This window comes from Spirosoma gilvum (assembly GCF_054776815.1).
This window is the reverse complement of the sequence record NZ_BAAHBH010000002.1, coordinates 518,443-576,113: the sequence shown is the minus strand read 5'-3', so window position 1 is coordinate 576,113 and position 57,671 is coordinate 518,443. Positions and strand designations below refer to the sequence as shown.

Here is a 57,671-nt window from a genome sequence, read left to right as displayed (position 1 = left end):
ACCTGCGGGACGCCATTGCAGATCGAAAATGCCATTCGTGACAGGACTATCCCATTTCAATTCGGCGGCATTCGGATTGACCAGCGTTGTTCGGGCATTGGATGGTGGTAAGCAACGCGTCCGAAACAGCGAACCATTTACATAATCTGAAGTAGCCGACACCGAACAGACTGTTCTCACGCGCCACTCAAATGCGGTTTCGTCGGGCAACCCGGTCAGATCTAAAACCCCAGTCGTCAACCCACTCACAATTGTCCAGTCAGTAGTTCCAGCGGGCCGCCATTGCACCTCATAACTGGCGCCACCCGTTACTAACGCCCAGGAAAGCCGTACCGACTGATGGGTCACATTGGTAACGCTTGTGTAGTAGGGCTGAATGCATTGTGTTTGAAAGGTAGTTGTCGTACTATACGACGATGTATCGCCAGCCGCACAAATGGATCGCACCTGCCACTCATAAGCGGTATTGTTTGCCAGGCCTGTCAGGGACATAACCGTATTGGTCTGAACTGGACCTGTAGTCCAGGCCGTTGTACCTACAGTTCGCCAATGCACCTGATAGGTAGGTGGCCCACTACCATAATAAAACCAACTAAGCGAGGCTGACTGATGGGTTATCGTATTGGTACTTGTATAGCCAGGAGCCTGACAATCGGCATAAGCAGCTCTAAAGCCGATGACCAAAAATAGTAGCAAAAGCAGTAGAAAACGGGTGTGCATAGACAGAAGATACGGTTCATATCTTCTTCCATTCAGTGCAATTATTTGGCCAATTTCTTTACGACAACCCGTTGTTCATCGAATAATTTTTTCCCTCTGGCTCAAGTGTTCATAAGTAGGATTATGGCTGTTCCTTCTCTCCTATAAAGTATCTTCATATACCTGTTTCCGCTTTACCCTAAGGCGGTTATCTTTACGGAAGATCAAGTACGATCAGGACGTTTATAGTGAATAAATCATGAAACGCAGAGAAGCAATCCTTCAGGTCGCCCTTACGATGGGCAGTGCCCTCTCGGCCCCCACGATGGCATCGATTCTTGACGGCTACCAACCCCATCGGTCGGTTAAGCGCACGACTTCAGCCTTTACATTAGCAGGTGCTCAGGGAGCCTTACTCGATGAGATTACGGAGGTCATCATGCCGACTACCTCTACGCCGGGAGCCAAAGCCGCTAAGGTGGGCGAAACCATCCAGCTTATCCTGAAAGACTGCTACAAACCCGCTCAGCAGGAGCATTTTCTGAATGGGCTAAACGCCGTTGACGCCGAAAGCCAGAAAGCTTACAACAAGCCATTTGTTAACCTGACGATCGAGCAGAAAACGGCCGTCCTGAAGGAATTTGAACAGCGGGCGAAAGTCGAAGCGAAGCAAAATCCGAAGGGTCAGGAGAAACTGGCGAAAGACCCCGAAACGACCTTAAGTGCCGTTGCCGCATCGGGTAGCGAGCAAACCCAGGCCAAGATGGTGGATGCCGAAACGGGAGTTGTGGTGAAAGACGCCATGAAAAACGCGCCACTTACACCTTTTTTCACCCTCGTCAAAGAGCTTACCATTCTCGGTTATTTCAGCTCCGAAATTGGCTGTACGCAGGCACTCTCCTATGTCAAAATCCCCGGTCGTTACGAAGGCGTCGTTAAACTCAAAGAAGGCCAGAAAGCGTGGGCAACGTAATGTAGTATTAGGAGCGAGGAGTGAGTATTGGGAGTGGCCGACACTAAAATAAAGGCTTGCGTCAGCCACTCCCAATACTCACTCCTCGCTCCTAATACTACTTATACACTCCTCACTTCCCAAAAAAGATATGAACCTTAATCTTGACGCTAAAAAAGGAATGACTTACGACGCTATTGTCGTGGGTTCGGGTATATCGGGTGGCTGGGCGGCCAAAGAACTGACCCAGAAAGGGCTGAAAGTACTGATGCTGGAACGTGGCCCCGACCTGAAACACGTTACGGATTATCCGACCGCCATGAAAGACCCCTGGGAGTTTCCGCACCGGGGTAAGATCGAACTATGGGCGGCCGAAGAGTATTGGGCCAATGCCCGTTCCGGCGGAAAACCCGGCGAAGATCAACGGCATATGTTCACTAAAGATGTGGATGTGCCGTATATTGAAAAGCGCCCTTACGACTGGATTCGGGGCTACCACCTCGGCGGACGTTCGCTGATGTGGGGGCGCCAAAGCTACCGGCTCAATGAACGGGACTTTACTGCTAATCTGGAAGATGGCCACGGGGTCGACTGGCCGATTCGTTACAAGGATTTGGCCCCGTGGTATTCGTACGTAGAGAAGTTCGCCGGTATTTCAGGAAACAAAGATGGTCTGGCGGTGTTGCCTGATGGCGAATTTGTGCCGCCCATGCAGATGAACAGCGTTGAGCTGAAAGCCAAAGAAGGCATCGAAAAGAATTTCAAAGGTCGGCATCTGGTCATTGGTCGTCCGGCGATCATCTCCGTCGCGCAGAAAGTCCATACCGACCTGGGCCGGGCGTCGTGCCAGTTCCGTAACCTGTGTGTTCGGGGTTGCCCGTTTGGGGCCTATTTCAGCACGCAGTCCTCGACTCTGCCAGCCGCTATGAAAACGGGCAATTTGACCGTTATCACAGATAAAATCGCCTATCAGGTCATTTATGATGATCAGAAGGGTAAGGCGACGGGTGTACGCGTGATCGATCAGAACACCAAACAACATCAGGAATATTACGCCAAAATCATCTTCCTGAATGCATCGACGATCAATACAGCCTGGCTCATGATGCAGTCTACATCGAAACGCTTTCCAAACGGTTTGGGCAACGATTCCGACCAGTTGGGCCGAAACCTGATGGACCACCACCTGGGCGCGGGGGCATCGGGCGAGTTCGAAGGGTTGCAGGAATGGTACTACTACGGCCGTCGGGGTAATGGTATCTACATTCCCCGCTTTGCCAACTGGGGCGACGATAAACGGAAAGACTTCGTACGCGGCTTTGGTTATCAGGGCCGGGGCGCTCGTCAGGATTGGGTGGCCGGGGCTTCGAAAGAAGGCTTTGGTCCAGCATTTAAAGATAATCTGACCAAGCCTGGTCGCTGGGAATTCAACATTGGCGGTTTCGGCGAAACCCTGCCCGATCCCAACAATCGCATGCGTCTGTCGGATAAAAAAGATAAATGGGGGCTACCTATCGTCGAGTTCGATGCGGGTTGGGGCGAAAACACCGTTGGGATGCGCAAAGCGATGATGAACGATGCGGCTGAAATGCTCGAAGCCTCCGGACTGAAAAACATCAAAACCCGCAACGATCAGGACAAGAATCAGGGGATCGGCATTCACGAGATGGGTTCGGCACGCATGGGCCGCGATCCTAAAACGTCGGTACTCAATGCCTGGAATCAGGTGTGGGGGGCCAAGAATGTATTCGTTACGGACGGGTCCGCTATGGTGTCCTCCTCCTGTGTGAATCCATCGCTCACGTATATGGCCCTGACCGCCCGCGCTGCTGATTATGCCGTTCGGGAATTGAAGCGAATGAATCTTTAAGATGAACCTATTTAAACGTTTCCTTTAGTAGAAAGTGTAAGCCCCTTTTTGTCATTCCGACGCAGGAGGAATCTCAAGCCTGACTAATAAGTAACGTTGAGATTCCTCCTGCGTCGGAATGACAAAAAACCGAGCCAGTTTTACTAAAATGTAGAAAGTTTAAACAGGCTTATAAATCATAATCGCTCCGGCGGACCGGTATCATAATAATCTGTCGGTCCGCCGATGCGGTTCTGTCATTTGTCTATAACGTTCAACATCCTCATGGTACCAGTCCCGTTGATCTCGATTGGCTTCCAGAAAAATATTCCCTAAAAAGATGTTTAGATAACAAGCCTGCACGCGTTCGGTTAAGTTCGGGATAGTGAGTCCTTGGTTATCAGCCCACTGACGAAAAAGGGCGATATAATCGACGCCTAAAGTATCGTAGTAAGCCATATAAGCCAGATCATAGAGCCAGTCGCCACAGCGTAGCTCGGCCCAATCCAGAATGACCGTCAGGCGATTGTTTTCAGCAAGGGCGTTTTCGTAACCAAAATCACCGTGAACATAATGCTGCTCATTGGGTAGACAGGGCAATAAACGCACCAATCGCCGATAAGCATCCTGAACGAGATCTCTACTCAGAAACGTAGTTCGATATAACTCTTCCCACGGTTTATAAATCTCATCACCACGCGGGGTAAACGTTTCTGAAAAATCGTTGATAGCACTAATGAAGTCGGGCCAGGTTTTGTAGCGTTTCCGGCTTTCTCCTACCCCATTCAGGATTCCAAAACCCGTGTCGGGTGAAACAGAGACTTGCGCCATAGCCCATAGGCTGTCAAATACTGATGGCAAAAGGCGCTCCTTACCAGCTTTATCGAAGGTGGTCAAAACCTGTCCGGAATACCAGTCCGAAATGCAATAGAAATGCGATGCGTCGTACGCCCCAATGGCCAGTACATTCGGAATTGATACGGCCTGACCGAGGTGCTGAGCGGCAAACTGATCTTCTCGAACGCTTCGCGCGTCACGCCAATCCGCAGTACAAAAGCCTCCTTATCTGCTTCAAATCGATACGCTTGCGAAAACATACCGGCCCCAATCGGCTGAAGACTATGCGCTGTTGGATGGAAATGCGTTTGCAGAAAATGAGTCAACTGGGCAAGGTTCATCGGACTAAGCTTAGTCCGCAAAATAGCATATCATGCTTAAAAATTCGCTTATGCAACCGTTGATGGAGAAGGCCGCTAGTAAACGACGACGCAACCCCGCAGTTGCTAAAAAACAGCCTGTTGCGCTCGAATCGCTGGTGTATGAGGTGATGGACGGTCGGCCCCTGTATTACCGGGGATATGAAGATGTATTGGCCGGACGAAAATCTCCCGAAGAAATTATAGGTTCGAGTTCATTGCAATGGGTACTTGCTAGCTACTTTATAAAGCTAATGGTAGTTGGTCTGGATCGTAAAAAATATTGGTTTGCCTCCAACAAAGCGGGTGTTCATCTGGATCATCGAAACAACCTTTCCCATGACGTAGCTATCTACGACCGAACCGTATTAACCCCGGATAAGATTAATACGCAATACGTAACAGTACCGGCCAAAGTAACCGTCGAGATTGATGTCAAAGCCGATATATCAAAAGTGGCAGACTTTAACTATGTCAATCGTAAGACGAAGAAACTGCTGGATTTTGGCTCAGAAAAAGTTATCTGGGTATTCACCAGTTCGCAGCAGGTCATGATTGCCGAACGGTCGGCCGATGCGTGGTTGACGATGGACTGGCACCGCGATTTGGAGTTATTGGACGGACAATCGTTCAACATCGGGCAATATCTATCCGACGAGGGTATTTATATAACCGAGCAGTAACGTGTAATGTGGGTGGAAACCCGTGATTTTAACCTCATAGCGCGGGTTTCCACCCGCGTTACAAGTCTACTAGCTAAAATCGCAATTTACGCATGTACCGATAAGTCCCTGCCGTTACCAGCCCCCCTACCATATACCAGGCAACCGTCATAGCTGCCGTAGCTGGTGTTCGCTGTGTAGGGGTTGTTCCTAATCCCATCGGCCCCGGTAGGCCAACAGCGCCAACACCAGCAGCCAGTCCTAAAGCAGCCCCAGTCAGTAAGGCATCTTTCGGCTTCGACAGCCCGATCAGGCTATAGTAGAGCGTATTTGAGAGTATATCGCCACCCAGCGCCCAGTCGTGAAGTTCTTCGTCGGCGGGTGGTTCTTCGTCAACGCTTTCCATGACTTTCTTGATCGCACGCATGCCCAGAATGTCGGCACGGGGCGCATTGGGGAGAAGCCGCCGGGCCGACTCGTGAAGGATCGTCAGGGCAACAGCTCCCAGCAGGCCACTTCCTAATGGTGACAGAATGGTTTTATTTAGCTTTTTCATACCTGCTTAACCGACGAACCTACGCAAATGTTAAGCACCTTTATTTTCCTGGTTGTATCTTCCAGCCAATAACCATCGACCATTCGTTACTGATGACATTCTTCTTTCGAAACGACCAGCCTGAACTCGCCATCGACATTTTGCGCGAAGTCGGCCAGTGGCTGGTCGATAGCGATCAAACGCTTTGGGAAATCGATACACTCACGGCCGAAAACCTACTGGACACGTACACCACCGGCAATTTATATGTAATGTATGCCCAGCTTGGCGGTACCCGCTCGGAACCGGCGGCCGTATTTATTCTGCAATGGGAAGATCCGCTGTTCTGGCCCGATGTTCCACCCAACACGTCTGGCTTTATTCATAAATCAGCCATTCGCAGAGCGTTTGCCGGGCAAAATCTGTTTGCCGCCATTCTGGATTTTTGCCGAACAGAGTGCTTACGACGGGGTATCAAAACGTTACAGCTCGAAACAGATGCAACCCGGCCTAAACTCATGCAGTTTTATGAACGACATGGCTTTACGCCCACCTACAAGCGGTCCATCCAGGAGTTTGGGCAATCGTATCTCTGTCAGTTTTATGTGATGACCTTTTGAGTGCTACTTTACCTCCTTCGGCTATGTTCGTACTTCACCGGTTGGTTCGGCTGTCTTCCATCATCAACGGCATACTGATTACTAGCTTGCTAGGCTGTCATTCGTCGAGCTCTGATCCTGCGCCTTCCCAGTATAGTGTTCCGGCAGAAGTTGAGCCTTATATGAAATCATTTCGGGCAGAAGCGGCTAAACGCAACAGTGCCGTTTCAACCGATAACCTCATCATTACCTTTCAGGCGGGCCAGCAGGAAGACATTTGTGGACAGTGTTATTTAGAGACTGGCAAACCCCCGCGCATTACACTGAACAACAACTCATTTTGCTGGCAGGAAGCGAATCAGCAGGAGCGCGAAGGATTGATTTTTCATGAACTGGGGCACTGTCTGCTCATGCGGCTCCATAAAGCAGATCGCTTTCCAAATGGAGCGTATCTGACCCTGATGAATCCAGATAATGTAGGCGTGTATGCCCCCTGCCGGTATCCAATAGGTGGCGAAGAGTGCGACAAACGAAATCGGCGGGAGTATTACATCGATGAACTCTTTACCACCATAATGCCAACGCCCGACTGGGCAAAATAACAGAGTGTCTATAACGATCACTGCACCCGGATCAACTCAACTGCCGTAACAGGCCTGCCCGTCTCCGTAATACCCTGTATGGTTATACGTAGCGTCTGAACGACATCCGATAAGGGAAATACGACCTGGCTGTGTCCCTGACTATCGGTTTGTATTTGCGGTTTCCAGTATAGCACATCCCGACGGTCAACCTTTCCTGACGGGGCTTCGGTGGCTTCATAGCGAGGGACATAAAATTCGCGCTGAACGGTCGGAAAGCCAATCACCTGTAGCGGTTTCATCCCTTTTTTCTCTGTATTTGTCTGCTGACCGGGCCGGAAGCGTTTCGTATAAAAGGCAATAACGCCATTGCCTCCCCGTACCCCATAGATACCGGCTGTACCTGCGTTTTTTAACACTTCAATTCGTTCTATATCGCCCGGATTAAACACCAGTAAGCCCGTACCGTCGGGGTCCTGCACGTTCATTCCATCGATAAGGTATAAGGGTGTAGTGCCACTAACAAAACTACCTGTCCCCCGAATCGCTACTTTATAACTACCATTGATTGGCTCCTGCGTGACGGTTACGCCCGCTACACGACCACGCATCATCTCATACAGGTTTGCAAAAGGGGGCGATTTTTCATCAAATACAAGCGTTGCATCAGCGCTGTTATGTAAACTACGGCGCTGAATATCCTCTGGACGCTCATCGAACCGACGTGCTTTAACGGTAACGGCCTTTAATACTTTGACGGTTTTATCCCGGTACAAATCGGTATCCGATTCCTGGCGGACACGAGCAGCTTCCAACTGGCCACGCAAGGCTGTCCAGTTCGACAACAGACTGCTTGAATCAGCATCCCATGCAGTTCCTGGCCCCTCCAGCACCCAATGAGCATCTTTCTCGGGTAGGTCTTTCATCTGGTAATCGGTAAGCTGAGACATGAGTTGAACGGTATCGGCAATGGCTAAACCGCCCAGTCGGAAACGACCTTTTTCATCGGTGCCCGCCGATTTCACAAACGACTGCCCAGCCACAGTCGATGCCAGAAAAATCTGTGCGCCCGCAATCGGCTGATTTTTCGCGTTGAGTACCCGCCCCATCACCGATACACCACCCAGCAGCTCGGTCGATGGTGTCCCTCTCACCCGGCGCCAGCCCTGGGTTAGGAGCAAATCGTCCAGTGCCCGTCGGGTTTCGGGTGCGTTATCTTTGAGATACACATTCGGCTGTTCCACACGACCGCGCAATTCGCCAGTCAGCAGCATATGGGTTTGAATCGAGGCTTCAGCCGTATCGTCAGGCACCTGACTCGCATCCGTCACCGATGCCGAAAGGAATGCCAGCGATGGCAAACCATCTTCGCTCAGGTTCAGGTTCACGATGGCCCGCTCACGAGGCTGGTAACGCGACTTGTTCACCCCGATCAATACCCGTACAGGCGGCAATCGATCCGGCAAAAATACCAACCGTTCGGCTTGTGGCCTGGCTGAGGCATCGTACAGCGTAATCTGATGCAAACCCGCTGGGAGCGCTTCGGTTGGTAAGCTCACACGAGCAATACCGTTTTGCAATAAGATTTTACGCTGATCGACCAGGTGCCCCTGCCGTTGAATCAGGATATACACAGAATCCAACGGAGCCTTGTTTGTCGACGTAACTGTTAAGGTCAGTTGAGTCGTATCGCTGGTTACGTCGGCTGAAAGCAACAACCCACCCGGCTCGGCCGGTGGCAACAAGACCATCTGATGCTGGTTGTTATAGAGCACATCGGCATAGTATTTCTTGTCGGCTTCGGGCGTCATCGAAAAACTTCCCATACCGAAAGCATTCACGATTAATCGGCACACCTCTGCGCCTTCACCCGTTACAATACGGCCTGTTGCCAACACACCCTTTCCATTCGCATCGATGATTTTGATTCCGAGCCTGGACGGAAACCCTATAGCCCAGCGCCCTCCTTCGGGCAATATCTGTACATCCAACGGCTTTGAATCGGCGGATGCGCCCTTCGACAATGTATTCTGAAACAAGTTGTTGACAGCTATGTTACGCTCAAAGGCGGGACGATGCTGGCCATCATCTTCGTCGGTGTATGCCCGGAGTCGATACGTACCTGATGCCAATGTATCAGAGATTCGAAAACTACCGGAAGCTCGTCCGTCTGTAACCTTTAGCCATTGATGATGAATTGGCTTACCCGTAGGCGTTAGCAGGTCCACGTGCATGGCCGTTTCGCCAAGTGGGCGTAGGTTGGTAGCCGGATCAAGCAGGTACGAACTCAGCCAGACCCGATCGCCGGTGGCATAGAAGGGTTTATCGGTATGCAGGTACAGGATAGGAGACAGATTTTGAAACTTATCGCTGAAGGCTTTGGCAATTCGGCCTAAGCGAGCATCAGGCGGCATTAGTCGTCCCTGAGCGACCACGGGAGCGACCGTCGGATCGGTATCGGTTTTTGTGGGTTGCCAGTCGGCAGGTAACATCCGCGACAGCCGATCTTCGGAAAGTGACCCATACTCTTCCATGCCATTGGGCGATGTAATCGTACCATCGACGGTCATCAGCAACTCCCCAGCCGGTAGTTTAATCTCTGAATAGGCATAGCGTGCATCCAGATACGGCGAGTAGTTGGATGTTGCGTAGGTATAAAAGACGATCAATTTTTTGTCCGACACCAGCCGACGTTCAAATGGCAATTTCCCCGGCTGAATCAACTCTTTGACAACCAGCGGCTGAAGGTGCCCTTTAATAGTACCTGTTGAAATGGAACCGGCCAGCATCGTCCGATTGGCGATGGACCTGGCAACCGGCACACCTATATTTTCCTGATAGACCATGAATCCTTCACGCTCATAGGTGCTATCGACCAGACTTGCCATGAGGTGCCGGGTTGAGCCTTTGTAGGCAATCACCCGATTGCGCCGATACCGTCGGGCCTGACGTTCGTCGGCCGGTTTAAGCTCTTCAAAGCGCGCTGTTCCGGCAAAATACACCTTTTGATTCGTGGCATCGAAATACATCAGGTCATAATACAGCTTATAGCCCAGGGCCTGGTTTTCGATCTGAAGCGGTTCGTAGGCCGTTGCTTTGAGATGACCACCCGTTTCTTCCTTAAAACTGAGGGCATCGCTGTTAATGATCAGACATTGTCCCGCAAAGGGTTCGCCCAGCAGTTGTCGTTTGAACTGTTTCAGATGCCGCTCCCATTTTTTCTGATTACCCCGAACCGTAACCGCCAGTAAGGTTTGATCGCTGGGTTTTAATCGAAACGTAGCCCGGTTATCCTGCTTTTCCTCCAAACGAAATACTCGTCGCAACGGCTGATAGCCCACGAAGGATGCAACAATTTCGACCGTACCGAGCGGAACCCCCGTTAGCGTATAAGCACCCTGATCATTGGTAGTTGTGCCGTGCGTGCTGCCATTGACGTATACATTGGCGAAAGGCATCGGTTTGCCTGTCGATGCATCGACCACTAATCCGGTCAGGGTTGTTGTCGTCGTTTGTGCATAGCTCCCTACCGTCGGCCCAAGCAGCAGACAGATCATCAACCAAACGGAGGCAAGTTGACGAATCATAGGAAAGGAACCCATTGATTAAGTAGCCATAGAAGACGCAAGCTAAGGCTTTTTACTCACAGACTCAATCGGTTACCTCTTCTAATCGTTCGCCCGAAAAAGCGATAGCCCGCTCGGCAAATAATGCTTTGGTTGCCGCCCAGGTTGTCCGAAACAGCTTACTCTGTCGATACGCTTCGAGCGCATCAGCCGACTCCCACAAGCTATAGGTCATTCGAACAGCAGGATGGTTGGGATCGCACAGCAGTTCCAGATGCCTGTTGCCCGGAAAAGCCCTGATCTGATGTTTCGACGCGTCGAAAATGGTGTGAAACTCGGGAAGCTTATCTTCCTGAAACGTCATCCTTACAATTCGTACAAGCATAATTTTTTGGGGTTACACAGAGACGCAGAGGCCACAGAGGTTTTCTTTTCATTCAAAAGCGATGCTTTTAGGGTCTACACTTCGTCTTACGAATAAACCCCCTTAATCATGAACGAACTCGCTTATAACCGACTTACCAATAAAATCATAAATGCTTGTATTGAAGTTCATCGTGAACTTGGCCCTGGGCTTTTAGAGCGTGTTTATGAAGAGTGTCTCACCTACGAACTTCGCAGTATGGGTTTGTATGTGGAACGACAGGTTGAAATTCCGGTTATGTACAAAGGCCACGAAACGACCAAAACATTTTTTATGGATTTGCTCGTCGAAGATACCATTGTTCTGGAATTAAAATCCGTTGAAAATCTACTACCCATTCACGAAGTTCAAACCCAAACCTATCTACGACTAAGTACTCAAGCGTAAATAGTTTAGGGAATGCTACAAGGACGTTTCTGTCATCCCGACGCAGGAGGGATGACAGAAAATAACCTAATGTATTTTCACGAGCCTACTTAGCCGATAAACGGTTAGGTCTACTTATCAATTTCAACGTTCCTCTTTTGAAAGGGGGCATTCGGCGAAAAATCAATGGAAGCCTTAACGGTTGAATGCTTAAGGATAGCTAAGTTTTTTCAGTAAGCGAGTTAACAATTAATCTTATATACCCGACGGCTATTGCCGATCATAAAAATCTCTGTGTTCTCTGCGTCTCCGTGTTTAATTAAAACTTTTTATGCAATACCGAACATTTGGCCGAACAGGCTGGCAGGTTTCTGAAATTGGCTATGGTATGTGGGGCCTGGCTGGATGGACCGGCTCCGATAAACAACAAGTACTTCAGGCGCTGGAACGTTCTGTGGAACTGGGCTGTAATTTTTTCGACACGGCTTGGGCGTATGGCGACGGCGTCAGCGAAGAGATTCTTGCCCAACTGCTGAAAGCCCATTCCGATCAGAAGTTGTATGCCGCCACCAAGATTCCACCCAAAAACCGGAAATGGCCGTCGAAGCCCGACTTTAAGCTGGAAGACGTGTTCCCAGCCGATTATATCGTCGAATACACCGAAAAAAGTCTGAAAAATCTCGGCGTCGAAACCATTGATCTGCAACAATTCCACGTCTGGGAAGATAGCTGGGCCGATCAGGATGAGTGGAAGGAAGCCATCACCAAACTCACGCAGCAGGGAAAAGTACAGGCCTGGGGTGTTTCGGTCAATCGCTGGGAACCCGACAACTGTCTGAACACACTCCGTACCGGGCTGATCGATGCCGTTCAGGTGATTTACAACATCTTCGACCAGAACCCCGAAGATAACCTCTTCCCGCTTTGCCGCGAACTGAACATCGGCGTGATTGCCCGTGTACCGTTTGACGAAGGCACATTGACCGGTACGTTTACGAAAGAAACCACGTTTCCAGCCAACGACTGGCGTTCGACCTATTTCGTACCCGAAAACCTCAATAGCAGCGTGGACCATGCCGATGCGCTAAAACCACTCATTCCGGCAGGTATGACCATGGCCGAAATGGCGCTGCGGTTCATCCTAAGCAACCCCGACGTACACACGACCATTCCCGGTATGCGCCAGATCCGAAATGTAGAGTCCAATAGCGCAGCCAGTGATGGAGAAGGTCTATCGCCCGAACTAGTACACGAACTAAAAGGACATCGTTGGGACCGAACCCCAACCGAGTGGAGCCAATAGTGTCGGGCCCAAGCTCCAGCTTGGCCTGTTTGTTTGATTAAACAGCTAATTTTATACAGGCCAAGCCGGAGCTTAGCCCCGACACTATGAAAATTCTTCTGGTTGAAGACGAACCTGCGTTGCAACGATCAGTACAGCATTATCTCGAATCAGAAGGCTATACTGTTACCACTGCGCTAACCTATGGGCAGGGGGCAGCCAAAGCCAATGATTATGACTACGATTGTGTGGTCGTCGATTTGATGCTACCGGACGGAAATGGACTTGATCTGGTACGAGACTTGAAACACCGTCAGTCGGCAACCGGGATTATAGTGATCACGGCCAAAGATGCGCTGGCCGATAAACTGACCGGCCTCGACGCTGGAGCCGACGATTACCTCACCAAACCGTTTCACCTCCCCGAATTAAATGCCCGCTTACGGTCGGTACTACGCCGACGGCTGTTTGGGGGGCAAGCATCCGTACGGGCGGGCGAACTTACCCTCTGGCCCGACCAACAACGGGTCAGTATTCAGGATACCGACATTAAACTGACCAGCAAAGAATACGAGTTGCTGCTGTTTTTTGTGACCAATGCCGACCGAATCCTGTCGAAATCGGCCATTGCCGAACATGTTTGGGGCGATGCCATGGATGCCGCCGACTCACACGAGTTTCTGTACACCCATGTCAAAAATCTTCGTCGGAAACTGATGGTAGCCGGTTGCCCTGATTATATTCAGACGCGTTATGGAGCGGGTTATGTTTTCTCGACGCGTTCGTTATGAGTCTGCTCGGTCAAACCGCCCGTTACCTGTTGCTTTCGGCTTTTGCCATTGCACTCATCGGCTCGGTGGGGTTCTACATCCTGATTCACCGAACCATTCAACGGGAAGTGGACGAACTGTTGATGAATCAGGTTGAACTGGTCCGGCAACGACTCCGGGAATTGTCTCCCAATGCATCTTTGCAGATAGACTGGGATGATAACCCGCACGTCGACCGTATTTCTTCTGCCCAACTCTCCCAACCCACTTTTTCGGACCTCATGCTCCCCAATCCGCTGGACTCAGCCGAGGTTTCGCCTGTTCGGCAGGTGACAACGATCGTTAGCGAAAATGGGCAAACCTACCGGATTACCGCCCGACAGGCGTATTACGAATTCAACGAACTGGCCCGAATCATATCGGTGGGGGTCATCTGGAGTTTTTTACTACTCATGGGGCTATCAGTATTGATCGGCCTGGGGCTGTCGCGTCGGTTATGGCGTCCTTTTTATGCAACTATCCATCAGCTTGGGCAATTTCAATTGGATCAGGCAACAAGTCCGTTATTTCCAGACAGCCGAATTCGGGAGTTTGGTCTGTTAAGTCAATCCCTACAGGAGCTGACACTGAAGCTACGGAAGCAGTTTTTCTTACAGAAGCAGTTCACCGAAAACGCATCGCACGAACTCCAGACTCCGCTGGCAATTGCCATGACCGAACTGGACACGCTGATGCAATCCGACAATCTACACGAAGCCGAACACATTCATTTACAGCGGGCCACCGATGCACTGGGTCGGTTGAATCAGTTAAATCGATCTCTACTGCTGCTCACCCAGGTTGAAAACGATCAGTTTACCGCTAGCGAACTTGTGAATATCAGCGAGTTATTGAAAAACTTTACAGACGAGTATGAACCTTTCTTTGAGCATAAAGGCATGATCCTGGAACGGGCTATTCTGCCCAATGTCGAACTTCCAATGAACCGGCAGTTAGCGGGTGTCTTACTGAGCAACCTGCTTAAAAATGCGGCTCGTCATGGCACTCTAAACGGCATTGTTCGAATTGAACTCACTACTACTCGTTTACAAATTCAGAATACAGGCGATCCGCTTCCATTTGCCGATAATCAGTTGTTTAATCGATTTGTTAAAAATCCAGCCCGTCCCGATTCAACTGGCCTTGGACTTGCGCTTGTCAAACAAATCTGCGATCGGTATGGCTTACACCTTCAGTATGCGTATGATGCCTTGCAAACCCGTCACCTTTTCCAGATCGATTGGGGTCACTGAGGGTCAAATCTCATTAAAAACGTATAGATGGCCATCTATTTAGAAGTTCACTGATAGAATTAATATTATATTTATTGGTATTTAACAAACATGTTGCCTGTTTTTTGCCGATGGGTGCAACGTTCATGTTACAGAAACCATAACCTTTGATATAATTTACCGAATCACCGTCATCCAATCCTCTTTTCATGCGTGTCAATCAATACTGTATCTCTCCAGCCATAGTCAGTGAACATTTCGATGATGAAGTGATCATCGTCAATATGAGTCGGGGGAATTATTACAGTCTTCGGGATTCTGCTGCTATTGTCTGGCAGGGACTGGAAGCAGGCGCTTCAGAAGACACCCTTCTCACCTATCTATCCAGTACTTATTCGACGGATGAAACCGTCATTGGTGCATCCCTACGTTCGTTTTTCGACCAACTGGTAACGGAAGAACTGCTTGTGGAAGGTACTCCCCCGCCACTTGCCCCCCTTCAGAATCGTCATATCCAGAAACCATTTGTGCCCCCAACGCTAGAGGTTTATACCGATATGGCCGACTTACTAACTCTCGATCCAATCCACGATGTTAGCCCGGTTGACGGATGGCCTATCAAAAAATAGCCGATCGCTACCTCACCACTACGTCTTTCGATGAAGCCGGTTTTACTCAATTACTGGTAGATCGTTGCCACGCCTTTACACCGTCATCAGCGCGGTCGTTCGGGTTTGGTGACCTCACCTTACAGGTGATTTTTATTGGGGAAGGCAACCACGATTTTTTCACGAAAGCAATTGCCCATCGGGAAAGCTCGTCTCAACCAGATGGTTTAACTGTTTTCGTTATCAATTATAAAACGTCCGGAGTTATGCTCCCTCCGCCTTGCTGGGATTGGCAACAAGCCGACGGACACGGCACCATTCACGGACTGGCCGAAGGCTACGCGGGTTTGTTTCAGCAGGATACCGGACTATTTACCTGGATAGCTTATGCCGAACGGCTGGCCATTGTCTGGACAACAGATTTGGCTGCCTTACCGGAATGGGAGCGCAGTTTTCCCTTCCGGTATGTACTGCATAAATGGTTTGAAAATGACAATCGGTACGTACTCGTTCATGCGGGTGCGGTTGGCACATCCGCAGGCGGAGTATTGCTGACGGGTCGGGGCGGTTCGGGGAAGTCGACCAGCACACTCGCCTGTCTACAGAGTAAGCTTCAATATGCGGGTGATGATTTTGTGATGGTCGACCTGGATAAACTCGTTGTCCATAGCCTGTACAATGTAGCCAAACTAGACCCTGCAAACCTGAGCCGTTTTCCGGTTCTTCAGTCACTGACCGACGACCAGCCTACATTGCCCAGTCAGAAATTGCAATTCTATCTGCATCAGCATTATCCCGATGCCGTAACGAAGGGATTCCCTTTAAAAGCCATTATGCTCCCTCATTTTACGGGTAACATAACGACCACCATTCGGCCGGCTACATCCGCCGAAGCCCTGAAAGCACTGGCGCCATCGACTCTAGCCCTGCTCCGGGCCGATCAGCGGACGTTTCAGAAAATGGCTTGTTTAGTACAGAAACTCCCCCTTTTCTGGCTGGAAACAGGTACCAACTTAGCTCAGATTCCAGCGGCTATTTATTCCATATTACAATCGCTACCTGACTATGCAGCCACCGCTTGTTAGCGTTATTATGCCGGTGTACAATGCCGAGCGTTTTGTGGCCGAAGCCCTTACAAGCATCCTGAATCAAGGAATTGAGGCCATTGAGGTTATTTGCGTCGATGATGGCTCCACCGACCGCTCGGCCGAGATTATACAGTCTTTCGATTCAAGAGTACGCTATGTTTACCAGGAAAACCGGGGACCCGCGGCTGCCCGTAACAAAGCCTTTTCGTTTGTCAGAGGTGAGTTTGTTACCTTCCTCGACAACGACGATTTGTTCCCGGTCTACAAACTCAACCATCAGCTAGACCAGTTCGATGAAGACCCATCGCTGGAGGTAGTTTTTGGTAAAACGCAGTATGTTTTTCTGGATGGTTCCAACCCCGAACGCTTTCATTTTCCCGATCAGACACATACCGTTTGGAACATCCTGCTCGGAGCCGGTTTGTTTCGGACGAGCGTATTTCACCGGATTGGTCTGTTCAATGAGGAACTGAAAATTGGTGAAGATCTGGACTGGTACAACCGGGCCAAAGAACAAGGGGTCAACATGCGCACAACCGACGAGGTGATGCTGTATTACCGGCATCACAGTGCCAACTATACCCGCGATCAGGATCTGGTTAAAAGTACGCTACTTAAAGCGATCAAATATTCGCTCGACCGACGGCGAAGCGAATCGGGCGTTCGTACGCTCCCGCAGTTTTCTGATTTTCAGCAACCTAGTCACTCCGATCAGTTATGAGCCTGTCCGTTAGCGTTGTCATTCCCGTATATAATGCGGCCCCGTATATAACGGAATGTCTCGAATCAGTTCTGGCCCAAACCCGTCAGCCCGAACAAATTCTGGTGATCAACGATGGCTCTACCGATGAATCACTGGACAGATTAACCCCTTACGCACAAAAAGGATTGATTCAGTTAAAGACGCGCGAAAATCGGGGGGTAGCCGCTACCTTGAACGAAGCCCTTGACCTTGCCGAAGGCGACGTAATTGCGTTTCTGGATGCGGACGATGTGTGGTTGCCCAATAAACTACACCAGCAGATTACCTACTTGCAAACGACCCCTTCGATTGATGCCTGCTTTGGTCATGTTCGGCAATTCATCAGCCCAGATCTTCCACCGACGGTTCAGGCTGGGATTAGCTGTCCATCGGAGCCTCAACCAGGCTGGCTAAAGCAGACAATGCTGATTCGCCGGGCCGCTTTTCAGAAAACGGGAGCATTCAGTACAGCCTATCATACCGGCGATTTCATCGACTGGTTTATCCGAGCTAAAGAAGTTGATTTACAGTACACTATGCTACCCGATACGGTAACCCTTCGCCGATTGCACCGGAGTGGCCTGGCTTCGCAACAGCAATACCAGAAAGAATTTGTCCACATCCTGAAAGCCGCCCTCGACCGACGCGCAAGCCATTCCTCCAGATAATCTATGGCAATTGATAGCCTACCTACCGTCATTAACCCAGAACAGATTCTTTTGCTGAAAGCAGCGCTGTTTCCGGCTCAGGAAGCCCTGTCCTACTGGCAGCTCTGGAAAAAAGGGCGTGGCCTGGATCAGTTTATACCTACCAATACCAATCTGTTACCCAGCCTGTTCGATCCGCTCGATGGCGACTCGCAACGGCTGATGCCCCTCGTGTACCGCAACCTGGAAAAATCTGGCGACCCACTGATTGCTCATCTGCGGGGCATATACCGATACACCTGGATGAGCAATCAGCGGTTTTTACTGAAAATGAGTCAGGTGATCAGCGGGCTTCATCAAAATGGTATTGACACGATTGCTCTTAAAGGTATTCCGCTTTCCCTGCTGTATTATGGCGATATGGGAGTTCGGTTAATGTATGACCTGGATGTACTGGTCCCGACGGAGAAGGCAGACCAGGCTCGGTCTATTCTCCAAAACCCACCTTTTTCATTTAGATCAAGCCAATTTGAAGCAAAGCACCGGCATATTCTTCATGCCATGCACTTGTGGGACACCCATAATGTGGATGTCGATCTGCACTGGAATCTATTGTATCACCACACCTATACGAAAGCCGATATTCCCTTCTGGCACTCTCGTCAACCACTTAAACTCACCGACAATCAGTTTACCCATGCCCTATCGCCCACCCATCAGCTATTCCATAATCTGGTGCATGGATTCGATTGGGGCGAAACGCCTGCCATTCGCTGGATCGCCGATAGTTATGTGATCTACACCAAGCCGGGCCTTTCCATCGACTGGCACGCCTTACTGGATCTGGCCGAACAGTACCGGGTTTGCTATCCTGTTCAGCAGGCATTACAATTGCTAACGGGTGAGTTTCGCTTAATCTTACCTGCCGATGTTAGCGAACGGCTAACCCAGTTACCACTCAGTAGCACCGAAAAAACCTATTTTTCTTTAGTACGAAAACGCTCACCGAACCAGGCGATTAAAGCCATTCGCTACGTGCAGAAAAACTGGCTGGCCTACCAGTTGTTTCGCAAGGGAAAGTCGGACCTTTCGATGAGTCGCTATATGTATCGCCAGGTACGGCTCCGGCTCGACTGGCCGAAGCGCGACTTACCGTTCTAGCCCATGAGTTCCCAAATTCTTCTGGTTGCTCTGTTCACGTTTGTGATTCACCTCGTCGCTACCCTGTCGCTGAGTGTTCGCGTCGTGGGGCTCCAAACGCTGCGGTGGGCCGTGTCGTTCTCCCTGTTCAATATCATGGCCCTCTTTTCGCGGCTGGCCAATACGTTACAGGCTCCTTTACTGGCCAAAACGGTGGAGTTGAATATTCAGGCAGGCCGATTTGATCAGATTGCCGATTTCCGATGGATACTTGCTTTTTCCACACTAGCCACTATAGCCGGTATTCTGGTATTCCCGTCGTTCCAGCGGCTGATGACCCGACTGGTAGAGAGCTACTATCACCATCGGTCATTCGGCCGGTTACTGGTCCGAAGTTTATCATTCACTACGGTTCGAACACTTCCGACTCATCTGAAGTGGCCTGATCCAGCAAACTGGCAATCCATTTGGCAGAACCCCAACGTTCCGATACGCATCTTTGTGCTGAACACTCTGGCCAATGCCATAATCACCGTAGGCGTTTTAGCGACGCTGTACGCGGGTTATATAAATCCCGATCTACGGGCAACAGCTGCTTCCATGTCGGGACTGATCAACGGCATGGCCACCATCATAATGGTCCTCTTTGTCGATCCAGATATTGCGCTCCTGGCCGATGAAGTAACCGCCGGGCAGTATAGCACCGGTTATTTTCGGCGGTACATTATTCTGGTTTTACTGGCCCGCTTAACCGGAACAATTCTGGCTCAGTTTATACTGGTTCCAGCCGCTTATCTGGTTATCTGGCTCGCTCAGCACTTGTATACCTAGACAGAACAAGTTAATTCTTCAAATTCTCTTCATAATTGCTTCCGAATCTTGTAGAAAATACAACCAATTATGAAGAAGCTTATCCTGTTTTTAGTGGGCACGCTGACGGTACTACCGGCCTTCAGCCAGCGCATCATCCGGGTTGAAGATAGCCTGACGCATGACCCTATCATTGGAGCTACCATTCGGACCCCGTCGCCCATCAAGCCCGTTGTGGGAGCCGTCACTGATGCGAAAGGAATAGCCACGATGCCTGCGCTGCCCGCCAGTGTTACAGCCCTTACTGTCAGCGCTGTCGGCTATGAAACAGCCTCATTTCCATTCACAGCCGGAAGCGACACACTGGTTTTTCAACTGCACAGTCAGGAAGAATCACTCGACGAAGTGACGGTTACCTCTACCCGTACCAACTCACGCATAGAAGACCTGCCGATCAAGGTGGAGGTACTGGGCCAGGAAGATATGGACGAAGAGAGTGCTGTTGTACCCGGCAATGTCAGTAGTATTCTGGGCGATATTTCGATTATCCACGTCCAGCGAACGTCGGCCGTCAACGGCAATCAGGCCATTCGGATGCAGGGACTTGACCCCAAATACACGCAGATTCTGCGCGATGGACTACCGCTTTACGAAGGTTTTTCGGGCAATCTGGGCGTACTGCAAATCCCACCACTCGATCTGAAGCAAATTGAAGTGGTGAAGGGCTCAGTATCAACCCTGTATGGTGGCGGAGCAATTGGCGGTATGATCAATATCGTTTCGAAATCACCAACGTCTGAAACGCCCGAATTTACGGCCCTGCTCAACCGCTCGAATCTGAAAGAGACAAATCTCAATGCCTACTATTCGCAACGGTACGGCAAAACGGGGCTGACACTCTTTACGGGCTATACCAACCAGCAGGCCGTCGATGTAACCGGTGATGGCTATACCGATAGCCCCCAGATCAAGCAGTTTAATTTTCACCCAAAATTCTTCTGGAATCCATCCGATCATACCCGGCTGAACCTTGGCTATGCCTTCACCACCGAACACCGCGAAGGTGGATACCTGCCGGCTTTCGATGTGAGCGGCCCGCCGGGCTACAAAAACATCACCGATTTACAACGCCATACTATCGACTTCGATGCCAGCCACAGCCCCTCCGAAACCAATTCACTGACCGTCAAAGGCGCATTGAGTACGTTTAATCGGCAGAATACGGATTATCAAAAGCTGTCGGATGGGAAGCAATCGTCAGTGTATCTGGAAGCCAACGACCTGGTTCGCTTTGGCAAAAACCAATTAATTGTGGGTGCCAACCTGACCGTCGAAGCGTTCCGCAAGAATCCAGACAGTACCCGACTGGTCGACTATACCTACAACACGGTTGGTGCCTTTATACAGGACGATTATCAGGTATCAGAAAAAGTGGCGTTACAGGCGGGTCTGCGTTTCGATCATCACAATACGTTCGGCAATTTCCTGCTACCCCGTCTATCGGTAAAAATCAAACCGTCGGATCCGTGGACAGTCCGGCTGAGCGTTGGAACGGGTTACAAAACCCCGAATCTGTTTGTCAACCAAACGCCCGGTCAGTTGGGGGTCAGCCTGATCTTCCCACGATTATTGCCAATCGATGTGAATGCTGTAAAAGCGGAGAGATCCATTGGCACCAACGTGGATATTGCGTATTCCAAAACGTTCGAGAGCGGTTTTTCGATACAGGTCGATCAGGCGTTTTATTATACCTACGTCAACTCGCCGGTGGTATCGGCCTTTGCCAGCGTGTCCAGTAACCTGGGAGCCTATACGCAGCTCATCAATGCCCCTTACAACCTGTTTAGCGTGGGCACCGACACCTACGTCCGGCTTGAATACAAAGCCTACGAACTTTATTTCGGCTATAACCACACCCTCGCCCGTCGCGACGGACCGACCGACAATAGTTACCTGCCCCTAGCGCCACAGGACAAATTTTCGACTACCGTTGCCTGGGAGAACGAGCATTTCCGCTTTGGGATTGAGAGCAGCTACGTAGGCACGCAATACCTCTACAACAACGAGAAAGTACGGAATTATTGGTTCTTTGCTGGTGCCGCCGAATACCACTATAACGACCACTGGCGGCTGGTGCTGAACGCCGAAAACCTGTTCAACATCAAACAGGCCAACTACGAAACCGTCGTCACTGGCCCGGTCAATCAACCCACCTTCCGCCCTGTCTGGGCACCCCTCGAAGGACGGATTGTGAATGTAGCCTTAAAGTATACGTTATAGAGGGAGAAAGGAGGAAAGGGAGGAGGGAGGAAAGGAACTGATTCACTCACCCCCTTTCCTCCCTCTATTCCTCTTTCTTAATACTCTTGCGATAACGGGTGAATCATAAACTCATCCACAACTACATGGGCTGGGCGGCTGACGATGAACAGCAGCGACTCGGCCATATCTTCGTTTTTGAGCCAGCTAGACCGGCTTTCCTGGCGATGACCTTCCACATGGAAACTGGAATCGACCAGCCCCGAATACACGCCCGTCACTTTGATGCCAAACGACCGAATCTCCTTGCGTAAGGCACCCGTGAATGCTTCCTGTGCATACTTACTGGCCGTGTAGAGCGCTCCACCCGCAAACGTCCGCTTGGCTACATCCGAGGCTACTACTACGATATGACCCGAGCCTTGTGCCTTCAGATGCGGCAAAGCGGCTTTGGTAAGCAGAAAGGTTCCTTTCACGTTGGTCGCCATCAGGTCGTCCCACTCGGTAGCGGTGAGTTCATCTACGTTTTTGAAAACGCCATAACCTGCGTTGTTAATGACTACATCGATGTGCTGAAACTGGTCGATGGCCGTTTTTACTACTGCTGCCATGTCGTCTTCGCTGGTAACATCGCCGGGAACAGCCACGATTTTACCCCGTACATGACCTTCGGTGGCTTGCTTTTCGAGTTCGGCCAGTTCGCCGGCGTTCCGAGCCGTTACCACGACATTCGCTCCATGTTGAGCCAGTAATAAAGCGGTAGCCCGACCAATGCCCCGCGACGCGCCTGAAATGATGATGGTTTTGTTTTCTACGTTCATAGTGGATTGCCTAAACGCAAAGCGCGCAAAGGGTAACGCAAAGTTCGCAAAGAAGTTATAGCTTACGACCTTTACACTTAAGCTATTTCATCAACCTACTCTCATGGACAACATACTAACCGACAAACTTGCCCAGCTCGAACAGAAGTTCGCAGCGATGGGGCAGGATATGACCTCCTACCTCGAAGGGCTGCTGCAAGCCGACTACCTGACTTATTGGGATTATATTCACCTCGAAACCCTGCTGTCGTTACAAAATCCCAAAACGGCCTACCCCGACGAGCTGATTTTCGTTACCTATCATCAGATTACGGAGTTATACTTCAAACTGGTCCTGCACGAAATTGCTCAGGTTGCCAATGCCAGCCCCCTAACGACTGAGTTTTTTACCGCCCGGATGCAGCGTATCAATCGGTATTTCAAACTGCTCGAAGAGTCGTTTGAGGTGATGATTATGGGTATGGAGCGTGAACAGTTTCTGAAATTTCGGATGGCGCTGCTCCCGTCCAGCGGATTCCAGTCGGTGCAGTTTCGCGAAATCGAAATCGTTTCGACAGACTTCCGGAATCTGCTGGTAGCGGCTCCCGAAGAACCGGCTTATGTGAGTGATCTCTACGAGTATCTATATTGGAAACAGGGCGCAACCGAACTGGCTACCCAGCAAAAAACGCTGACGCTCCGGCAGTTTGACCAGCACTACAAAGCCAGCCTGATCCGACTGACGGAAGAATATGAAGCTAAAAATCTGAACCATCGTTTGCAACAATTAGGGTCGACAGGTCAGGTTTCGGATGAATTGGCCAGTGCCCTCCGGGAATACGATTGGCGGGTAAACGTTCGATGGAAACTGTCCCATCTGCGATCGGCGGTACAATACCTGCATAAAGAACCGGAAGACATCAAAGCAACGGGGGGCACTAACTGGCAAACGTATCTGCCACCGGTACAACAGCAGCGCGTCTTTTTCCCGTCGCTCTGGTCGGCTGAAGAATTGCAAAGCTGGGGAAAATCGGAGAACCACCCACAGCGTAAAGTTCAGAAAGGGTAGAACAACCGATTAAACTGTATTGAGCGACAAGATTATGAACTCCTGAGTCTGTGTCCTCACAGACCACCTGTCCGAATGGCCAATGTCTGCTGACGCATAAAGGGTCTGTGAGGACACAGACTCAGGAATTGACTCTAGAACTCAACACCCCATTCTAATCAGTTAATACGTATAAATAAATAAAATTTTCGAAGGTTAAAGTCCATTTAATCAACATAAATCAGATTTTTTAGACTCGTCTAAACTTTATTAGTAAAGCGCTTGTATATTTGTTACGGACACTCTGATTACCAGTAGTTAATGCTTAATCGGCTCCACATACATCGGTTGCACGTCGCCCGAATACTGCTTGGCCTGTTTCTGGCCATGTGGTTCAACGGCGTTGTGTTTCGGCACGCGCACCGACTGAATGATGGTAGGCTGATTGTTCACGCTCACCCCTACTGGCCATTTGGCAAAGGGCCGATCCTGCCTAACACGCACACGGCTCAGGAGATTTTGCTGCTTGATCTGGCGGCCAACCTGCCAATTGTTATCAGTAGTTTCTTTGCCTTTCTGTTCCTTCTCAGAACGCGTCTGTACTCAGCTTTCCTATTCACCAGCCGACCGTTCTATGCGTATTCACTGTTCTATTGCTTCTCACATCGAGGCCCTCCCGTCGTTCGGTAATTTACTGATGCATAGCAACCTACTGATTGTTGTATCAGTACGTTGCTATGCATTTCACTAGCCTATACACTTCCTGCTTCCACTGAGAAACGCTAGCCGTTGACAGACGATATCGATTCGGTACGTTCGTTTTCTGTTCGCTCTATAGGGTAGTCAGGAAAAAGGCTGGATTACTCAACCAAACGATATTCTCCTGAATGAAAGCATATTTCCTATTGCTCCTGCTCGGACTTACCGAGGGGCTACTTTACGCGCAACCCGCCCCCAACCGACTGCTTCGTGGCTCGGTCACGGACGCCGATAGCCATAAACCAATTCCGTTCGGCAACATTACACTGGTCGGCCAAAGCAGAGGAGCTATTACCGATGCGCGTGGGCAGTTTTCACTATCCATAAAAGCCGATACACTCGCTCACCAACTCATCATTTCCTGCGTAGGCTATAAGTCGGACACCATCACCGTAACGCCCGGCACCGACGTCTATACCGCCAACCTGTTATCAGTTGTCAACGCCTTGAATGAAGTGGTTGTAACGGGCGTAACCCGAGGAACGCTACTCCGGCAAAACCCGGTTGCGATTCTGGCAATTTCACACCGGGCTATCGAAGGAACGGCTAGCAGCAATATCATTGATGTACTGGTCAAAAATGCCCCCGGTCTGAATGCCGTCAAAACCGGGCCGAATATTTCCAAGCCGTTTATTCGGGGATTGGGCTACAATCGGGTACTGACCCTGTACGATGGTGTTCGGCAGGAAGGCCAGCAATGGGGCGATGAACATGGCATTGAGGTCGATAATTACAACATCGATCGGGCGGAGGTTATCAAAGGGCCAGCCAGTCTGATGTACGGCTCCGATGCGCTGGCGGGTGTGGTCAGCATGATGCCGGTGTACCCCAAAGACACGGAGGGAAAACTCAAAGTTGGCTTTGTAACCGAATACCAATCCAACAACCGGCTTCTGGGCGAATCGATCAGTCTGGCTTCGGGTGGTTCGCGCTGGGCCTGGAACTTCCGTGGGTCCATTCGGGCGGCTACCAATTACCAGAATAAAATCGACGGTCGGGTGTATAATACGGGCTTTTCGGAACGCACCTTGACAACCATGGTAGGCTATTCGGGGCATCAGGGCTATTCACGCTTTGGTGCTTCATTGTACGACAACTTACAGGGTATTCCTGATGGCAGCCGCGATTCACTCACCCGTCAGTTTACCAAACAGATTTTTGAACCCGACCTGGACGACATTCAGCATCGCCCGATCGTTCCAGCCAGCGAATTAACATCCTATCACCTCAGTCCGCTTCATCAGCATATCCAGCATTACCGGCTGCATACCAACAACCACTACCAGATTGGCAATGGGGAAATTGATGTTTTACTGGCCTTCCAGCAAAACGTTCGCCGGGAATACAGCCACCCCACTCAGGTCGATCAGCCTAGTTTGTACGTACGGCTCAACACCATCAATTATGGTGTACGGTATAACCTGCCCAACATTGGCCATCTGGCTACTACGCTTGGCGTAAACGGCATGTATCAGGCTAATAAAAACAAGAACGGAACCGCCTTCCCAATACCAGATTATAACCTGTTCGACGTGGGCACGTTTGTTTTCCTGAAATGGCAGGCCGATAAACTCACGTTGAGTGGTGGTTTGCGCTACGATAACCGCAGCCTGAACGGCGACGACTTTTACGTTCGTAACAACCTCCGAACGGGTTTTGATGAACACGTTTCACTACCAGACACAGCCGGTGCAACACTGCAATATCCGAAACTGAAGCAGTCGTTTACGGGCATTTCGGCCAGTTTGGGCCTGACCTATGAGTTTTCGGACAAACTATCCCTGAAAGCCAATATTGCCCGGGGGTATCGCGCTCCCAGCATTACCGAAATTGCCTCGAACGGACTGGACCCCGGTGCGCACATTGTGTATATTGGCAATCGGAACTTCCAACCCGAGTTCAGTATTCAGGAAGACATTGGCCTGACTGCCACCTACCCCGATGTAAACTTCGGTGTCAGTGTCTTTAACAATTTCATTCTGAATTACATCTCGCTGGCTCAACTGGTCAACGATAAAGGCGAGCCGGTTGTGATTGTGCCGGGCAACAAGACGTTTCAGTACCAGCAGGCATCGGCCCAGCTTTACGGATTCGAAACTCAGTTCAGTCTCCACCCGACCACCTGGAAGGGATTTACGTTCGACAATACCATCGCCGTGGTTTATGGCTACAACCGGGGGGCGAGGTATACCGATGCGGGTGTACAGGGCGAGTACCTGCCATTTATTCCACCGTTACGCATTTCGACGGGTGTCAGCCAGCAACTCCCCATCAAGCGCCAGTGGTTGTCCGACGTTACAGTCAAAGCCGATGTGGATTACAACGCCCGCCAGAATCGCTACCTCGGGCTGAACGATACCGAAACGCCAACGGATGGGTATACGCTTGTGAATATCGGTCTGGATAGCCAAATCCATATTGGTCGCGACCGCCCCGCCTTACGATTCCTGTTTCAGGTCAACAACCTGTTTGATACGGCCTACCAGTCGAACCTGAGCCGGTTGAAGTACTTCGAGTATTTCACCCAATCACCCAACGGGCATCTGGGCATGTACGGCATGGGCCGGAACATCTGCCTGAAGCTGACGATCCCGTTTAATTGATTCGGTCAAGGTGGTGTCAGATGCTCACATCTGACACCACCTTGACAACCTTGACAGATTAATTTACACGAAAAAGCCACGTTGTAGACCGGGCTTATTTGGCAGTCACCAGTTTCATGTTGGCCGGGTTCTAACGAACGATTTTCTTCCTGAGGAAACTTTGATTTCAAGCCAGCGTGGGAGCGGCTGCTTTTTGTTGTCGGGCGACGGGTGGACAAACCAGTTCGAATTTTCGTCGAGGGTCAGTTCGGTTCGGCAATCTGTCCGCCAAAGAGAGTAGGTTATCGCACCGACTTGCCTTGTCTTTTTCAACGATTTGAATAGCTGCACCTCTATAAATTTTGCGCTTATGAAGTTCACAACGTTATTGATTATATTGATTATCTCCTTCAGCGGAGCTTTGGCACAATCGAATAAAGAAGCAACTCGCGACGAAGCAGGTGCCAACAAAAAGCTGAACATCAACAAGGCTAAAAAGGTCTGGATGCTAACCTATTTCCGCCAACGGTATCCGACCCGTATTGAGATCGATGCGAAGGGCAATACAGTTGAGGTACCGTTGCCCGATCCGATGCTGATCAATAAGTTACACATCGCCTTATCGACAGATGGACGCCATTGGACGCCCTTAAATGACAATAAACCCGTATGGGACCAGCATGTCCGTGATCCTTACGTGCGACGGGGGCCCGATGGTCTTTGGCGCATCCTGTCGACGGGTGGCGGTAGAGGTAACGATCGGGAGAACGTTGGCCCTAGTTGTCTCTATATAACATCTAAGGATTTGGTCAATTGGCAGGTAGAAGGCCCTTTGCCTTTGATGAAAGACGTTCGGAATGAGTCAGGCGCTCTGGCCGGAAATATCTGGGCTCCAGAATGGTTCTACGATACTAAAGCCGATGAATATATCCTATTCTGGTCTTCGTCATTTAAGGATGCGGGTTGGAAAGAGAGTCGCCTTTGGTATTGTAAGACACGTGACTGGAAAACGTTTACAACCGCAAAAGTTCTCTTTGCTCCTTCCTATTCTGTGATCGACGGAACCTTACTAGAGCATAAAGGCACTTATTATCTCTATCATAAAGAGGAGGAATTTGGCGCCAAAACCGGTGAACGGCGAGCCATTCGCGTAGCCACAGCGAAGAATCTGGAAGGCCCATACACTATAGTGGAAGGCTCTTTGAATAATGGACAAATTGTTCCGGTCATTACCGAAGGTCCAACCGTCATTAAAGACCCAATCAAACCAGGCTGGCTGCTGCTCTATGACTATTGCATGACAAATCGGTTTGGGGCTTCGTACTCGCCCGATTTACTGCACTGGACAGTAGAAGAGGATGTTCAATTTCCGTCTGAAGCCCGGCATGGTTGTATTTCGCTGTTGACATCAGAGGAAGCCAGAGCGTTGATGAATGCGTATTCAAGATGAATAAAATTAAACCGCAAGGGCGCGAAGTCGCAAAGGGTTCGAATAAAGAACTTACTCTTTGCGACTTCGCGCCCTTGCGGTTTAATCCAATCAGGTCTGCTTCTTAAAATACCGGATCATTTCGCCGAAATTCATTTTCATCGATAGCCCAGTGATGGCCTGGGTGAGTCGTTTGGTTCGGGTTTCGATGGTTTTGGCGTCTTCAATCCAGTTTGAGAAATAGTTTTGGTGCCCCCGGCCAAGTGTCTGAAAATGTGCTTTTGCCACTGGATCATCCTCCAGACAATCGAGCAAATCGGCGGAAATCGGCATCGGATCAGTATCCACTTCGATGGTAACGCGTACGGATATGCCTTCGTCTTCCTTACACATTCCCCGGCGCATGCCTGCGTTGATAGGCATCATAAACCCACCTTCCAGCCCATCCGTAATTCGTGGAACCGTCTTTCCCAATGGCAACAGCGAAATTTGTTTAATCGGGTAATTATCCAATGTTCCTTTCACCCGAAAGCTTGTTTTCTGACCGGGTTTCAGCTCATCAGAGATGGCAATGGGAATTTCAATATACGTCCAGCGAGTCTTATCGCCTTTCTCGCCAAATTTTTGCAGGATAGTGGTAAAGGTGGGCATAGATTAGGAAGTCATTAAATGGTCATTGTTTGTCATTTGCTTTGCGTCATTCAGTAGTCATGCATTCTTTGTATTATTTGCGCAACTAATGACCAGTAATGACTACCAATGACGCAAAGCAATGACTATTTATCGACCATTATAATTCGCCAGCGTAGCCTCCAGCGATGTTTTCATTTCCCTAACCAGGCTCTCGGGTTGTAAAACGGTCAGGTGTTCGCCGTAACTGCGCAGGTGCATGAGTAAATCGCGATTAGGCGCCAGCCGAAGCCGGACAACGCATTCGGTTTCCGTATCGCTCAGAACTTCCTGCGTCTGGTGAATAGGCTTCGCTTTCACATACCGTCCAAACAATGGACTGAACGACAAGACAATCTCTTCGACCGGGCCGTGGCTGTCGGTGATGCCATAAATATGCTCGAATAGTTCGCTCACGCTGGCCAGTACGGCTGGGGGAACATCGCAGGGATCGTCCAGCAATTCCAGTTCGCTCATACGGTCGAGGGCGAAGGTTTTTTCACGACCGCTGGCGGCATCGTAACCGATCACATACCAGCTATCGGCCACTTCGCGCAATAGAATCGGGTGCAGAATCCGCAGTTTTGGTCGTTCGAGCGTCATCAGGCTGGATTCTTTACGAGGGTTCGAACGGGTTTTTCGCTGCACCTGACTGGTCATCGACACCGCTTCTTCGTGCTTAAGATACCGAAATGCCACCTGCCGATTCTGGTTGACAGCCCGAATCAGAACGGGTACATACTGGCGATTCCCACCCAGAATCTTTTCTTCCACATATACGACCCGGCGGGTAGGCGCATCGGTTTTCACCTCCCGGATAATGTCAAGACTCTGCCGAACCCGTTGCAGGGCATTATCGAGTTCATCGGCCACGGAGGCTCCCTGCGTAGCCGCCAGCACCTCGCGCGCCTGTTCCAGCGCATCCATATCGTCGGGCGTAAGCATGAGACTCAGCAAACGAAACTGCGGGTCGGTATAGTAATAACCGTTCAGTCGTTTGTCGTAGGCAATGGGCGCATCGTGGTCTTCACGCATCCGCTGGATGTCTTTTTCGAGCGACGATATGGACCGGATACCGCACTTGTCCTGACAAAGTTCAAAGAGCTTCTGTTTGGAATACCGCCGGGGATAACGGCTAATGATTTCGTCGATGAGTCGGTACCGTTGGAAAGCCGAACGAGTAATAGGCATAGGGATTAGTTATTTGTTGTCAAAAATGGTCAGGAGCGGTCAAGTATTGTCAAAAGGTTGTCAAGTGTAGTCATGAGTTGTTTAAAGTTGTCACACACAGCTTCGGAGCGATCCCTGACCATGCTTGACTACACCTGACAATACTTGCCGCGAAGCTACTGACATTTTTTTTCAACAAAAAAGCAGACCGTAAATAGATTACGTTTTTGGGGGTATATTTTTGAATCGGACATTTACATAGACAATCATGACTCATACCTCACGTCCGCGCACAGAAACCCCGGCTTACACAGCCCGCCCGTCGCTCTCGACCCGGCAATTAGTTGACCTCGAACTCGGCCTGTTCTTATTGCAGCAGGTAAATCCGACAGCGCCCCCAACGGCTCTGCCCGACCTGCTCCAGCCCGACGACCAACTCCGCTCTACTCTGACGCCCCGGCAGCAAAAATACCTCAACCGGGGCCGACTGCTCCTCTCGCATTTTACCAATTACGTTCACTGGCAAACGCTGCTTCAGGCATACGCAGCCTCACCAGGCCATCGACTAGCCTACGATCTCAGCCGCGATTGCAGCCATTTTTCCGAAAAAACCGTTGGCTTTTCCCGCAATCGCCTGGGCGTATTACGCAAGATGCTGGCCTAATTACATTGTCATTAATGGTCATTGGCTTCGCGTCATTAAGTGATCATTCAATTGGCATCAATAGCCATACATTGTTATAAACTATTAGTAGCAATACATGACAACAAATGACTAATAATGACGGTCAAATGACGCGTAGCCAATGACAACAACTAACCACTATCTGACACTCATCCATTATGCTGAACCAGTTGCTACAACGGGTATGGGGCCCATCTACGTCGAGCCATTCTGGCAAAACCATCCCCTTTCATCCAACGACACCCGGACCATCTGCCGACACAACAACGCCCGAACCTACTGACTCGACCACTGCGGTTACCCGAACGGTGAAGTTGATCATGGTGACGGCCGGAAATAATAACAAATACTACGAAATGTGTGAGAACGATGATGGTACGTTCACTGTGCATTATGGTCGGGTGGGTGGCATACGGACTACGGTTAGTTACCCGATGGCGCATTGGGACAAAAAATTTCGCGAGAAAGTGGCGAAAGGGTATGTAGATCAGACCCATCTGTACGCCCAGAAAAGTCTGGCAACCGATGCCAGCACCATTCCAAACCCAGTGGTTCGAACGCTGATGAGCCGTCTGCTGGATTTAGCCAACCAGTCTATTTATCAGAACTACATTGTGACGGCTCAGCAGGTAACCCGCAAACAAGTTGAGACGGCGCAACAGTTACTTGATGAACTGGCTGGTCTGCTAAAACCAGGCATGGACACAGAAGCTTATAACGCCAAACTCCTGGATCTGTTCAAGGTGATTCCGCGTCGAATGACTCACGTAGGCGACCATCTGGCTAAGGCAACCCCACAGTCCGCCAATGAGTTACAGCCACTTCAGGACCAGCTTGCCAATGAACAATCGACGCTGGATGTCATGCGTGGACAAGTTGAACTCGCTCCTGAACCAACCAGTCCGGAAGAAGCCCAGCCTACCCTCCTGGAGTCGATGAACCTGACTATCGAACCTGTCAGTGACGACACCATTCTGAAGCAGATTAAACGAATGATGGGTTCCGATGCCGCCAAGTTCGATGCCGCTTTCAGTGTACAGCATACCCTGACCGACAAGTCTTTTGAGGCTTATGTACATCAGCAACCAAACCGTAAAACGCTGGCTCTCTGGCATGGTAGTCGTAGTGAAAACTGGCTGTCGATTCTGAAAACGGGGTTGGTATTACGGCCAGCCAATGCGGTTATTACGGGCAAAATGTTTGGCTATGGCATCTACTTCGCCGATCAGTTCAGCAAATCGCTCAATTATACGTCGCTGAGCGGGTCCGTTTGGGCCAATGGTCGGCAACGCGAAGCGTATCTCGCTATTTATGAAGTGCATGTGGGCAATCAACTGGAAATTTCCAGGCACGAATCGAAGCACATGTCGCTGGATGCCGACGCCCTCAAGCGCATCGACCCAAGCTATAATTCAGTATTTGCCAAACAGGGCGTAAGCCTTCAGAAAAACGAATTTATTGTGTACAACCAGGCGCAGTGTACCGTTCGGTACCTCGTCCGAATCAAATCGTAAGATGAAAACCAAACGCAAAAAACTCGAACCACTGGCCATTCGGTTTGCCGCTACGGCGCTCATTCTGGCCGAAGGCAGCACCACCACGCTCGACGTTAAAAACTTTCTGCGTGAGCGCGGCTACGAAGCCCGCCAGGCCGACATTTCGCAGTGGATGCTGGTCATCGGCTTATGGGAAAACTGGTCTATCCAGAACAATGGCAAACACCGTATTTACAACTTCCCGACGTTCAGACCGTCGTTGCAATAGATAGGGAGCGAGAGGAGCGAAAAAAAAATAAAAATTTTCAGTACAACGTAAAAAGATTACGTTCTGAGTGTGTGAAATTTGATTCAGGAACAGTAAACAACAACAGACCAATGAACACGCTCCTCACCACCGCTCCCGCAACCCGCCCGGCCCTTGCCAGCTTACTCCGCTGGCAGGAGCCGCTGGCGACCCGCCTTCGGTTTCGGCATGCCCTGCCAGGGATGGTGGCCAACCGATTGTTGAACGTTGAATTAGGTTTATACCTGCTGGCCGAACTGGTTCCGATGGCACCTCCTCAGTCGCTGTCGGACCTGCTCAACGGTCAGGGGTTTGTGTACCGGCAGCGGCCTATCTGGTCGCCCCGGCAGCACCGTGCTCTGAATCAGGCGCGTATCCTGCTGGCTCCGTACCTGGACCGCAATGCCTGGTTGAAAGCTTTAGACAAATACGAACATCTTCCTGCCGATTTACGGATCTTCAACCTAAACGGCAATCTCCGCACCGATCTCAGCGGCTACCTTCTCCGCGAACGCGTAGGGTTGTTCACGAAGGCGCTGGCTTAATAAGTTGAATCAATTACCCAACCAGAATCGAGTGGTGTTTTTGACGCCACTCGATCTTTGATTTAAGATAATTGGTTTTCAGCACATTCGCACAGGCAGAGGCAGTGCGACCCCGTTGGGGTCGAATGTTTGTAGCATAGTTTTTTCTATAGAGATTCGACCCCAACGGGGTCGAACCAGCGTCCCGCCTTCTTATTGTATATTACCCCTAGAAAGGCCTAACTCCCTAGCTAGAGTGGAGTCGGTTACTTATAACCGACTCTGGGCGGTTTCTCAAAACCGAACGGTTTGCATAATCCGGTTTTCAGGACCGCAACGGCGAACCCTCCTCACTATGACAGATGCGCCCATCTGGACAGCCCCCAAAAGAGCAAACACATTTAGCCAAAGTCCTAAAAACTGCTAACTTGTGGGCTTGTCTCAGCCCTCATTTCTACAGTTTCCCCTATGAATCGCCGGAGTTTTATCAAAGCCAGTTCCGTTGTATCGGTTTCCACTACGATTGCCGCCTGCTCTTCTCCTAAAACTGCCACTACCGAAGACAAAGCCACTCCGTTCACCGATGATTTTGCCCTCAATGAACTGACGATTCGTGAGCTGCAACAGAAAATGGAATCGGGTGAATATACTTCTGAAGCCCTTACCCAACTGTATCTGGATCGTATCGACGCCATTGACAAAAAAGGTCCACGGCTAAACGCTGTGATTGAGCTAAACCCCGATGCGTTGACGATCGCCAAAGCGATGGATCAGGAGCGAAAAGCTGGCAAGCTTCGGGGGCCGATGCATGGGATTCCGGTATTGATCAAAGACAATATCGACACCGGCGATCAGATGATGACGACGGCTGGATCGTTAGCGCTGGAAGGCCATAAAGCGGCTCAGGATTCTTTTGTTGCAGCTCAGTTACGCAAGGCCGGAGCCGTCATTCTTGGCAAAACCAACCTAAGCGAGTGGGCCAATTTCCGGTCTAGCCGTTCGACCAGCGGCTGGAGCAGCCGGGGTGGACAGACGCGCAATCCGTATGTGCTGGACCGTAATCCCAGCGGTTCGAGTTCGGGCTCGGGTTCGGCAGCATCGGCCAACTTGTGTGCCGCAGCCGTAGGGACCGAAACCGATGGTTCCATCATTGCCCCTTCGTCCCATTGCGGCCTGGTCGGTCTTAAGCCAACGGTTGGGCTGGTCAGTCGAAGCGGCATTACTCCCATTTCGCACACGCAGGACACCGCTGGTCCTATGACCCGAACCGTGACCGATGCCGCTATTTTGTTGGGTGCATTAGCCGGTGTCGATCCATCTGATACGGTAACCCTCGAAAGCCGGGGCAAGAGCGTAACCGATTACACCCAATTTCTGAAAACCGACGCGCTAAAGGGCAAACGGATTGGCATAGAGAAATCGTTTCTGAACGGGCATGAAGGCGTCGTGACCCTCTATAAAGAAGCCATTGAAATACTCAAAAAACAGGGCGCCACAATCGTAGAAGTTGAGTTAATGAAGGGACTTCGGGAGATGGGCGGGGCTGAATTTACGGTACTGCAATACGAGTTCAAAGATGGATTGAACCGTTACCTGTCGAAAGCAAATGCTCGGGTTAAATCCCTGGCCGACGTGATTGCTTTCAATAAGAAGAATCAAGATAAAGCCATGCCGTACTTCAAACAGGAAACGCTCGAAAGCAGTGAAGCCAAAGGAGATCTGAGCAGCAAGGAATACACCGAAGCGTTAGCTAAAACCCGCAGTTGGCGCCAACGCATCGACCAGTTGATGGCGACACATAAACTGGATGCCATTGGCGGAACCAGCATCGGCTTTGCAGGCTGCATCGACCTCATCAACGGCGACTACGACACCGGTTTTTATTTCTGCCCACCAGCCGCTATGGCCGGTTATCCACATCTGACGATCCCGATGGGCACCGTTCACGGTCTCCCCGTCGGTTTCTCGCTCATCGCCGGAGCCTATCAGGAAGGGCCATTATTGGCAATGGGTTACGCCTATGAGCAGGCGTCTAAAAAGCGAGCGCGGCCGACGTTTGTGGAATCGTTGGTACCAAATGCAACGTTATCTTAGCGAATCGAGCATACATGCTGATGAAAACTGCAACCAAATCCGGTAAAGTCTCCTCTAATAAAAAGCCAAAATCGAATTTGAAAGCAGCTTTGGGTAAGTATAAAAGTAGTATTATGGAGAAAGATGGCTGTTGGGAAGAAGACCTGAACAAGACCATCTCTACTTAATGAAGTATTTGCTGGATACTTAGCAATAATTCGAAACTTAGTTCTAAACCCAACTTATCGATTAAGCCATTGGAGTATTTCTCGCAACGACTCCGGGGTTAGTGGTCCTTTTTGTGGAGATTCGTTTAGAGCAATACGAACAAATTTGATTCGATTGTTTGGGTACGTCAGCAATTCAGCCGACTTCTCGCCATTGCGGAGATTGATCATAATTTCGCCTACTGGCCCAGGTGATGTGTGGTAAATAGGTTGTCCAATTGCCGTAAGAAGCAGCGCAATATCGAGTGCCGCCAATACCGTTTGATGCGAAGGCGCAATAGCTCCATCCTCATCCCAGTTATCCACGAGTTGCTAATACGCAATGATAGCGGTCAGATGTTGTCGATTGGACGATGGTAAACCCTCAACGGATTGCGTTGGGCTGATTTCCCTGTCCAAAATATCCTGCGCGAAGTCAAGTGTATCAAACATAAATGAATAGAGTCAGCTCTTAACTGCGTACTGTTGTTGATTAAATTTATCAAATATGGGCGCATTTTCAAAATTAGGCTAGCCCACAGCGCACTTTATTTCCAGAAAATAGTCTAGACTGACAGCCATTATCATACAGAATTCTAACCTCAATTGCCGAATGAGTCAGGCAAAACCGTTACCCACCATAAAACCAGTAAAAATTATGCGTGTAGAAGACTTATCATCCCAGACACTCGACCGGATCAAGCAAAGCCGTTGGGACCGGATTATTGAGAAACATGAAGGCCCCGAAACGTGGGCGTGGAAGTTTAAAACGTACCAGCCCGACGATATGATTTTCCGCTGGGAACCCAACTTCGATCCGGTTGCCGCTCGTCCACAGTTCATGCAGATAGGTGATCATTGGGTACTTTTGCCCGTCAGCCGAAGCCACCATCCGAACATCACTATCCTGCATCATTTTCGGAGCGAAGACCACGCCAAACTAGTCATTTACCTTAAAGACACAACCTACGACGATAGCTTATTCGGAGCTGGATTTATCGCCATCGGCGACCTCCAACCGGAAGGCTTTTACCTGACTACGCTCTATCACGAATGGTTCATCATCGATTATGATGCCGAAGCAAAGGCTAAGCTTGATAAAGAGGCTAACTAGTTAGCTCTTATTTGAGAGAAAACGTATTGAAATCATCGATAACCAGGGAAGAAGAAAAGTCATAGTGAGATCTAGCAATCATTAAAATCCGAGCAACACTTTAATAGGCACTGGCACGCGATCGGCATTGAAAAAGGCCTGATAACGAGGATAGTTCACTGAATAGTATGCATCTGATTTTATCGTAAGTATAACGAAAATCTCAGAACGTCAGGCTGAAGGTACTGCCCTGGCCGGGGGTTGAATCGGCGGAGAGTTTGCCTCCGTGGAGTTGCATGATCTGGCGGGATAAGCTCAGGCCAATACCCGAACCGGTTTTCTTGGTGGTATAGAACGGAATAAAAATCTGCTCCAGGGCTTCGGGCTCAATACCCGGCCCGTTGTCGGTCACGCGGATCACTACATGCGGACCTTCAGAGAGAGCTTCCAGTTGAACATGCGGGTTGTCCATGCCATCCATACTTTCGATGGCATTTTTGATCAGGTTGAGCAACACCTGTTCAACCTGCGATACATCGGCCCGGATAGCCAGATTCGCAGAACCTACCGTTGTGGTGATCAGGCATTTAGGGGCGTAGGGCTGTACCAGTTGCACCACATTCCGCAGCAGCGGCTCAACAGGCACGTCCGCAAAAATCGGTTGGGGAATGGTCGTAAAGTTTCGGTAGGCATCCACAAACTGCATAATCCCGGCGCCCCGTTGCTGAATCGTCATTAGGGCATCGTGCAGATCCGTTACGGACTCATTCACATAATTCGGGACAAGGCCCGGCTGCTCAGTCGCCAGGGGGATCAGATCCGCTTCGACAATGTCGCGCATGGTACCCGCCAGCGATACAATCGGCGTGATGGAGTTCATGATCTCGTGCCGCAGCACCTTGGTCAGGTTTTGCCAGGCATCGAGTTCACGCTGCTGCAACTCCGTTCGAATGTTCTGCATCGATACCACCGTTACCAGTCGTCCCCGAAGCCGAACGGCGGTACAGCGCACCGATAGTTCACCATCGGCTCCCGTCTGGTAGGATGTCGGTACAGGCGAGGCTGTAGTGGTTTTGAGCAACTGAGCCAGATCGGGATGCGTCGGGTTGAGGTCGTTCAGGGTTCGTAATCGGTAAATCCCCAGCAATCGAAGAGCCGTCTGATTGACCAACTCTACCTGTCCGGCAGCATCGAACGTCATCAGCCCGACACTCACATGCTGCACGATGGTATTGACATAATGTAGATTGGCTTCCTTTTCGGCACGGGCCTGCCGGAACGCATCCAGCACCTCATTGAACTGATCGTTCAGTTCATAAAAAGAAGGGCCCAAATTGCTATCGGCCCGGAACGCGACGGCAAAATCAGAATAGCGAACCGACTCCAGAAAGCGCGTCAGCTTTCGGTTCAGGCTGGTCACGAAACGGTATAAGTTAACCGTCAGGATTATACCAAGAACGGCTAATGTAAAGATGACCAGCCCATTGGCCTCCTGAATCCGGAAGTACGTGATCGCGCTGGCCAGGGCTATCACACCCATTATACGCCAGCCTATGCCAATCGCGAACCGGTTCATAGGCTAGGCAGCAATCCAGCTAAACGGATATTCCAACGCCGGAATTTTTGTCCGGTCGGCTACCCGGCGGAGTCGGGCAGGAAGTGCCATCAGGTAATCGCGGGCGCGCTGAGCTTTATCATTCAGCCCATTGATCGAGTCAATTTTCCAGTCCTGAAGCAGCAATTCGGCAATCTCAATGTAATCCATTGTGGTGTACACACCCAGGCGTTGGGCAGCATCCGAAAAATGCGCGAAGGTTTCGCCCAGCTTTACGCCCGTTTCCCGCAGGAAGTGCGCAGGCATCACAATTTTCTTGCGCATCATATCTTCCAGCGCCAGCATCATTTCGGAGGGATCGACCTCAAAAATTTTAGCAACAAACTCCTTGTAGGCTTTGTGATGGCGCATTTCGTCGGAGGCAATGACTCCGCAAATCTTCGACAACTGATTGCAGTCTGCCTGTTTGGCCAGCGTTGCCGTCCGGCGGTGCGATATATTGGTGGCTAATTCCTGAAAGGACGTGTAGACAAAATTCCGGTATGGGTCGCGGCTGGTACCAATATCGAAGCCATCGGAAATCAGGTACTGCGTCGATACTTCCATGGCGTGCATGTTCACCCGCCCCGACAGGTATAGGAATTTGTTGAGTAGATCGCCATGACGGTTTTCTTCGGCCGTCCAGCTACGAATCCAGCGGGTCCAACTGCTATTCGGATTGCCCTGGTCAATACCTTCCATGTCCATCAGCCACGATTCGTAGGTGGGCAACGCTTCTTCAGTAATGGTATCGCCTACCAGAACGGCGATGTAATCGTACGACAGTTCACGGCAACTTTCCCGCAGCAGTTTGACTTCGTCCAGAAACGACTCGTTGGTGGTATCAGGCAACAGATCGGCTGGTTGCCAATACTTTTCTATTGGTTTCAAAAACTGGTCGATGGAGGCATCGATGGTTTCTCCTACGTAACGCATCACCTCTATGCGTGTGCCTGATAAGCTCATGAACTATAAACAAAAAAATGAATGATTTGTCCTAACGACTGGGTAAAGTTCGGCAATATAACCGATTGAATCTGTCTGATAGACGTTTTTTTACCTGACAAAAATCAGTTCGTCATTAATTTTATGGCGCGAATGGATTCGCCCTGATCTCTATGAAAAAAGTATTGGATTATCTGCTGAGTTGTGTATACCTACTGTACTTCGGGTTAGTACTGTGTATTTTCCACATTTTACAGGTTATTGCCTTCAACGTCTTTGGCAAAGAGGCTCACAAAAAATCGGTCGACTGGATGAATGCCGCTATCGCGTATGGCTGGTACTTGACCGGCAGTAGCATTCACTTCCGCGACCGGCCTAACCTTCCCACCGACCGTCCGATTATTTTCGTGGCCAACCACCAGAGCATGTTCGACATTTCGCCGATCATCTGGTTTTTGCGTCGGCATACCCCCATTTTCGTCTCCAAAATCGAACTCGCCAAAGGCACACCCGGCGTTTCGTACAACCTTCGTAAAAGTGGAGCCGCTCTCATCGATCGGAAAGATGCCAAACAGGCCCTTTCCGAAATTGCGCGACTTGGTAAGCTGATTCAGCAAACGAATCGTTCGGCGGTTATTTTTCCCGAAGGCACCCGGTCAAGGTCAGCTATTGGCGAGATGAAGCCATTCATGCCGGGTGGAGTCATTACGCTGCTCAAACGAGCTCCTAATGCACTGGTAGTACCCATTGCCATTCAGGGAACAGGTCGATTTAATCCTACAGGTCTTTTCCCGCTTACGGCCTTCACCCGAATGTCGTGGACGGTGTTGCCGGGTATTGAACCCGCCGGAAAAGCACCCGATGAAGTCGTACGCCTTTCGCAGGAAGCCATTAGCAAGGAGTTAGGGCTAGCGGTTGCGAGTTAGGCTCATTCCAGCGTACTTGAATTTTTGCCAACAAACTGGTATATTTCATAAAAAACAGCGGTATGACAACGATTGAAGTAACTGTTTTAGCCGACGAGGATCAGGACTTTGTCATGAATATTCTCAATGCCTTGGCCCAGAAACATATCATAGAATTTGATCGTACAGATTCGTTTCCAGCCGAAGGGCCAACCCTGACTCATGGTGAATTAGAAGACCGAATTCTTACATCAGAATAGAGTCAGCATTATTCTAAGGCAAAATAGATTTTGGCACCTAAAGTCCAAACTTCTCCAGCCGTCGGTACAAGGCCTGCCGGGATAGACCCAACTCCCGCGCTACGTCGGTGATGCTGCCCCGGTGCTTTTGCATGGCCTGCTGAATCAGTTGCCGTTCCATATCTTCCAACTGTAGCGTTTCGTTTACAGGCGAAACGGCGGCTGACCCATTTTTGAACACAAAATTCGTAGGTTCCAGCAATGTTCCCTGTGCCAATTCGGGGCGAGCCAGAATGACGGCCCGCTCCACAGCATGCTGCAACTCCCGAACATTACCCGGCCAGCGGTACTGCTTCATATCGGCCAATAACGCCGGACTCAAACCCGATACCGAACGATTATACTGCTTGGCGTATTTTTTCAGGAAGAATTCAGCCAGGGGACCTATGTCGGACGGGCGTTCGCGCAGGGGTGGCAAATGCAATTCGATGGTATTGATCCGGTACAGTAAATCCTGACGAAACTGGCGTTCGGCCACGCGCTCATTCAGGTCGGCGTTGGTGGCGCAAATTAGCCGCACGTCAATTGCCCGCGCTTTGTTGGAGCCCACGCGTGTTACCTGCCTTTGTTGCAAAACGGTTAACAACCGTGCCTGCTGGGCAGGACTTAAGTTGCCGATTTCGTCCAGAAAAATGGTTCCTCCGTTGGCTTCTTCAAATCGGCCCGCCCGGTCGTCGCGGGCATCGGTAAAAGCCCCTTTCACGTGACCAAACAACTCACTCTCAAACAAGCTTTCGGTCAAGGCTCCTACATCCACACTAACAAAGGGCTTATCGCTCCGGTCGGAATGTTCGTGAATAGCACGAGCCACCAAGTCTTTACCGGTACCGTTCTCACCCAGAATCAGCACATTGGCGTCAGTGGGAGCGACCTGCTCAACGGTGTCGAGAATGGGACGCATGGCCGAACCGATAATATTCGTGTGTTTGGTCGATTTTTTATCGGATGGCTCTTTTCCGTTTTTCTCTTTTTTACCGTTCAACTGGCCAGCCTCCTCCCCCGATTCCCGGCCGCCTTCCACGGCGTTTCGGATCGTATCCAGGAATTTGTCGTTCTGCCAGGGCTTGAGCACAAAATCGACAGCCCCCGCTTTGATAGCCCGAACGGCCATTTCCACGTCGCCATAGGCGGTAAATAGCACCACACGCGCTAAGGGGTTAATGTCGAGGATACGTTCGAGCCAGGCAAATCCTTCACGGCCACTGCTGACATCACGCTGGAAATTCATATCCAGTACAATGGCATCATAGCGGTTGTTGTTGAGCAGAAAAGGCAGTTTTTCAGGGTTTTTCTCGATGTCTACCGAAGCGACATGGCGTTTGAGCAGCAATCGGGCCGCCAGCAGCACATCAGGGTCATCGTCGACCAGTAGGAGTTTGGCATCTTGCATATACTAAAGATAATGAATTAGCCGATTTGTTGCACACCGGTTCAGATTCAGGGCCGAATTTCGTATTTCTTCCGTACTTTGACCAGCAAATTGCATGAATGGTCTTTTGTGGTCATTAAATGGTCATTCATTGTCATTAGGCGGTTACTCATCACTGGCATGTACTGGTTGCCCTGATGATTGTCATCTGCTTTACTGAACGATCTATCTATTACCCATCAATGACCAAAAGTGACTATCTGATGCCAGTAAATGACCGAACCTTTTATGCCCTTGTGGCTGTCGGTATTTTTCTCAACTCCACCGGGCTTTTTCCGCCCATTATGGAACTCGATGGAGCGCTGTATGCCTGCATTGCCAAGCAAATGGCGCAAACCGGTGATTTTGTAAACCTCTATGCTGTTGGTACCGACTGGCTCGACAAACCCCACTTCCCGTTCTGGATTGCCGCTTTAAGTTACCGAATTTTTGGCATAAATACCTTCGGCTATAAATTTCCAGCCCTGCTGGCCTTCCTGGGCAGTGTTGCCTACACCTATCAATTTGCCCGAATTACGTATTCAAAAGCGGTAGCCCAGGTAGCTACTTTAGTCCTGTTAGCTGCTTTTCATGGTGTGCTGTCCAACAGTGATGTGCGCGCTGAACCGTATTTGATGCCGCTGATTATTGGCCCAGTCTATCATTTTTACCGTGTCTTTCAGAAAGGCCCTTTTTATCAGCTACTACTAGGATCGCTGCTAACAGGCTGTGCACTGATGACCAAAGGTGTTTTCGTCCTGATTCCGATTGGAGGAGGTTTGGTACTGCACTGGCTCCTGACCGGTCATTGGCGCGAACTGCTCAATTGGCGCTGGTATCTGGCCATTGTCCTGTCGTTTGCCTGCACCTTACCCGAAATCTATTGCCTATATCACCAATTCGACTTGCATCCAGAAAAGGTAGTTTTCGGCAAGACGGGCGTATCGGGTGTTCGGTTCTTCTTTTGGGACAGCCAGTTTGGCCGGTTTTTCAATACTGGTCCTATCAAAGGTGAAGGCGACAAATTCTTTTTTGTTCATACACTGCTTTGGGCATTTTTACCCTGGTCATTGCCCTTGTATGTGAGCATTGGCCAAGCCATTACAAGACTGATCAAACGACAGGACGCGCTACCTGAATACGTTTCGCTGGGTTCCGGGCTGGCAACATTTGCTCTGTTTTCGCTGTCGGGTTTTCAGCTTCCGCATTACCTAAATATTGTATTCCCGCTCTATGCTATCCTGACCGCCCAGTATTTAGTTAGTCTGGCACCGACCGCGTTACGCCGATGGACGATTGGGCAAACGGTTATTGGTGTGCTAATCGCGATCCTGGCCATTGCCCTACTGTTGCTTGTCCAGCCAGGTCAGGTCATAAGTGCCGTTGTCTGGGTAGTTATTATCACCCTGGCGACGTTCTATTTTTTCCGGCAAATCTCGCTTGACTCACTGCTGGGGCGGATGATGGGAGCCATGCTCGTTCTGGCTGTAACGCTGAATCTGTTTCTTTTTCCTCTATTTTTTCAGTATCAGGCAGGTATGACAGCAGCCCGATACGCCAATGGGCAATCTGCGCTGGCCAAACAGCCTACCATTTTGTATGAGCCCGGTACAGGTGTAGGTGGGGGTAGTTTCTGGTCGTACGAATTCTACGCCAACGCGCCAACTCACTACGCCCGAACCGACTCAAGCTTACGCCTGCAACTCCGATCAGGCAAAAAACAGGTGTTCCTTACGGCCGAAGATGCCGACTCTCTCAGCAAACGGGGATTTACTCTTCGTACACTGGCTGTATTTCCGTATTTTCACGTCAGTCAGCTCACGTATGATTTTCTAAATCCAGCTACCCGTTCCCGGACATTATCGCCATATGTGCTGGCAGAAGCGGAGTAGCTGGGTGATTGAGTGGTTGATTAGTTAATTGGTGGTTGGTTGTGTTGTGTAGGAAGTATTTCCGATGAACTAATTAACCAATGAACTAATCAACCAATTACCTCCCACAAAAGCGGACAAAACCCGTCCGAAAGCGGACAAATGGCTATGTTCTACAAAAGTTAAACTATTGATTATCAACACACCCATTCATCTGGCATGACTATTGGCATACTATAGGATAGCGGACGAGTACAGTGTGAGTATTTATGTTTTATTAAGTTTTTTCGCTCATTCGCTCATTACTAAAAATGGATCGCGTCTTACCTAAACGATTTTGGACAACACAACGCATTGCTATTTTCGGTGGCGGTGCACTTTTAGTAGGCTTGCTCGCTTACACGTTCTTCTTTGCCGACCGTCGGTCGAAATTGAATGTTGAAAAAGACAAAATAACCGTATCCGATGTCACCACAGGACCATTTGAGGATTTCATTGCTGTTACGGGCGTCGTTCAACCCCTGAAAACCATCCGGCTCGACGCCATTGAAGGAGGATACGTGACTCAGAAGCTCGTTGAGGGCGGCAACATGGTTCAGAAAGGCGAAGTACTCTTAAAACTTGAAAATCAGAGCCTGAAACTGAGCTTTTTACAATCGGAAACGGAAGCCAACCGACTCGTCAACGACCTGCAAAACACCCGCCAACGGATACAGATCGAACGGTTTACCCTACGTAAAACACTGGCTGACGTAGATGCGCAGATTGCTCAGACGAAAGACACCTACGAACGCCAGGAAAAGCTCTTCAAAGATAAAGTCGTGTCGGAAGAAGACTACCTGAAAGCGAAGCGGGCGTATGATCGACTGATGAGTCAGCGCACGATTGAAATCGAAACGCAGAAGTATCAGGAAGAAAATGCCAAGGCCCAAATCAAACAATTGGAGGGAACCTTGCAACGTACACAAAGAAACGTCGCTCTTTGGCAACAGACACTGGATAACCTCGTGGTAAAAGCACCGGTTTCAGGTCAGTTATCGAGTATCGATGTAGAAGTCGGTTCAAACATCAATCGGGGTCAGAACATCGGCCAGATCGACGACCTGAATGGGTTTAAAATGCGAGTGGGCATCGATGAACACTACATCAGCCGGGTATTTTCAGGGCTGAAAGGTTCGTTCGAATTCAATGGTAAAAACCACGACCTGGAAATCAGCCGGGTGTATCCAGAAGTAAAAAACGGCCGGTTCGAAGTCGATATGATTTTCCCGAAAGGTACGCCCGAAGGCATCAAGCGGGGGCAATCGTCGCCGATTCAGTTGGAGTTGGGGAAAGCGGCCAAAGCGACCCTGCTTCCCGTAGGTGGCTTTTTCTCCGATACGGGTGGCAACTGGGTCTACGTAGTCGACAAATCAGGCAAGCGGGCCGTGAAACGTTCGATCACGCTGGGTCGTAAAAATCCAGAGTTCTACGAAGTGTTGAGCGGCCTGGAACCCGGCGAGCAAGTCATTACAAGTTCTTACGAAAATTTTGGTGATAACGAAGTTCTCGAATTTTAATTTTTCGACAGGATTTACGGGATTTATAAACCTGCCTTTAATCCTGTAAATCCTGTTAATCCTGTCAAAAAACTATGATCCAAACAATTAACCTGCAAAAACTCTTCGCTACCGAAGAAGTAGAAACCACCGCCCTGAATGGCATCAACATGGACGTTAAAGATGGCGAGTTTGTGGCCATCATGGGTCCTTCCGGTTGTGGCAAGTCGACCTTGCTCAACATCCTCGGCTTACTGGACAATCCAAGCGAAGGTGAGTATAACTTCTATGGCACCGAAGTTGCCAAAATGACCGAACGGCAACGGGCTCAGCTTCGCAAGGGGTCGATCGGCTTTGTGTTCCAAAGCTTTAACCTGATCGACGAACTAACCGTTTATGAAAACGTTGAGCTTCCCCTGCTGTATTTGAAAACCCCTGCCGACGAACGGAAAAAGCGCGTAGAAGAAGCATTGGAACGGATGAGCATTATGCACCGGCGCAACCACTTTCCGCAGCAACTCTCAGGTGGTCAGCAGCAACGTACCGCCATTGCCCGTGCCGTTGTCGCCAAACCTAAGCTGATCCTGGCCGATGAACCGACGGGAAACCTCGACTCGAAAAATGGCGAGGAAGTAATGAAACTGCTGGGTGAACTGAACGAAGAAGGAACGACCATCATCATGGTAACCCACTCCCCTTACGACGCCGGTTTTGCGCATCGCATTGTCAACCTCTTCGATGGCAAAGTGGTGACGGAGAATTTCCACGTGTAATAACAGACTGGAAAGCAAGGGCATATAAGAAGAAGGGGACGAGAGAGCAATATCTCCTCCCCTTCTTCTTATAAAAACTGATTCAAATCCAGATTTAGTACATCTGAGAACGATGATTCGGTAGCTACTCCCCCCTCGCCCTTTCTGTAACGAAGCCAGTGCCGGGTTTTGTAGTTGTACACGAAGCCTTCAAGAATACCATATTCGTTTTCGTCTATCAGCCAGATTATTTTTTTGAGGTCATTCTTCTGGCCGTTTGTTTGACAAACTTCAACAACGACTTTGGTCTCTTCTTCAGCGTAACTGTACAAACTGACATCGGGCATAGGGCTAGCATATCCTTCTGTCAGCATCATCTCGGGCAAAGGTTCTAATGCAATAGCTCCAGCGCGGTATAGCGGATAAAGACCGCCTGTCAGTTTAGCAATGGCACTTTGATGATAACGGGTCGAATTAACTCCCATATCATCTTCCAGAACCATAAACTTCTGTGGAATTGGGGCTGAATAGTTCATTAGTGAATTGGTTTACAGTATACCAAACTTACTAAAAATAACACAATGTTCACCAACTACCTTAAAATAGCAATTCGAAACATCCGAAATGGAGGTTGGTATTCAGCACTTAATATAGGGGGACTAGCAACCGTACTGGCTGTCAGTGTCTTGTTATTCTGGTGGGTAAAAGATGAACTGAGCTTCGACCGGTTTCATGCGGATGCCGATCGTATTTACCGGGTCAATGCGCATTTTGGGAAAGGTGTGGACGAAACGTTCTGGACCGGAACGCCCGCACCGATTGCCGTAGCCGCAGCCAGCAAGGTTCCCGGTGTGGAGAAAGTGGTTCGCGTAACCACCTTATACGACTTCCATACGTTCCTGATCAAAAACGGGTCGAACGATAAAACCCAATCCTTTTCGGAAAAGAACGACAACCTGGGCTACGTCGATGAAAACTTCCTGGATCTATTTACTGGCTTTCAGGTGCGTTACGGAGACAAGTCCAATCCATTTCCGTCGCCGAACTCAGTCGTTCTTACGGAGGAAATCGCTGAAAAATACTTCGGAACCCAGAACGCCATTGGAAAAACCATAAGCGTATCCGACAGCAATCGGACTTTTACGGTAGGCGCTGTACTAGCCAACCTGCCCGACAACTCATCGATTGCCTACAAGCTATTTTTTCCGATGAGTCTGAAAAAACGGACGTTCGGTGGAAACGGCGACTGGAAACGGCTGGACGACGACTGGGGGAATTATTACTTCCAGACCTATCTGAAATTAAGTCCAGGTATTAACTCCGCAGCCATCGGTCAAAAACTGACACAGATTCAGGCCATCGCCCGTAATACAAAGCCCGGCGACGGCTCATCGGATTACCAGCTTCAGTCCCTTCCGAAAACTCATCTGTACGAGCCCAATGGTAAAAGTACGGGTATGCAGCAGGTTCGTATGCTGGGGTTGATTGCGCTGCTTCTGTTGAGCATCGGTTGTATCAATTACATCAATCTGACAACAGCCCGTTCCACCCGACGGGCTCGCGAAGTGAGCGTGCGGAAGGTGATTGGTGCCGAATCGAGTCAACTGATGGGACAGTTACTCACCGAATCGACCCTATCGATGGGCATAGCGCTCACGCTGGCGGTACTACTTATTCAGGCTCTGATGCCCTTTTACCACGATCTGACTGGTAAACAGCTAGGCTTCTCGTTACTTGACCCACAGGCATGGGCGCTGCTCATCGGTACGCTGCTTGTGACCATGCTGCTGGCTGGCTTATATCCGGCCCTCATGATTTCGGCCTTTAATCCGCTGCGTTCATTACGTGGCAAAGGCGAACACACCGGCCAGGCCAGTTTGCGCCGGGTGCTGGTGGTTACGCAGTTTGCACTGGCCACCGGGCTTATCGTAGGCACACTGGTCATTGGTGGTCAGTTGCGCTACATCCGCGAGCGAGATTTGGGATTTAATAAAGAACACACATTTGTATTTTATGCAGGTAGCAAGGCTGAGCAGTACAAACGTGAACTGGAAAAGGAAAGTAGCATTCGATCCGTTGTTACCGACACAGGCGGGTTGTTGGGCGGTGACGGCAGTACCGGCGATACCGACTGGGATGGCAAAGCCCCTGGCCGGTCGTTTATGGTTAACCAACTCGGTGTGAGCCACGATTTCATTCCTGCTTATGAAATCAAAATGAGTCTCGGTAAAAACTTCACAGGTACTAAAGCCGATTCAACAAGTTTTATTCTGAATGAAACCGCAGTCAAGCAGGCGGGTATCCAAGATCCTATTGGCAAGCGATTTAAGTTTCACGAAACAGAAGGGCGGATTATTGGCGTCGTCAACGATTTTGCCATTGCATCAGTTCGTACACAGATCCAGCCTATGGTGCTATTCAGCGTACCTCGGTACAACGGCATGGTGCATGTGAAAACGACAGGACAACGGGCGTCTCAGGCTATTGCCGCAGCGGAACGACTCTGGAAAAAAGATATGCCTAATGAGCCATTTGAGTACAGCTTTCTGGACGAAACCTATGACCGCATGTACCGGGCTGAGCAGCGAACCAGTCAACTGTTCAGCTTTTTTGCAGGCGTAGCTATTATTGTTTGCTGTCTGGGCTTGTTCGGCCTAGCCGCATTCACTGCCGAGCAGCGGACCAAAGAAATTGGCGTTCGAAAAGTACTGGGGGCTTCGGTCGGTGGACTCGTTGCCCTGCTCTCAACAGATTTCCTGAAACTGGTTGGTTTAGGTATTCTGATTGCGATGCCGATTGCCTGGTGGGCCATGAACCAGTGGCTACAGAATTTTGCCTATAAGATCAACATCGAGTGGTGGATGATGGTGCTGGCGGGTGTACTGGCTATCCTGATTGCTTTTCTGACGGTGAGTTATCAGAGTATCAAAGCGGCCATGGTGAATCCGGTGAAGAGTTTGCGAAGTGAGTAATCCGAACCAGGATTTTTGTGATTTGACTGACCGACTTAGATGTTCTAACAGCCTTCGAAGAAGGCCTAATCAAAGTCGGTCAGTCAAATCACAAAAATCCCGGTCAGAGAAAGGTATCCAGATCCAGTTGGAGGATTTCGGAGAAGGACGATTCAGCAATGAGCCCACCATCGCCAAAGCGGTAGCGGTACCACTGCTGAGTTTTGTAGTTATAGACAAATCCTTCACGAATGCCATATAGATCATTATCGATGAGTTGAATAACCTTCTGAATGTCATCCTTTTGGCCTTTGCTATGGCAAACCTCAATGATAATAGGCGTCTGATCGGTTTCATTACTGCACAGTGATAAGTCGGGCACCAGGCTGGCCTTGCCTTCATCGAGCATCGTTTCAGGCAGGGGCTCAAGCGAGATACGTTTTTGATGGTAATAAAGAACGCCTAGCCCAGTAGTCAGCTTGGCAATAATACGCTGATGATCGGCAGGTGCCCAAACACCCTGATCTTCCCCGACAAGGGATGGAGGAGTTAACGGTGGGAAATACATATGTAACGATTTTTACCAAATTTAACCAAAATATCATGTTCCGCAATTACCTGAAAGTGGCCTTCCGCACCCTCTGGAAAAACCGGACGCATACGCTCATCAACATTGTGGGCTTGTCAGTAGCGTTCGGTACGGGCATATTATTATTTCTGACAGCGGCCTTCGAACTATCGTATGACCGGTTCCATACCAATGCCGATCAAATTTTCCGGCTTTACTTCCTGTCGTCGAATCGGGATGGTTCACCCGACAAGGGATCGACCATGCCCTATCCGATTTCACCCTCCCTTAAAGCCGAATTTCCGGAAATTGAGGGGGTAACCCGCTGGTTTGACCGCGGTGCCAGTGTTCGTCGGAACGATAAAAATTACAATAAGAACGTTCGGATGGCCGACGCGGATTTCTTACAGATGTTCTCGTTTCCGCTCCGCAAGGGTAATGCAAAAACGGCGATGAACAGCCTGAGCGACATTGTCATCAGTGAAAAGATGGCTACCGAGATCTTCGGCACCGAAGACCCGATTGGCAAACCGCTCCAGCTACGGATGAATAATGCCTGGCAGGCCTTCACGGTTACGGGCATATTGAGTGATGCCCCTAAAAACTCGTCGTTTGAATACGATGCCCTGATCCGCAGTGAAAACGCTGGAGATTATCAGGAGTTTAAAGGCCGCTGGGACCATGGTAATCATGATGTGTATATCAAGCTAAAGCCAGGTACCGATCCCCAAACGCTCCAACGGCGAACACAGGCATTCATGGATAAATACTTTGCGTCTGACATCAAAGATCGTCAGAAGCAGGGCTACCCGAAAAATGAGTTAGGCTACCAACGCAGTTTACTATTCCAACCGCTGCTTAATGTTCATTTCGATACCGAAACAACGCATGGCATGGGCATTAGCCGGACGTATGTGTTTACGCTGCTGCTGGTTGGGTTGTTCATTCTGGCCATTGCCTGCATCAACTTCATCAACCTGACTATTGCGCAATCGCTCACACGGGCGCGGGAAGTGGGCGTTCGAAAATCGCTGGGAGCACACCGAGGGCAATTGTTTGGCCAAATCTGGGGTGAAACCCTCTTGCTTTGCCTGGTAGCATTGTCCATCGGCCTAGGCATGGCCTATGGTCTGTTGCCAACCTTCAATCGTTTGTTCCAAAGTCATCTGTCGATAGCTGACTTCCTGACACCAACCGTTTTAACGGTAACAGGATTGAGTTTTTTACTGATCACATTGGTTGCTGGGGGCTATCCATCCTGGTTTGTCACGCGCTTCAATGCAGTTGAGGTCCTGAAAGGAACGTTGAAATTGAGCCGTCCGGGTTTATTGCGCAATTCCCTGATTGTTACGCAGTTTACCATCGCCTGCCTACTCATCGTTTGCACGCTGATCATCCGCCAGCAGATTAGTTATCTGCAACAAAAACCGATGGGCCTCGATAAGGAACAGGTCATCAGCGTTCCGGTGGGCAATGAGTTAAACGGAATCGATGCTCTCAAGGCGATGCGTACCCGGCTGGCCGATCAGCCGAATATCGTAGCCATTTCGGGTTCAGCCGTAAACATCGGATCGGGGCTGGATGGCAGTTCATCACGGATGGTTTTCGGCTTCCGCTATGGGCAGCGGGATGTAGCCTGCGACTGGCTACGCATCGATACCGATTACCTGAAAACGATGGGCATCAAGCTCCTGCAAGGCCGCGACTTTAGTAGCAGCTTTAGTACCGACTCGAGTTCGTCGATCCTGATTACCCAAAGCATGGCAAAAGCCCTCGGTGAGAAAAACCCGATCGGTAAATTTATTAAGCCCGACGACAAAGAGTACCAGATTGTGGGGGTTGTATCGGACTTTAATTTGTACTCACTACACCAGGAAGCCCGGCCTATTTCCCTGCAAATGCAATCAAAATGGCCCATTAATTACATCCTGATCCGGGTGAATCCGCAAAATCTGACGGGCGCTATGGAAACCATTAAGGCAACCTGGAAAACAATTGCTCCCAAACAGGAATTCATTGGTTCGTTTCTGGACGAAAACACCGAGCGCTGGTATCGACGCGAACAGCGGCTGGCTAATATTTTCTCGTCAGCGGCTGGCATAGCCATTATCCTCTCCTGCATGGGTCTGTTCGCCATCGCCCTGCTCACTATCCAGCAGCGAACCAAAGAAATTGGCGTTCGGAAGGTACTGGGTGCTTCAGTTGCCAGTATCGTCACGCTCTTGTCCAAAGATTTCCTGAAACTGGTCATTGCAGCCATCCTGATCGCCAGTCCGATTGCCTGGTGGGCGATGACTAAATGGCTGGCCGATTTCGCCTATAAGATCGACATCGAATGGTGGGTCTTTGCGCTGGCGGGTACGCTGGCCATCCTGATCGCCTTCGTCACCGTTAGTTTCCAAAGTATCAAAGCTGCCCTGATGAATCCTGTAAAATCACTAAAAACGGAGTAAATAGCTTGGAGCAAGGTGCAGGGAGCGGGGTGTAATACTGCCAATACTCCTTGCCCCACGCTCCTAGCTCCCCGCTCCTTGCTCCTGTCCTATGCTTCTTAACTACATCAAAATTGCCCTGCGTAATCTCTGGAAGGCTAAAGTCTTCACAGCGATCAATGTGGCCGGGCTCGCTATGGGGATCGCTGCGTTTGTGCTGATTCTGGAATACATCAGCTTCGAGAAAAGCTATAACCAGTTTCACGCGAACCTTCCTCATCTATACCGCGTCCTGCTTCAGGATGGCCCGTCAGGCACACCTGAATCGTATGCGCCTTCGGCTGTCGCTCCTGCCTTAAAGCAAAACTTCGCCGATGTCGATGCGGTTTGCCGACTCGCTGAAGTGCACAAGGGTATTGTCACCTTTTCCGAAAAGGCCAATAGCCTTAGGTCGTTTAAGGAAGAAAATGTACTGACGGCCGACGGTGATTTCTTCCGCATGTTTTCGTTTCCAATCGTGGCGGGTTCACCGTTGCTAAACCAACCCAATACCGTAGCGATTTCAGCCACCAAAGCCCGAGCCTATTTTGGAAAGGCCAATGCCGTCGGAAAGGTGTTGACCCTTAACAATCAATTTGGGAAAACGCTGTACACCATAACTGGTGTATTTGCCGATGTGCCCGCCAACTCCGATCTACAGTTCGACATGGTTTATTCGCTTTCGACGTTGGAAACACCGGCCGGCCGGAACGGCAATGACTGGGCCCGGTTAGATGCTTGGCAGGGCGCTTTTTCGCAAACGATTGTCCAGCTCAAACCACAGGCCAACCTGGCTAGCTTTGAGCAGAACGCTCAGCAACTGATTCGAAAAGCCCGTCCAACGTCGAAAGATGTTTTCTCCTTACAACCTCTTCGGTATGTACACCTTGGCGCTGGGCTTGGCGACAACCGCCCAACCGAAGCCAAGCTGGGTTTTATTTACCTCATCGGGGGCGTTGCCTTACTAATTCTGACCATTGCCTGGCTGAACTACATCAATCTATCCACAGCGGGGGCAATGAAACGGTCGAAAGAAGTGGGCGTTCGAAAAGTAGTCGGAGCCAATCGAGGACAGATCATCAGCCAGTTTCTGAGTGAGTCGTTGCTCCTGAATCTACTGGCTTTACTTATAGCCTTTGGGCTTATCAGCCTGTTGCAGCAACCATTCAACAGCCTGATTGGCAAGGATCTGTCACTTGCTGTTTTCCAGGAAAACCAATTCTGGATTGTTGGATTGGGAGCTGTCGTAATCGGGGCTTTGGTATCAGGAAGCTATGCGGCTTTTGTATTATCAGGCTTTTCGATTCTCAATGCGCTGAAAAGCAGTAAGGGTAAATCAGGGCGGGGCTCGCTCAGCTTCACCACTTCCATCCGTCAAGGACTGGTCGTGTTTCAGTTTGCGATTTCTATTCTGTTGATGGTCGCTACGGTTATATTATATCGGCAGCTATCGTTCATGAAAAACCAGGATTTGGGCATGAACATAAAACAGTTGCTGGTCATAAAAGGGCCTGAAGTTGGCGAAGAAGAAGCCCGAAGAGCTGGAAGAACTGCATTTCGCAACGAAATCGCGCGTTTGCCGTATGTCGAAACCTATTGCAATTCAGGCAGTGTACCGGGTGGTTTTTACAACTTCAACGCCGACGGTATTACCCGCCAGAACCCGGTCCCCGGCGATGAGAAAAAGAGCTATGCCATTACGTACGCCGACGATCGATTCCTGCCAACGTATGATATAAAATTGGCAGCCGGACAAAATTTCACGCCCGATATGTGCGACAAAGGAATGAAAGCCCTTCGGGTTCTGATCAACGAGAAAGCCGTTAAATCGCTGGGATTTGCCTCGGCGAAGGCGGCTGTGGGGCAAAAGGTGAAATTTGGCGAAGCCTTCGAAATCGTAGGCGTTCTGAACGATTACCACCACGAATCGCTGCAGCGAGCGATTCAGCCCCTGATTATTTTCCCTGGCTATCCCGGCAGCAACTATACCCTTCGCCTGTCGACCGATCAGATTCAGGCAAAAATTGGCGACCTGGACAAACTCTATAAACAGATTTTCCCCGGCAATCCGTTTGAGTACTTTTTTGTGGATGAGCAGTACGACAAACAGTATAAAGCGGAGCAGCAGTACGGTCAGATCTTTATCACAGCCGCTGCCCTGGCCATTCTGATTGCCTGTCTGGGGCTTTTTGGGCTAACCACCTTTATGGCCGAACAACGTACCAAAGAAATCGGGGTTCGCAAAGTATTGGGTGCATCCGTTAGTAGCCTGGTGACCCTGCTCTCCAAAGACTTCCTGAAACTGGTCCTGATTGCTCTGATCATTGCCACGCCCCTTGCCTGGTATGCCGCCAACCGATGGCTGGAAGATTTTGCCTACCGAACAACTGTTGACTGGTGGATTTTTGCCCTGGCAGGCACCTTAGCGATTCTCATTGCCTTCGTCACGGTCAGTTTTCAAAGTATCAAAGCTGCCTTAGTGAATCCTGTTAAATCACTTCGTTCTGAATAGCATGGTGCAAGGAGCGCGGAGCAAGGCGTATCCCTTACCCCCCGCTCCATGCACCCCGCTCCATGCCCCAAGCACCCTGCCTCATGCTAACAAACTACCTCAAAATTGCCTGGCGGAATCTGACGAAATACCCGACTACTACGGGCATCAACTTAATCGGGCTTACCCTGGGCCTGACGACCTGCCTGCTCATTGGGTTGTTTATTCACTATGAGTGGGAATTCGACCGGTTTCACCCATTGGGCAAGCGAATTTATCGCATCAACGAAATCACTAAAACCGGTAATGAAACGGAGAAGTCAGGTATTGTCCCCTATCCGCTTGGGGCCGCTATCCGCACCGACTTCCCGGACTGGCCCGTTGTGGCCAGCATCCACGCCGAAGAAAACGCATCCGTAATTCTCTCAGCCGACAAAATCCTGTCGGAAGATCGGGTATTGTTTGCCGAGCCACAAGTATTCGATCTGTTTGTGCTAACCATGCGTACAGGCAACCCAAAAACGATTCTGGATCAGCCGAATCAGGTGATTTTGACGGAAAGTACAGCCCGGAATTACTTTGGTACTACAGCCGCCATTGGCAAAACCTTTAAGCTGGGACAAACCACCATGCTACGGGTGGTTGGGATCATGGAAGACATGCCCGCACAAACCCACCTGAACGCTAGCATGATTGTGTCGTACAAGACCCTGAAATCGTACATGTCCTGGGATATTACCCAATGGGGCTTACGGTCGGCGGGTAGTGTCTATGCGCTTCTGCCGGAAGGACGGCAATCTGAACAGTACTCAGGTCGTTTGGCAACTGTATCGAAAAAGTATTTTGCCGACGAAAATAAATCGGGCAGTCAACGGCACCTGGCCTTGCAGCCACTCGAAGATATTCACCTGAATCCCGACTTTGAGGGTACGGTCTATGTCCCTCCCATTGCGCCTACCTATCTGTGGGTATTTGGCATTATTGGCCTATTTGTCTTGCTGATTGCCTGCGTCAATTTTGTCAATATGGCCACGGCGCGGGCTACAACCCGTGCCAAAGAAGTAGGCGTTCGGAAAGCGATTGGCGCCACGTTCAATCAACTGGTGGGTCAGTTTTTAGGCGAAGCATTCTGGCTGTCGATGGTTTCGGCCGGACTGGCTATATTTCTGGCGTATCTGGTTCTGCCATCGCTCAATAGTTACTTACAGAAGCAGATTCAGTTCAGTGGGCCAATGATTGCCGGGGTTGTGCTGGTTCTTGCCCTGTTGACGGCTTTGGCCGCCGGTACCTATCCGGCCTTTTTCATGGCGAAACTGAAACCCGTTAAAGTGCTAAAATCACGTGCTGAGGTTGGTCAGGGGAGTCAGAGCTGGATTCGGCAGGGGTTGGTTGTGTTTCAGTTCTCCGTATCCATCATTCTGGCCGTGGGTGTATTGGTCATCTATAGTCAAATGAAGTTGTTTCGGGAAAAGGATTTGGGCTTCAGCCGCGATGCCGTCGTAACGGTCTCACTGCCCGATGCCAATAAAAACACCGATGCCTTTCGTAATTCACTCCGTGAGATTCCCGGTGTTCAACAGATTTCCTTTGCGATTGGCGCTCCTACCTCGCGGAACAACTTTACAACGGGTATGCATCCCGACCCAGCCAATCCAACTCAGCGTATCAATGTCAATGTGAAAGTTGTCGATGCTAATTACCTTGAAACCTACGGCGTAAAACTGGTCGCCGGGCGGTTCTTTACCGACTCCGATACGCTAGGTTTCTCCAAAAAAATCCCCTTTGAGCAACGCCGGTATGTATTTGTGGTCAACGAAGCACTCGCCAAATCGCTTGGTTATGCGAAACCAGAAAAACTACTGGGACGTAAAATCAAGATCGGCCTAAACGACATAACGGCCGAAATTGTGGGCGTTACCCGCAACTTCCACGCAAGTTCACTGCGCGAAACGATTCAGCCGGTCGTGATGCTTAATTTCCCCGACTATTATTTCACCGCAGGCCTGAAGCTGCAACCGACCAATCTGCCGACAACCATGGCGGCCGTTGAGCGGGTTTACAAGCAATACTTCCCGAACTCACTTTACGAAGCCGAATTTCTGGATCAGAGTCTGCAAAAGCTGTACGAAGAAGAAGGCCGACAGTTTACGCTGCTCCGGGTCTTTGCAGGTCTGGCCCTGATTATCTGCTGCCTGGGCTTATGGGGCCTGGCTACCTTCACCATCGAACGACGGACCAAAGAAATTGGCATCCGAAAAGTGCTGGGGGCTTCAACGGCCAATGTGGTCACGCTCCTATCCAAAGATTTCCTGAAGCTGGTCCTGATTGCCCTGGTCGTTGCCTCACCGATTGCCTGGTACGCCATGAATCAGTGGCTGGAAGATTTTGCGTATAAAATCACCATCGAATGGTGGATGTTTGCCCTAACGGGCATTCTGGCAGTAGCCATTGCTCTCCTAACGGTCAGCTTCCAGAGTATCAAAGCGGCCTTGATGAATCCAGTTAAATCACTTAAAATGGAATGAATTGCATAGGGCATAGGGCTGGGGGCATGGGGTGAGGTGTCGGCGTGACCCTATGCCCTTACCCCTACGCCCCGAGCCCTCTGCCCTTACTCCCTACCCCTATGCTACGTAACTACCTCAAAATCGCTCTTCGCAATCTGGCGAAACATAAGGCTAATACCGCCATCAATCTGGCGGGTTTAGCGATTGGTATGGCCTGCTGCCTGCTGATCGTTCTGTATGTGACGGATGAATTAAGTTACGACCGACACTGGGCCAACGGTGACCGCATTTACCGCATGGCGCTGGAACGTATCTATCCGGGCCGTAGCACAAGATATGCGATTATTCCGCCCTCCTATGCGCAATCGGTGAAGAAGGAGATTCCGGAAATTGAGCAAACAACGCGTGTGTTTACGTTCGGCAATAACCAGCAACCTACCCTCATCAAACTGGATGGCCGGACGCTGGAAGAAAAAGGGTTTCTGGCAGTCGATTCCACGTTTTT

General features: G+C 50.1%; 52 protein-coding genes (2 of these 52 only partly in view). 37 read left to right on the top strand and 15 right to left on the bottom strand.

The window, feature by feature from the left end:
- A protein-coding gene (locus ACYVFD_RS07100; RefSeq protein WP_461089096.1) for a fibronectin type III domain-containing protein crosses the window boundary here: on the bottom strand, positions 1 to 720 show its 5' portion. 4,653 nt of this gene lie to the left of the window's left edge; only the first 720 of its 5,373 coding nucleotides appear in the window; its start codon is at positions 718 to 720; its stop codon lies beyond the left edge, outside the window.
- A 238-nt stretch (positions 721 to 958) separates the two neighbouring features.
- On the opposite strand from ACYVFD_RS07100, the gene ACYVFD_RS07095 reads away from it, so the two are divergent.
- Both ACYVFD_RS07095 and ACYVFD_RS07090 read left to right on the top strand, forming a co-directional pair.
- Complete coding sequence (locus tag ACYVFD_RS07095; RefSeq protein ID WP_461089095.1) at positions 959 to 1,672, top strand: gluconate 2-dehydrogenase subunit 3 family protein; 714 nt, start codon at positions 959 to 961, stop codon at positions 1,670 to 1,672.
- 130 nt (positions 1,673 to 1,802) lie between these two features.
- Entirely contained in the window at positions 1,803 to 3,521 is a 1,719-nt protein-coding gene (locus tag ACYVFD_RS07090) for a GMC oxidoreductase (RefSeq protein ID WP_461089094.1), read from the top strand.
- A gap of 201 nt (positions 3,522 to 3,722) precedes the next feature.
- Here ACYVFD_RS07090 and ACYVFD_RS07085 read toward each other — a convergent pair whose 3' ends face one another.
- Together ACYVFD_RS07085 and ACYVFD_RS07080 are read right to left on the bottom strand one after the other, a co-directional pair.
- Positions 3,723 to 4,457, bottom strand: coding sequence for a phosphotransferase family protein (locus ACYVFD_RS07085; RefSeq protein ID WP_461089461.1), 735 nt, complete (start codon positions 4,455 to 4,457; stop codon positions 3,723 to 3,725).
- Positions 4,394 to 4,678 (bottom strand): hypothetical protein, encoded by a 285-nt coding sequence (locus ACYVFD_RS07080; protein WP_461089093.1) that lies wholly within the window; start codon positions 4,676 to 4,678, stop codon positions 4,394 to 4,396. The genes ACYVFD_RS07085 and ACYVFD_RS07080 overlap by 64 nt, the downstream gene beginning before the upstream one ends.
- Positions 4,679 to 4,710: 32 nt before the next feature.
- Between ACYVFD_RS07080 and ACYVFD_RS07075 the strand changes: the two genes are divergently transcribed.
- A complete protein-coding gene (locus ACYVFD_RS07075; RefSeq protein ID WP_461089092.1) occupies positions 4,711 to 5,379 on the top strand; it encodes a Uma2 family endonuclease in 669 nt (222 codons plus the stop codon).
- Between the two features lie 73 nt (positions 5,380 to 5,452).
- Here ACYVFD_RS07075 and ACYVFD_RS07070 read toward each other — a convergent pair whose 3' ends face one another.
- Positions 5,453 to 5,914: a hypothetical protein gene (locus tag ACYVFD_RS07070; protein WP_461089091.1), complete on the bottom strand. Its 462-nt coding sequence runs from the start codon at positions 5,912 to 5,914 to the stop codon at positions 5,453 to 5,455.
- Between the two features lie 92 nt (positions 5,915 to 6,006).
- Between ACYVFD_RS07070 and ACYVFD_RS07065 the strand changes: the two genes are divergently transcribed.
- The gene (locus ACYVFD_RS07065; RefSeq protein ID WP_461089090.1) at positions 6,007 to 6,513 is read left to right on the top strand and encodes a GNAT family N-acetyltransferase; all 507 of its coding nucleotides are present in this window, start codon (positions 6,007 to 6,009) and stop codon (positions 6,511 to 6,513) included.
- Positions 6,514 to 6,536: 23 nt separating this feature from the next.
- A complete protein-coding gene (locus tag ACYVFD_RS07060; protein ID WP_461089089.1) occupies positions 6,537 to 7,094 on the top strand; it encodes a hypothetical protein in 558 nt (185 codons plus the stop codon).
- A gap of 17 nt (positions 7,095 to 7,111) precedes the next feature.
- Here the strand turns inward: ACYVFD_RS07060 and ACYVFD_RS07055 are convergent, their stop codons facing one another.
- Positions 7,112 to 10,660: a carboxypeptidase regulatory-like domain-containing protein gene (locus tag ACYVFD_RS07055; RefSeq protein WP_461089088.1), complete on the bottom strand. Its 3,549-nt coding sequence runs from the start codon at positions 10,658 to 10,660 to the stop codon at positions 7,112 to 7,114.
- A gap of 64 nt (positions 10,661 to 10,724) precedes the next feature.
- Positions 10,725 to 11,024: a putative quinol monooxygenase gene (locus ACYVFD_RS07050; protein WP_461089087.1), complete on the bottom strand. Its 300-nt coding sequence runs from the start codon at positions 11,022 to 11,024 to the stop codon at positions 10,725 to 10,727.
- A 108-nt stretch (positions 11,025 to 11,132) separates the two neighbouring features.
- Here ACYVFD_RS07050 and ACYVFD_RS07045 point away from each other — a divergent pair, with 108 nt between their 5' ends.
- From ACYVFD_RS07045 to ACYVFD_RS06995, 11 genes are all read left to right on the top strand, one after another.
- Entirely contained in the window at positions 11,133 to 11,450 is a 318-nt protein-coding gene (locus ACYVFD_RS07045) for a GxxExxY protein (RefSeq protein WP_461089086.1), read from the top strand.
- A gap of 310 nt (positions 11,451 to 11,760) precedes the next feature.
- Entirely contained in the window at positions 11,761 to 12,732 is a 972-nt protein-coding gene (locus tag ACYVFD_RS07040) for an aldo/keto reductase (RefSeq protein ID WP_461089085.1), read from the top strand.
- A gap of 86 nt (positions 12,733 to 12,818) precedes the next feature.
- Positions 12,819 to 13,502: a response regulator transcription factor gene (locus tag ACYVFD_RS07035; RefSeq protein WP_461089083.1), complete on the top strand. Its 684-nt coding sequence runs from the start codon at positions 12,819 to 12,821 to the stop codon at positions 13,500 to 13,502.
- On the top strand, positions 13,499 to 14,773 hold the full coding sequence (locus ACYVFD_RS07030; RefSeq protein WP_461089082.1) for a sensor histidine kinase: 1,275 nt from the start codon (positions 13,499 to 13,501) through the stop codon (positions 14,771 to 14,773). Before ACYVFD_RS07035 ends, ACYVFD_RS07030 begins: the two co-directional genes overlap by 4 nt.
- Before the next feature lie 188 nt (positions 14,774 to 14,961).
- The gene (locus ACYVFD_RS07025) at positions 14,962 to 15,381 is read left to right on the top strand and encodes a PqqD family protein (RefSeq protein ID WP_461089081.1); all 420 of its coding nucleotides are present in this window, start codon (positions 14,962 to 14,964) and stop codon (positions 15,379 to 15,381) included.
- A complete protein-coding gene (locus ACYVFD_RS07020; RefSeq protein WP_461089080.1) occupies positions 15,363 to 16,445 on the top strand; it encodes a phosphoenolpyruvate carboxykinase (ATP) in 1,083 nt (360 codons plus the stop codon). The genes ACYVFD_RS07025 and ACYVFD_RS07020 overlap by 19 nt, the downstream gene beginning before the upstream one ends.
- Entirely contained in the window at positions 16,426 to 17,169 is a 744-nt protein-coding gene (locus ACYVFD_RS07015; protein ID WP_461089079.1) for a glycosyltransferase family 2 protein, read from the top strand. Before ACYVFD_RS07020 ends, ACYVFD_RS07015 begins: the two co-directional genes overlap by 20 nt.
- Positions 17,166 to 17,858: a glycosyltransferase family A protein gene (locus tag ACYVFD_RS07010; RefSeq protein ID WP_461089077.1), complete on the top strand. Its 693-nt coding sequence runs from the start codon at positions 17,166 to 17,168 to the stop codon at positions 17,856 to 17,858. The genes ACYVFD_RS07015 and ACYVFD_RS07010 overlap by 4 nt, the downstream gene beginning before the upstream one ends.
- A gap of 3 nt (positions 17,859 to 17,861) precedes the next feature.
- On the top strand, positions 17,862 to 18,998 hold the full coding sequence (locus ACYVFD_RS07005; protein WP_461089076.1) for a nucleotidyltransferase domain-containing protein: 1,137 nt from the start codon (positions 17,862 to 17,864) through the stop codon (positions 18,996 to 18,998).
- Between the two features lie 3 nt (positions 18,999 to 19,001).
- A complete protein-coding gene (locus ACYVFD_RS07000; RefSeq protein ID WP_461089075.1) occupies positions 19,002 to 19,808 on the top strand; it encodes a lipid II flippase family protein in 807 nt (268 codons plus the stop codon).
- Between the two features lie 69 nt (positions 19,809 to 19,877).
- A complete protein-coding gene (locus ACYVFD_RS06995; protein WP_461089074.1) occupies positions 19,878 to 22,067 on the top strand; it encodes a TonB-dependent receptor in 2,190 nt (729 codons plus the stop codon).
- A 77-nt stretch (positions 22,068 to 22,144) separates the two neighbouring features.
- Here the strand turns inward: ACYVFD_RS06995 and ACYVFD_RS06990 are convergent, their stop codons facing one another.
- A complete protein-coding gene (locus tag ACYVFD_RS06990; RefSeq protein ID WP_461089073.1) occupies positions 22,145 to 22,867 on the bottom strand; it encodes an SDR family oxidoreductase in 723 nt (240 codons plus the stop codon).
- Between the two features lie 103 nt (positions 22,868 to 22,970).
- Here ACYVFD_RS06990 and ACYVFD_RS06985 point away from each other — a divergent pair, with 103 nt between their 5' ends.
- The 4 genes from ACYVFD_RS06985 (at position 22,971) to ACYVFD_RS06970 (ending at position 28,685) form a co-directional block, all read left to right on the top strand.
- A complete protein-coding gene (locus ACYVFD_RS06985) occupies positions 22,971 to 23,915 on the top strand; it encodes a tryptophan 2,3-dioxygenase family protein (protein ID WP_461089072.1) in 945 nt (314 codons plus the stop codon).
- A gap of 300 nt (positions 23,916 to 24,215) precedes the next feature.
- Positions 24,216 to 24,584, top strand: a complete 369-nt coding sequence (locus ACYVFD_RS06980; protein ID WP_461089071.1) for a hypothetical protein — start codon at positions 24,216 to 24,218, stop codon at positions 24,582 to 24,584.
- A 197-nt stretch (positions 24,585 to 24,781) separates the two neighbouring features.
- The gene (locus ACYVFD_RS06975; protein WP_461089070.1) at positions 24,782 to 27,256 is read left to right on the top strand and encodes a TonB-dependent receptor; all 2,475 of its coding nucleotides are present in this window, start codon (positions 24,782 to 24,784) and stop codon (positions 27,254 to 27,256) included.
- A gap of 349 nt (positions 27,257 to 27,605) precedes the next feature.
- A complete protein-coding gene (locus ACYVFD_RS06970) occupies positions 27,606 to 28,685 on the top strand; it encodes a glycoside hydrolase family 43 protein (RefSeq protein WP_461089068.1) in 1,080 nt (359 codons plus the stop codon).
- A 90-nt stretch (positions 28,686 to 28,775) separates the two neighbouring features.
- On the opposite strand, the gene ACYVFD_RS06965 is transcribed toward ACYVFD_RS06970, so the two are convergent.
- Positions 28,776 to 29,315, bottom strand: a complete 540-nt coding sequence (locus ACYVFD_RS06965; RefSeq protein WP_461089066.1) for a YdeI/OmpD-associated family protein — start codon at positions 29,313 to 29,315, stop codon at positions 28,776 to 28,778.
- Positions 29,316 to 29,444: 129 nt separating this feature from the next.
- The gene (locus ACYVFD_RS06960; protein WP_461089065.1) at positions 29,445 to 30,524 is read right to left on the bottom strand and encodes a helix-turn-helix transcriptional regulator; all 1,080 of its coding nucleotides are present in this window, start codon (positions 30,522 to 30,524) and stop codon (positions 29,445 to 29,447) included.
- A 247-nt stretch (positions 30,525 to 30,771) separates the two neighbouring features.
- Here ACYVFD_RS06960 and ACYVFD_RS06955 point away from each other — a divergent pair, with 247 nt between their 5' ends.
- From ACYVFD_RS06955 to ACYVFD_RS06930, 6 genes are all read left to right on the top strand, one after another.
- Positions 30,772 to 31,167, top strand: a complete 396-nt coding sequence (locus ACYVFD_RS06955; protein ID WP_461089064.1) for a pPIWI_RE_Z domain-containing protein — start codon at positions 30,772 to 30,774, stop codon at positions 31,165 to 31,167.
- Between the two features lie 179 nt (positions 31,168 to 31,346).
- On the top strand, positions 31,347 to 32,702 hold the full coding sequence (locus ACYVFD_RS06950) for an ADP-ribose polymerase (protein ID WP_461089063.1): 1,356 nt from the start codon (positions 31,347 to 31,349) through the stop codon (positions 32,700 to 32,702).
- A gap of 1 nt (position 32,703) precedes the next feature.
- Positions 32,704 to 32,952 (top strand): hypothetical protein, encoded by a 249-nt coding sequence (locus ACYVFD_RS06945; protein ID WP_461089062.1) that lies wholly within the window; start codon positions 32,704 to 32,706, stop codon positions 32,950 to 32,952.
- A gap of 110 nt (positions 32,953 to 33,062) precedes the next feature.
- Complete coding sequence (locus ACYVFD_RS06940) at positions 33,063 to 33,515, top strand: pPIWI_RE_Z domain-containing protein (protein WP_461089061.1); 453 nt, start codon at positions 33,063 to 33,065, stop codon at positions 33,513 to 33,515.
- 447 nt (positions 33,516 to 33,962) lie between these two features.
- Positions 33,963 to 35,588, top strand: coding sequence for an amidase (locus tag ACYVFD_RS06935; protein WP_461089060.1), 1,626 nt, complete (start codon positions 33,963 to 33,965; stop codon positions 35,586 to 35,588).
- 20 nt (positions 35,589 to 35,608) lie between these two features.
- Positions 35,609 to 35,755 (top strand): hypothetical protein, encoded by a 147-nt coding sequence (locus tag ACYVFD_RS06930; RefSeq protein ID WP_461089059.1) that lies wholly within the window; start codon positions 35,609 to 35,611, stop codon positions 35,753 to 35,755.
- 54 nt (positions 35,756 to 35,809) lie between these two features.
- Here ACYVFD_RS06930 and ACYVFD_RS06925 read toward each other — a convergent pair whose 3' ends face one another.
- Positions 35,810 to 36,100 (bottom strand): hypothetical protein, encoded by a 291-nt coding sequence (locus tag ACYVFD_RS06925; RefSeq protein WP_461089058.1) that lies wholly within the window; start codon positions 36,098 to 36,100, stop codon positions 35,810 to 35,812.
- Between the two features lie 286 nt (positions 36,101 to 36,386).
- On the opposite strand from ACYVFD_RS06925, the gene ACYVFD_RS06920 reads away from it, so the two are divergent.
- The gene (locus ACYVFD_RS06920; protein ID WP_461089057.1) at positions 36,387 to 36,887 is read left to right on the top strand and encodes a hypothetical protein; all 501 of its coding nucleotides are present in this window, start codon (positions 36,387 to 36,389) and stop codon (positions 36,885 to 36,887) included.
- A 202-nt stretch (positions 36,888 to 37,089) separates the two neighbouring features.
- Here the strand turns inward: ACYVFD_RS06920 and ACYVFD_RS06915 are convergent, their stop codons facing one another.
- Together ACYVFD_RS06915 and ACYVFD_RS06910 are read right to left on the bottom strand one after the other, a co-directional pair.
- On the bottom strand, positions 37,090 to 38,442 hold the full coding sequence (locus ACYVFD_RS06915; RefSeq protein ID WP_461089056.1) for a sensor histidine kinase: 1,353 nt from the start codon (positions 38,440 to 38,442) through the stop codon (positions 37,090 to 37,092).
- Positions 38,443 to 38,445: 3 nt separating this feature from the next.
- On the bottom strand, positions 38,446 to 39,426 hold the full coding sequence (locus ACYVFD_RS06910; protein WP_461089055.1) for an acyl-ACP desaturase: 981 nt from the start codon (positions 39,424 to 39,426) through the stop codon (positions 38,446 to 38,448).
- Between the two features lie 152 nt (positions 39,427 to 39,578).
- On the opposite strand from ACYVFD_RS06910, the gene ACYVFD_RS06905 reads away from it, so the two are divergent.
- Both ACYVFD_RS06905 and ACYVFD_RS06900 read left to right on the top strand, forming a co-directional pair.
- On the top strand, positions 39,579 to 40,331 hold the full coding sequence (locus ACYVFD_RS06905; protein WP_461089054.1) for a lysophospholipid acyltransferase family protein: 753 nt from the start codon (positions 39,579 to 39,581) through the stop codon (positions 40,329 to 40,331).
- Positions 40,332 to 40,393: 62 nt separating this feature from the next.
- Positions 40,394 to 40,570: a hypothetical protein gene (locus ACYVFD_RS06900; RefSeq protein WP_461089053.1), complete on the top strand. Its 177-nt coding sequence runs from the start codon at positions 40,394 to 40,396 to the stop codon at positions 40,568 to 40,570.
- 37 nt (positions 40,571 to 40,607) lie between these two features.
- Here the strand turns inward: ACYVFD_RS06900 and ACYVFD_RS06895 are convergent, their stop codons facing one another.
- Positions 40,608 to 41,999 carry a sigma-54-dependent transcriptional regulator gene (locus ACYVFD_RS06895; RefSeq protein ID WP_461089052.1) on the bottom strand — a complete coding sequence of 464 codons (1,392 nt, stop codon included), beginning with the start codon at positions 41,997 to 41,999 and terminating at the stop codon, positions 40,608 to 40,610.
- Positions 42,000 to 42,220: 221 nt separating this feature from the next.
- Here ACYVFD_RS06895 and ACYVFD_RS06890 point away from each other — a divergent pair, with 221 nt between their 5' ends.
- From ACYVFD_RS06890 to ACYVFD_RS06880, 3 genes are all read left to right on the top strand, one after another.
- Positions 42,221 to 43,909, top strand: a complete 1,689-nt coding sequence (locus ACYVFD_RS06890) for an ArnT family glycosyltransferase (RefSeq protein WP_461089051.1) — start codon at positions 42,221 to 42,223, stop codon at positions 43,907 to 43,909.
- 290 nt (positions 43,910 to 44,199) lie between these two features.
- Entirely contained in the window at positions 44,200 to 45,447 is a 1,248-nt protein-coding gene (locus ACYVFD_RS06885; protein WP_461089050.1) for an efflux RND transporter periplasmic adaptor subunit, read from the top strand.
- Between the two features lie 74 nt (positions 45,448 to 45,521).
- A complete protein-coding gene (locus ACYVFD_RS06880) occupies positions 45,522 to 46,199 on the top strand; it encodes an ABC transporter ATP-binding protein (protein ID WP_461089049.1) in 678 nt (225 codons plus the stop codon).
- A 68-nt stretch (positions 46,200 to 46,267) separates the two neighbouring features.
- Here ACYVFD_RS06880 and ACYVFD_RS06875 read toward each other — a convergent pair whose 3' ends face one another.
- Positions 46,268 to 46,714 carry a hypothetical protein gene (locus ACYVFD_RS06875; RefSeq protein WP_461089048.1) on the bottom strand — a complete coding sequence of 149 codons (447 nt, stop codon included), beginning with the start codon at positions 46,712 to 46,714 and terminating at the stop codon, positions 46,268 to 46,270.
- Between the two features lie 45 nt (positions 46,715 to 46,759).
- Between ACYVFD_RS06875 and ACYVFD_RS06870 the strand changes: the two genes are divergently transcribed.
- The gene (locus ACYVFD_RS06870; protein WP_461089047.1) at positions 46,760 to 49,150 is read left to right on the top strand and encodes an ABC transporter permease; all 2,391 of its coding nucleotides are present in this window, start codon (positions 46,760 to 46,762) and stop codon (positions 49,148 to 49,150) included.
- A gap of 103 nt (positions 49,151 to 49,253) precedes the next feature.
- On the opposite strand, the gene ACYVFD_RS06865 is transcribed toward ACYVFD_RS06870, so the two are convergent.
- A complete protein-coding gene (locus tag ACYVFD_RS06865) occupies positions 49,254 to 49,697 on the bottom strand; it encodes a hypothetical protein (RefSeq protein WP_461089046.1) in 444 nt (147 codons plus the stop codon).
- A 35-nt stretch (positions 49,698 to 49,732) separates the two neighbouring features.
- Between ACYVFD_RS06865 and ACYVFD_RS06860 the strand changes: the two genes are divergently transcribed.
- The 4 genes from ACYVFD_RS06860 to ACYVFD_RS06845 all read left to right on the top strand — a co-directional run.
- Entirely contained in the window at positions 49,733 to 52,150 is a 2,418-nt protein-coding gene (locus ACYVFD_RS06860; protein ID WP_461089045.1) for an ABC transporter permease, read from the top strand.
- A 91-nt stretch (positions 52,151 to 52,241) separates the two neighbouring features.
- Entirely contained in the window at positions 52,242 to 54,680 is a 2,439-nt protein-coding gene (locus ACYVFD_RS06855) for an ABC transporter permease (protein WP_461089044.1), read from the top strand.
- Between the two features lie 83 nt (positions 54,681 to 54,763).
- Positions 54,764 to 57,184: an ABC transporter permease gene (locus ACYVFD_RS06850; protein ID WP_461089042.1), complete on the top strand. Its 2,421-nt coding sequence runs from the start codon at positions 54,764 to 54,766 to the stop codon at positions 57,182 to 57,184.
- Between the two features lie 101 nt (positions 57,185 to 57,285).
- Positions 57,286 to 57,671: the 5' portion of an ABC transporter permease gene (locus ACYVFD_RS06845; RefSeq protein WP_461089040.1), read on the top strand. The gene runs 2,056 nt beyond the window's last position; only the first 386 of its 2,442 coding nucleotides appear in the window; its start codon is at positions 57,286 to 57,288; its stop codon lies off the right edge, out of view.

Bases quoted from the DNA above. Each gene is read 5' to 3' on its own strand.
- ACYVFD_RS06970 (WP_461089068.1), top strand. From the start codon at position 27,606: ATGAAGTTCACAACGTTATTGATTATATTGATTATCTCCTTCAGCGGA.
- ACYVFD_RS07075 (WP_461089092.1), top strand. From the start codon at position 4,711: ATGCTTAAAAATTCGCTTATGCAACCGTTGATGGAGAAGGCCGCTAGT.
- ACYVFD_RS07035 (WP_461089083.1), top strand. From the start codon at position 12,819: ATGAAAATTCTTCTGGTTGAAGACGAACCTGCGTTGCAACGATCAGTA.
- ACYVFD_RS06915 (WP_461089056.1), bottom strand. From the start codon at position 38,442: ATGAACCGGTTCGCGATTGGCATAGGCTGGCGTATAATGGGTGTGATA.
- ACYVFD_RS06965 (WP_461089066.1), bottom strand. From the start codon at position 29,315: ATGCCCACCTTTACCACTATCCTGCAAAAATTTGGCGAGAAAGGCGAT.
- ACYVFD_RS07040 (WP_461089085.1), top strand. From the start codon at position 11,761: ATGCAATACCGAACATTTGGCCGAACAGGCTGGCAGGTTTCTGAAATT.
- ACYVFD_RS07060 (WP_461089089.1), top strand. From the start codon at position 6,537: ATGTTCGTACTTCACCGGTTGGTTCGGCTGTCTTCCATCATCAACGGC.
- ACYVFD_RS06880 (WP_461089049.1), top strand. From the start codon at position 45,522: ATGATCCAAACAATTAACCTGCAAAAACTCTTCGCTACCGAAGAAGTA.
- ACYVFD_RS06860 (WP_461089045.1), top strand. From the start codon at position 49,733: ATGTTCCGCAATTACCTGAAAGTGGCCTTCCGCACCCTCTGGAAAAAC.
- ACYVFD_RS06985 (WP_461089072.1), top strand. From the start codon at position 22,971: ATGGACAACATACTAACCGACAAACTTGCCCAGCTCGAACAGAAGTTC.
- ACYVFD_RS07050 (WP_461089087.1), bottom strand. From the start codon at position 11,024: ATGCTTGTACGAATTGTAAGGATGACGTTTCAGGAAGATAAGCTTCCC.
- ACYVFD_RS07020 (WP_461089080.1), top strand. From the start codon at position 15,363: ATGGCCTATCAAAAAATAGCCGATCGCTACCTCACCACTACGTCTTTC.
- ACYVFD_RS07010 (WP_461089077.1), top strand. From the start codon at position 17,166: ATGAGCCTGTCCGTTAGCGTTGTCATTCCCGTATATAATGCGGCCCCG.
- ACYVFD_RS06935 (WP_461089060.1), top strand. From the start codon at position 33,963: ATGAATCGCCGGAGTTTTATCAAAGCCAGTTCCGTTGTATCGGTTTCC.
- ACYVFD_RS07065 (WP_461089090.1), top strand. From the start codon at position 6,007: ATGACATTCTTCTTTCGAAACGACCAGCCTGAACTCGCCATCGACATT.
- ACYVFD_RS06905 (WP_461089054.1), top strand. From the start codon at position 39,579: ATGAAAAAAGTATTGGATTATCTGCTGAGTTGTGTATACCTACTGTAC.
- ACYVFD_RS06855 (WP_461089044.1), top strand. From the start codon at position 52,242: ATGCTTCTTAACTACATCAAAATTGCCCTGCGTAATCTCTGGAAGGCT.
- ACYVFD_RS06850 (WP_461089042.1), top strand. From the start codon at position 54,764: ATGCTAACAAACTACCTCAAAATTGCCTGGCGGAATCTGACGAAATAC.
- ACYVFD_RS07070 (WP_461089091.1), bottom strand. From the start codon at position 5,914: ATGAAAAAGCTAAATAAAACCATTCTGTCACCATTAGGAAGTGGCCTG.
- ACYVFD_RS06950 (WP_461089063.1), top strand. From the start codon at position 31,347: ATGCTGAACCAGTTGCTACAACGGGTATGGGGCCCATCTACGTCGAGC.
- ACYVFD_RS06990 (WP_461089073.1), bottom strand. From the start codon at position 22,867: ATGAACGTAGAAAACAAAACCATCATCATTTCAGGCGCGTCGCGGGGC.
- ACYVFD_RS06940 (WP_461089061.1), top strand. From the start codon at position 33,063: ATGAACACGCTCCTCACCACCGCTCCCGCAACCCGCCCGGCCCTTGCC.
- ACYVFD_RS06980 (WP_461089071.1), top strand. From the start codon at position 24,216: ATGCTTAATCGGCTCCACATACATCGGTTGCACGTCGCCCGAATACTG.
- ACYVFD_RS07090 (WP_461089094.1), top strand. From the start codon at position 1,803: ATGAACCTTAATCTTGACGCTAAAAAAGGAATGACTTACGACGCTATT.
- ACYVFD_RS06865 (WP_461089046.1), bottom strand. From the start codon at position 49,697: ATGTATTTCCCACCGTTAACTCCTCCATCCCTTGTCGGGGAAGATCAG.
- ACYVFD_RS07025 (WP_461089081.1), top strand. From the start codon at position 14,962: ATGCGTGTCAATCAATACTGTATCTCTCCAGCCATAGTCAGTGAACAT.
- ACYVFD_RS07000 (WP_461089075.1), top strand. From the start codon at position 19,002: ATGAGTTCCCAAATTCTTCTGGTTGCTCTGTTCACGTTTGTGATTCAC.
- ACYVFD_RS06895 (WP_461089052.1), bottom strand. From the start codon at position 41,999: ATGCAAGATGCCAAACTCCTACTGGTCGACGATGACCCTGATGTGCTG.
- ACYVFD_RS06945 (WP_461089062.1), top strand. From the start codon at position 32,704: ATGAAAACCAAACGCAAAAAACTCGAACCACTGGCCATTCGGTTTGCC.
- ACYVFD_RS06995 (WP_461089074.1), top strand. From the start codon at position 19,878: ATGAAGAAGCTTATCCTGTTTTTAGTGGGCACGCTGACGGTACTACCG.
- ACYVFD_RS06910 (WP_461089055.1), bottom strand. From the start codon at position 39,426: ATGAGCTTATCAGGCACACGCATAGAGGTGATGCGTTACGTAGGAGAA.
- ACYVFD_RS06960 (WP_461089065.1), bottom strand. From the start codon at position 30,524: ATGCCTATTACTCGTTCGGCTTTCCAACGGTACCGACTCATCGACGAA.
- ACYVFD_RS06885 (WP_461089050.1), top strand. From the start codon at position 44,200: ATGGATCGCGTCTTACCTAAACGATTTTGGACAACACAACGCATTGCT.
- ACYVFD_RS06900 (WP_461089053.1), top strand. From the start codon at position 40,394: ATGACAACGATTGAAGTAACTGTTTTAGCCGACGAGGATCAGGACTTT.
- ACYVFD_RS06975 (WP_461089070.1), top strand. From the start codon at position 24,782: ATGAAAGCATATTTCCTATTGCTCCTGCTCGGACTTACCGAGGGGCTA.
- ACYVFD_RS07055 (WP_461089088.1), bottom strand. From the start codon at position 10,660: ATGATTCGTCAACTTGCCTCCGTTTGGTTGATGATCTGTCTGCTGCTT.
- ACYVFD_RS06930 (WP_461089059.1), top strand. From the start codon at position 35,609: ATGAAAACTGCAACCAAATCCGGTAAAGTCTCCTCTAATAAAAAGCCA.
- ACYVFD_RS07005 (WP_461089076.1), top strand. From the start codon at position 17,862: ATGGCAATTGATAGCCTACCTACCGTCATTAACCCAGAACAGATTCTT.
- ACYVFD_RS07045 (WP_461089086.1), top strand. From the start codon at position 11,133: ATGAACGAACTCGCTTATAACCGACTTACCAATAAAATCATAAATGCT.
- ACYVFD_RS06955 (WP_461089064.1), top strand. From the start codon at position 30,772: ATGACTCATACCTCACGTCCGCGCACAGAAACCCCGGCTTACACAGCC.
- ACYVFD_RS06920 (WP_461089057.1), top strand. From the start codon at position 36,387: ATGAGTCAGGCAAAACCGTTACCCACCATAAAACCAGTAAAAATTATG.
- ACYVFD_RS07030 (WP_461089082.1), top strand. From the start codon at position 13,499: ATGAGTCTGCTCGGTCAAACCGCCCGTTACCTGTTGCTTTCGGCTTTT.
- ACYVFD_RS06890 (WP_461089051.1), top strand. From the start codon at position 42,221: ATGACCAAAAGTGACTATCTGATGCCAGTAAATGACCGAACCTTTTAT.
- ACYVFD_RS07015 (WP_461089079.1), top strand. From the start codon at position 16,426: ATGCAGCCACCGCTTGTTAGCGTTATTATGCCGGTGTACAATGCCGAG.
- ACYVFD_RS06875 (WP_461089048.1), bottom strand. From the start codon at position 46,714: ATGAACTATTCAGCCCCAATTCCACAGAAGTTTATGGTTCTGGAAGAT.
- ACYVFD_RS07080 (WP_461089093.1), bottom strand. From the start codon at position 4,678: ATGAACCTTGCCCAGTTGACTCATTTTCTGCAAACGCATTTCCATCCA.
- ACYVFD_RS06870 (WP_461089047.1), top strand. From the start codon at position 46,760: ATGTTCACCAACTACCTTAAAATAGCAATTCGAAACATCCGAAATGGA.
- ACYVFD_RS07095 (WP_461089095.1), top strand. From the start codon at position 959: ATGAAACGCAGAGAAGCAATCCTTCAGGTCGCCCTTACGATGGGCAGT.